A 57,671-nucleotide genomic window follows, 5' to 3' on the forward strand; every position below is an offset into this window, starting at 1 on the left:
GTCACCTTCAACAACCTGGAGCTCACCACCTTCACCCCCTACTCCAGCACCTACGCCGGTTACGCCATCGACAAGGGCCAGCTCTCCATGAAGCTCAACTACCAGTTGCACGGCAACCGGCTGGAGGGGGACAACGACATCACCATCAAGAAGTTGCAACTGGGGGAAAAGGTCAAGAGCGAGCAGGCCAAGGATCTGCCGCTGGGGCTGGCGGTTGCCCTGCTGAGCGATGCCAATGGCGTCATCCAGATGAACCTGAAGGTAAAGGGCAATCTGGATCAGCCTGACTTCAGCCTCGGCAACATCTTCTGGGACGTGCTCGGCAACACCCTGCGCAAGGCAGTCACCTCCCCCTTCTCGCTGCTCGCCTCCCTCGCGGGTGGCAGCGAGGACCTGGACGAGCTGCCCTTCCTGCCTGGTGAGCCGGATCTCACTCCCACCCAGCAGGAGAAGCTGACCAAGCTGGCACAAGCCCTCAAGGACAGACCCAAGCTCAGCATGAACATTCGCGGCAAGGTCAACTTCAACGAGGAGCGCCCCATCTTGCAGCGCCAGAAGCTCGAACGGGTGCTGGCCAAGATCACCGGCAACCCGGTGGATCTCGATCTGCTGGAACAGGACCCCGCCATGCAATCGGCACTGGCGGAGGCCTATGAGGCCCGTTTCAACGAAGATCTCGGGGATCTGGCCGATCGGCTGAAGCTCGATGAAGTGAGTCCGGCCCTGCGCACCCAGGCGGTGCTCCTGCTGCGGGATCAGCAGCTCATCACCGCCAAGTCCCTGCGCAATCTGGCCATGCGCCGCGCCCAGAACACCAAGGAGTTTCTGGTAGACCGCCAGGGGATCGCGCCGGAGCGGCTGTTTGTGCTGGACAGCCAGGTCAGGGAGGCCGACAAGGAGGCCAAGGTGGTGCTGACCCTGGACGATTGAGCCGGTGACATCAGCAGGATGAGGGGGATGCCATTCCCCCTCTTCTTTGGGATTGAACCCTCCTTTCGAAACCTGTTGCCGAGCACATGCCTCGCACTCCTTGCTCTTCTCCCTTCATCCGACCAGCTCTCTCGGCTATCCAGCAACAATCTGCGTCACTGCATAAGGCCAACTGCAGGACCCAAGCTCGCATTCAACACTTTATCACCCCCATCCTGACCCCTTGTTTCAGATATCCACCTCGTCAGCTCACTCGCCCGGCGCAATGCCCCTTGCTTAGCCATGTCGAAGCCGCGGACAGACAGTCAGGTCGCTTGCATTGAACCGGTCATTGACGCCCCTTGTCTGATGGCATATGAGCGTATTTTTTGGACTCAGGTGTGCTCAGGCTTGGCGGTGGAAATACGGTAGACAGCGCGGCTCAGCCCATCGCCTCGAGCTGTATGAAACTTTCAGAAATGTTCCACTTAATACAACTTTTCAACCTTGTCCGCACCATTCATTCACCAGCCATCTACCTGGATCGCACGAATGGTCAGCCGGGTAAAAAATTCCGTTATTTTTTTACTGTTTCATCCCTTCCGCCTCTTGCCCGAGGCCAAGAGCCTGCCTAAAATCGCGCGTCTTTTATCAACCCCCACCTCTATTTTTGGAGAACGCCACGTGAGCGAAAAATTGGCCAACCCTGCCCCTCTGGGTCTGATGGGTTTCGGTATGACCACCATTCTGCTGAACATCCATAACGCAGGTTTCTTCCCCATCAGCGCCATGATCCTGGCCATGGGCCTGTGCTATGGCGGTCTGGCCCAGATCATCGCCGGTATCATGGAGTACAAGCGCGGCAACACCTTCGGTGTGACTGCCTTCATCTCCTACGGCACCTTCTGGTGGAGCCTGGTGTTCCTGCTGGTGATGCCGACCATGGGTCTGGCCGAAGCCACTCCGCACGCCTACATGGGCTGGTACCTGCTGATGTGGGGCATGTTCACCCTGTTCATGCTGATCGGGACCGTCAACTACCCGCGCGTGAAGCAGTTCGTGTTCGCCTCCCTGACCGTGCTGTTCTTCCTGCTGGCCGCCCGTGACTTCACCGGCAGCACCCTGATCGGCACCATCGCCGGTTTCGAAGGCATCATCTGCGGCGCCAGCGCCATCTACCTGGCCATGGCCACCGTGATCAACGAGCAGTTCGGCCGCACCGTGCTGCCAATCGGCGATCACAAAAAAGCCGCCGCCGTTCAGCTCAAAGCCGCTGCCTAAGCACCCGGCCGACACAGCTGTAACGAAAAAGGCACCCCGCGGGGTGCCTTTTTGTTGGGCGCGATTTGCCAGGTTCACCCGACTAGCCGTGATACTCGGGCTCACCCGCCAGCAGTCGGGTCGCCGGAAAACGCGTCGCCGGCTGCTGGCCGAAGAAGCAGGTGAACTGCTCATACACCGCCGGATAGGTGTCGCGCAGGCGCAGCGGATCGGTAAAAAAGCTCTCGCTGCACACCGCCAAGAACTCGGCCGGGTGCGAGGCGGCGTAAGGGTCGATGGCGGTAGGCTCATGGCGATCCAGCTGCGCCTGCATGGCATCGAATGCTGCCTGCAGCGCACTCGTCCACTGGCGCGGATCCATGCCTGCCGGCAGCGGCGGCGCCCCGTCGGCCTCCCCTCCCAGCATGTCGAGCTTGTGGGTCAGCTCGTGGATCACCAGATTGAAGCCGTCCCAGTCCCCGTCCTGCTGCAGCTCGCTCCAGGCCAGTACCAGCGGCCCCTGGGGCCAGGATTCGCCGGCGTTCTCCTCTTCCACCTCGCTCACCAGCCCGAACTCGTCCTGCACCTGCTGGCGGCGCACCACAGGCTCGGGGATCAGGATGATTTCGTGAAAGCCCCGATACCAGTCGAGCCCCAGATGCAGAATGGGCAGCGCCGCCTGCAGGGCCAGCACCGCCTGCTGGCGGGGGGTAAGCGTCACCCCGATCTGGGTGAGGGTCTTGCGGGCCAGCAGCTGCTGCGCCAACCCGATCAGGGTCTGCTCCTCCTCCCGGGAAAAGCCCTGCAAAATGGGCACTGCGGCCAGGGCCTGCTGCCACTCCAGGGCATCCGGCCCCTGCTCATCTTGCCGGGACGCACCACCAAACACACTTCGTACGCGAGACCAGAACACGCAGACTCCTCTTGCTGATCAGACTGTTTTCACAAACCGTTTCGGACGCTCGACATACCCCTGCGTCAGATAGAAGCGATGGGCCCCTTCCCGCTTGAGGCTGCTGGAGAGCTCCAGCTGGCTGCACCCCCGCGCCTGTGCATGGCTCTCTGCCACGGCCAGCAGGGCGGCCCCCACGCCGCTTCCCCTTGCACCCTCATCGACAACCAGCGCCGAGATCAGGCCCCACTCTGGTGCAACGTGCAGCGGGTTCAGCCAGTGCCACACCAAGACGCCTGTGATCCCCTCATCCAGGCAAGCCACCAGCACCTCGCGGCCCGGATCCGGCGTCAGCCAGCGCCCCCCCAGCTCCTGTGGGCTGACCGGGTAACCCAGCTGGCCGAACAAGTCGGCCATGGCGGCCACATCCCCGGCGCAGGCCGGGCGGATCACCGCCGTCTCTCTCTCTGTTTGCATCCTTGGCCTCGATTTTGCTCTGCTTCTCCCCCACGGGCATGCCGATGAAAGAGGAGATGATACCGGGTTGACACCGTATTTTGTCCAACCACATCACGATTTGTTAATGTCAATTCACAAATTAACAAGGTGACAACATATTTCGCTAGGAAGCCCCAGCACAAATCGATATGTTAAAACCCGCGGACTGGCCAGTGGAAACTTCCGCCACCGACTGGTCCCCAATCATAACGAGTGACCCCTGGGTCACCTGAAATTTAAGGGAGCGGGGCAGAGACCCCGCCAACAAGACAGCACAACAAAGGAGTTGTTGTACATGAATGAGATCGTCAATGCCATCAATGGTGTGATTTGGAGCCCTGCGCTCATCTACCTGTGTCTGGGGGTAGGCCTCTACTTCTCCCTGCGCAGCCGCTTTTTGCAACTGCGTCACATCAAGGAGATGATCCGCTTGATGTTTGATGGCAAGAGCACGGATGCGGGGGTCTCCTCCTTCCAGGCGCTGGCCATGACCCTGGCCGGTCGCGTCGGTACCGGCAACATCGCCGGGGTCGCCACCGCCATCACCTTCGGTGGCCCGGGCGCCCTGTTCTGGATGTGGATGGTAGCCTTCCTCGGCGCCAGCTCCGCCTTCGTGGAGTCCACCCTGGGTCAGGTCTACAAGGAGAAGATCAACGGCGAATACCGCGGCGGCCCGGCCTTCTACATCGAGAAGGGACTTGGCATGAGCTGGTTCGCCTGGACCTTCGCCATCGCCACCATCTTCGCCTGCGGCGTGCTGCTGCCAGGGGTGCAGGCCAACTCCATCGGCGCCAGTCTGCAGACTGCATTTGATATCGATCCGAACGTCACCGCCGCCGGTCTGGCGCTGCTGCTCGGTTTCATCATCTTCGGTGGCGTCAAGCGCATCGCCAGCTTCGCCAGTACCGTGGTGCCCTTCATGGCGCTGGGCTACATCATCGTCGCCTGCGTCATCATCGCCCTCAACATCCATGCGCTGCCGGGCGTGATCCTGCTGATCTGGAAGAGCGCCTTCGGGATGGATGCCGGCTTCGGTGCCATTCTGGGTCTGGCCATCATGTGGGGGGTCAAACGTGGGGTCTACTCCAACGAAGCAGGCCAGGGTACCGGTCCGCACGCCTCTTCCGCCGCCGCGGTAAGCCACCCGGCCAAGCAGGGCCTGGTGCAGGCGTTCTCCGTCTACATCGACACCCTGTTCGTCTGCTCCGCCACCGGCTTTATGCTGCTCATCACCGGCCTCTACAACGTGCAGGGGCCGGATGGCGCGGCGCTCTACACCGGCATTGCCGGCGTAGCTGCGGGCCCGGGCTATGTGCAGACCGCCATGGAGAGCATGATGCCGGGCTTTGGCAGCATGTTCGTGGCCATCGCGCTGTTCTTCTTCGCGTTCACCACCATCGTCGCCTACTACTACATCGCCGAGACCAACATAGCGTTCGTCAACCGCAAGATTAACCGCCCCTGGCTCACCTTCCTGTTGAAGCTCGGTCTGATGGCGGCCATCGTCTACGGCACCGTCAAGACGGCCGATCTGGCCTGGGGCATGGGTGACATCGGGGTCGGCCTGATGGCCTGGCTCAACATCATCGCCATCCTGCTGCTGCAAAAGACCGCCTTCACCTGTCTGAAAGACTACGAGGCCCAGCAGGCCCAGGGGCTGGATCCGGTGTTCCACCCGGAGAAGCTCGGCATCAAGAACGCCGACTACTGGTCTGGTCACCGCTCCGAAGACAACCTGGAGCAGGAGAAATCCGGTCACTCGTTCGAGCCGGATCAGGATCGCAAGATCTCCTGATCGCTTAAGACTCACCCAACAAAAATGGCAGCCTCGGCTGCCATTTTTATTTCTTTAATTTCAATAGATTGCATCAACTCAATTAGTTGAGTGCCAAAAGCATCGACGGCGCCAACCTGGACAATGACGAAGAGGCCGGCACCGCCGCCGATGAGGGCGCCCTGCATGCCGTGGCTTGGGCCAGTTGGTGGGGCATTCGCACCTTCCAGCAGATCGGAGGCGCCCCGGTTGGGGTATGGCGCGAGCTGCGCCGCATCAGCAACGCCAAGAAGCATGCCGAACTGGTTGGCCCACCCAAGCCCGTGCTGCAAGACCCGCGCTTTGAGGCGGCCCGCTTTGCCGCAGATAACGGCATTTTCCGCTGCTACCTGCACGCCATGGGCGGCGCACTAGCAACCCGTGCCGAGCACCCCATCAAGCTGGCCCACCTCATTGAGGAGCAAGCCAACAGCTATGGCGAAGCCATTAAGCGCCTGATGGGCATTACCTCCGCTCGCCTGGGCATCAAGACCCGCCTGCAAGGGTGGGAAATTGTGCCTGTCGGCACCCATGAAGCCAGGAAAGCCGCCGAGGCTGCAGCGAGGGGGGTTGGGGTTAAGACGGGCGACAGCCCGGCACCTTGGAGCTCTGACAATAACTGTACGCTACCGGATCCTGATGCCTTCGCAGACCAGATCATGAGGGAACAATGGGGGTTATCGCCATTCTCCATCGACCGATTGAGGGCTGGGGCTAGTGTCAGGGCAGATGGTTTCACCCTCTGGTTGGAGAACGGCCAGGTGCAGTCGAGTCGATCGCTCCCAAGAGAACCGGATTGGCAGCCAGAAGGAGTGTGGCCTGCCAAACAGTACCAGCCGGATGAATACGCGGTGCCGGAAGGCGATCCGGACTGGCCGATGCTGGTTGAGCTGTGCGGCAAGGTCTACCAGTCACAAGGCCACGCTGGGGCGCACAGCTGGATCGAGATGCTGCCGGAACTCTATCAGTCACACATGTGGGCAGAACTGGAGAAGCTGGACATCCCTGGGTGGATGCAGGAACAGGACGACTACAGTGAGGAATGGGCATCGACATTAACGTAAACAACAAGCAGACAATCAACGGCGAAACAACAAGGTCAAGCGATTACGTCTAGACATTTGATATATGTTAGTAATACTATTATTTAAAAGTTAATTGTCTTTAGTTATCACAAAAATAATCGGGTGTTAGGTAGAAGTCGATATAAATGGATTGATACAACTCTCTATCTAATCACTGTTAAATCCTAATGGGGTTGCAATGAAAGAAATGCAAGAAATGCAAGAAACGATCTTGAAAATGAAAAATAGTGTTAAGTTTGCTCAAAGTTGTTTGATTCCGGCTTACCAAGAGATTGCATACCTCACGGCTAATACTGAGATTTTGTTTGAAGATGCTAGTGAAAACCTACAGACACTTAACAAGGCGATTAAAAAAAGTGCAAAGAAGCGAGGTATAGTTAGCAGGAATACCATTCGTAGTTCATGTGCTTGTATTGACGGTTTTTCATATATTCTCAAATGTGCACTTCAACGTACACTAGATAGGACTGAAGAGGGATTGTTCAGCAACGGACAGTTGAAATTTATAAAGAGCAACTTTACAAATGGCTCTGGCGCTGATAACTACAAAGACTCATTGAAGTGTTTTGCTAAAAAATATGGTGTAGATGTTTCTGGTGTTTTTGGAACTGGAGAATTCGATAAACTGAAAGAAATATTCGAGATACGCAATCGCTTGATGCACCCAAAGAATGGCAACGATTTTGAAATTACTCAGGAAGAAACAATACTTTTGACAGAGGCTATAGTTTGGTTTGTTGATTCCCAGCACATGGTTTTTAAACAAGTATTAGACCATATAGAAAAGCAAGTGAATGAAGTGTGCTCGTAGCATAGTACGAATTTAACAATGTATGTAAGACAGATTGTACAGATCTAGTTATCACCTGACACCGGCCTCAAACCGGTGTCAGGTGATAACTAGATCTGTACAGCCGTTTGTTAGGGCCTGCCTTGGTACATTTTTTGAGCTTCGATTGCACCATCCAAACGCCTATGAATTAATGAAACAGTTGACAGTATATCCAGCGCATCCAGCTCTTCAATAACCCAAGTTACTTTCGGCGCGTGTGCAGTAGTATTCCGAAAGGTACCAAAAATGCCTTTTAATAAGTTAGCAAAACCTTTTTGCTCGCTCTGCTCACTCTCCGTCTGTAAAGAACTCAAAGCTAAATGTGGTATTTTGTTGTTAAAAGAAAAAGCATCATCAACTAAAGCTGCACCATCTGAAGTTAGTCCCGTTTTGTGACGGATCTTCTCAGCGATACTCTTTGTGGCTTCAAAGACGGCATGAAAGTAGTTATCTACTAACAATTCGGACTTACAAAAGTAGAGTACGTCTGGATGAACGCACCTAGACAGCAACTTTTGCTTGAGCTTAGATGCTCTTGCCTCTGATTCAGATATCGTTTTTGTTCTTAGTACTTGCTTTATATTGCCGTTATCTTCAAGCTCCAGTCCCTCAAAAGACAAAACCTTATTTAGCCTAGCCCTTGTATCCTGGAACCATTCATGTCTATCAAAATGCCTTGAAGGTCGCATTACATGCTGAATGAAAGAGACTACATTATTTGCACAGCGATCTTTCTTCTGCTTTTGAGAAAGCGAGTCGTAAAGTCGTCTCCATTTTGTAGAGTTAAGACCGGGGTCCTCAATACTACACTCCGAAAGGAATTTAGATATTTCAGTTCCGGTAAGACCTAAGGGCGTATCTCCCAATATCTTTGACAAAGATTCAATAGTGGCAAAATCAAAACTTTTTACTGGCACCAAAATTCTCCTTTGCCCTAACGCAGCAAACACCGGTGAAAAAAGTGGAGCGCAGCGTAGCTTTTGACATCCGCGTGCTTTGCCTGGTTATGCATTTTGATAATACGCTTGGACTTCAGATAAAAAACTGTAAGCCATTGAGAATGGATCAACGTATATGCCGCTTCTACGATCAGTCGATACCTGCACATATGATATGACTTTATTATCTTCTGATATGTACGACAGATGGTCGGGCAAGTGTTCGAAAACCACTTCAAATGAATTGGCGTGCACAATTAAATTGAGTGCATTCCAAAGATCTAGCTCAATTTCACTCTGATCTATATTTCCAGATGGCGACCAGCACTTATGATTCAATCCAAACTTTTTGCTTTTATCGAACGACTCAAGCACTCTCCTTGCATTTAACGAAAACGTGCTAATAGCTTTCTGCACCTTGAGCTCCACTGGGTGCAAGACATCATTGTTATTTATATATTGGGCGCCGACTAGTGACCAAATTTCAACGGCAGAATCCTTAGCTAAATCAAATGAATTTTGCAGAATGCTCATATTTTTTCCTTAAGCAGAACAGTTTTTATGCGGAAGGTTTCTACATAGTAACGAACCTCTGTTCCGTATATATACACCACGCTTTTTGCTGCATTGAAAATATCGATGATATTTCAAAACCCTACGCAAACAGGCTTGGCCCACGCAGAGGATATATGGAACCTTTCCTCATTATTTGAGGGGGAGGGACTCAAAGGCACTCACAACCTTGTATCCCCTCTCCTGATACACAGGGTATCAAACGTAAACCATTGCAGTCAGCAAATAGTTATCTATCAGGCTGATTTCTTTCTCATTTTTTGATGAAGGTCAGCCTTGTGGGAGGAACGAAGAGAGGATAGACAGTGGCGACCGTAACAGAGGAGGGTATCCCTGATGACGATCCATCGTGCAAGAGTGGGAAAACAACTAGGAGCGCTATTGCGCCCCCAGTCCTTTGAGTACCAGCTGCGCCCCTCTGGCGTCAGTGACCCCATCAAGCTAAGCACCAGCTGGTTGGTGGTCTTGGCCGAGGGACTTAGGGTGTGGGCGAACGACAAGGTGGCCACCCAGCGATGGCCACACTCTGTATCGGTGCACTGGCAGTAGAGATTTGAGACATCATCGCTCAGTCGGTTGATCTTGGTAATGCGGCCCCGCTGGCCACACACTTTGCAATAAACCCGCATTGCCTGATTTTACAATAAAATCAACAACTTATCTTGCAACGGCAAACTCTAAAACCTACCATCCGACCTATTACACCGCCGTCATCTGGCCGAAGCACGATCGCGGGTCCGGCTACGACACCCCGTGCAAGCGCTCAAAACCGAAGAGGTCGATGGCAAACTCAAGCTGTACGCCATCCCCTGCCCGAATCGGGATCTCATCTACTACTGGAGCCAAAGCGCCTAGTATCAGCTCTGCTTCATCCAGCTCTTCGAGAACGTCACCTACCTAGGGCACACCCACCTGCTGGGCCTCCGTGTCACCGATGAGCCCAACCCGAGGATAAGGAAATGAAACCAGAACGGTTCGATCAGATGCTGGGGCCCTCAATGGCCTTGGCACCAGATCGATACCATTTCTTTTTATCCCGCCTGTCAGAGCGCATTGCGGCGCGGTCCGAACGGCAGGCGCCAGCGAAACAGGCTGTTGAGGGTGGCGCGCCACTGGTTGGGGCGTCCCAGGATCTGCTTTTGCAACCGGGTCTCTTCTTTGAGCATCGCCTCGTCGCTGCGGGCCCAGGCCTGGTTGTAGAGCTGCTTGATCCCCGCCAGCGCGTCCGGCGACTTGGTGATGAGAGTTCTCGCGAACTCCCGCGCCTGGGCCAGCGGATCGTCGCAGACCCGGCTCACCAGCCCGAGGGACTTGGCCTCCGGCGCCGCCAGCTCGCGCCCGCTCATGGCCAGCTCCATGGCGGTATCCACCCCCATCAGGTTGCGCAGGGTGACGCTGCCGCTCATGTCGGGGATGATGCCCCACTTGACCTCCATCACCGAGAAGCGGCAATCGGGGGTGCTGAACCTAAAGTCGGCGCCAAGGGCGATCTGCAGCCCGCCGCCAAAGCAGACCCCCTGGGTCACGGCGATCACCGGCACCGGCAGCTGATGCCAGCCATAGGCCACCCGCTGGGCCAGGTTGGTGGCTTCGTCCGCCTCGCGTTTTAAAATCTCGAGCGCCGCCACCGGCTGCTTGAGCATGGATTTCACATCCAGCCCGGCGCAAAAGGCCCGCCCCTCCCCGTGCAGGATCACCGCCCGCAACCCCTTGTGCTGGCGCAGCTGCTCGAGTACCCCGTCGATGGCGCTGAACATGGCCCTGTCCAGCGCATTGAGCTTGTCGCCCCGCGCCAGCATCACCTCGGCGATGCCGTCCCGGATCTCGCATTTGACCCTTGGTTTTTCCATTTTCCCCTGTCCTCTCCTGAGCTCACACTGGTCATACCACAACGTTATCAGAGTGTTATCATCAGGTACAGCGGCCCATGGGATCGGCTGGCCGTGCGACTAAAGTCGGCTGGCCGGCAGCACGCCGCTTTGTCAGACTGATTTGACGCCACCGGCCAAGGATTGCCATGACCACCCTGTTCAACTTTGCCCGTCCGCCGTTTGAGTGCCTGACCGAGCCTGAGCGCCAACAACTGGGGCAGGCCCTCTCCATATGCTACTTTCGCGCCGGCCAAGCTGTGCTCAAGGCCGGCGACGCCCCGCCCGGCCTCTACCTCGTCATCAAGGGGGCGGTGGAGGAGTCGACCCCCCACCATCAGTTCGGCGACTACGGCGAGGGGGACATGTTCGATGTGCGCGCCCAGTTCGACGGCCACTGTCGCCACCAGTTCAACGCGCTGGACGATCTGCTCTGCCAGCTGATCCCCCGCGATACCTTCCTGGCCTTGTGTGAAGGCAACGACACCTTCGCCCGCTACTTCACCGCCAGCCTGGCACAGCGGCAGCAGCTGCAGGAGCAGCGCGCCCAGCTGGGTCAGAAGAATCTGGCGGAGTTCATCCTGACCCGCATCGAGCCCGGCCATCTGCAGCCACCGCTCATCGTCGACAGCCGCCTGTCGCTCCTGGCCGCCACCGAGGCCATGGTGGCCAGGGGCACCGATTGCCTGCTCTACCCCGCCACGGACGGCAGCCTGAGTCTCGCAACCCGCAAGACCCTGCTACACGCCCTCACCCTCAAGGGATTGCCGCTGACGGCGCCGCTGGCGGTGCTGACCCCCACCCCGCTGATCGGGCTGGCCCAGGGCAGCTATCTGTTCGATGCCCTGCTGCTGATGACCCGCCACCGCATCAAGCGGCTGGTTGTCTGGCAGGGACAGGAGGTGGCGGGGATCCTGCACCTCACCCAGGTGCTCGGCCTCTTCTCCACCCACTCCCACGTGCTGACCCTGCGCATCGCCCGCGCCGACACCCTGCCGGCGCTGGAGGCGGTGGCCCGTGAACAGCAGCAGCTGACCCGCTCCCTGTTCGCCCAGGGGATCCACACCGCCTTCTTGATGAAGCTCATCGCCACCATCAACGAGCAGCTGATCGCCAAGGCCTTCGCGCTGGTGATCCCGCCCGAGGTGCAGGAGCGGGTCTGCCTGCTGATGCTGGGCTCAGAGGGGCGCGGCGAGCAGATCCTCAAAACCGATCAGGACAATGCCCTGATCCTGCCCGCCGACCTGCACTGGCCCACCCAGCAGGCCGATCTGGCCACCTTCAGCGAGCTGTTGGCGAGGCTCGGCTACCCGCCCTGCCCCGGCCGGGTGATGGTCAACAACCCCGCCTGGGTCAAATCCCTCGACGGCTGGCTGCAGGAGATCGAGCGGGCCTGCGTCGAAGCCAGGGAAGAGGATCTGCTCTGGCTGGCCACCCTGGCCGACGCCCACCCCATCGCCGGCGATCGCGCCCTCCTTCCCCCCGTTGCCCGCAAGTTGCGCGAGCAGCTGGCCGAGCGGGGAGATCTGCTGGCGGAGATGGTGCGGCCGGCGGTCGCCTTTCACGCCCCCCTCACCCTGTTTGGCCGGCTGGAGCGGGCACCGGAGGGGCTGGATCTGAAACGTGGCGGCCTCTTCCCGCTGGTGCACGGCATCCGCATGCTGGCGCTGGAAGCTACCATCCTGGAAACTTCCACCCTGGGGCGCATCGAGGCGCTGGTGGCGGCAGAGCGGCTCAGCGCCAGCTTTGGCGCCGATCTGGCGGAGGCGTTCAGACTGTTCGTGCGACTCAGGCTGCGCAGCCAGCTCAAGGAGGGGGAGAGCAGGGTGCAGGTCAATGATCTCAGCCATGGCGAGCGGGACCTGCTGCGCCAGGCGCTGCATCAGGTGAAGAAGTTCCAGCAGTGGCTCACCTTGCACTTTCGTCTGAGGCAATAGCCGTGTTGAGCCGCCTGCGTCGTCACTGGCTTGGCCGCCGCTTTCACGCCTCGGCGTTCGCGCCGCTCTTTGCCGCCCCCCCTGCCGACGAGTGGGTGGCCCTCGACTTCGAGACCACCGGCCTGGATCCCGACCGGGCCGAGATCGTCGCCATCGGGGCGGTGCGCATTCGGGGCAACCGGCTGCTGACCGGAGAAGCGCTCTCCCTGCGGGTGTTGCCACCCGACAACCTCACCGCCGAGTCGGTGGTGATCCACGGTCTGCGCCATCAGGATCTGCAACAGGGCATGGAGCTGGAAGCCGCGCTGCATCAGCTGCTTGCCTTCATCGGCCCCCGTGAACTGGTGGGGTATCACATCGCCTATGATCTGCGCATCCTCAACCTGGCCTGCCGCAAGTTGTGGGGGTTGACCCTGGCGCAGCGAGGCATAGAAGTGAGCCGGCTCTACCACGATCACCTCTATCGCCGCTATCCTGAGGCCGTCATCGATCTTCGTCTCGCGGCGATCTGCCACCATCTGGCACTTCCCCCCCTGCCCGCCCACGACGCCCTCAGCGACGCCATCACCGCGGCCCTCATCTTCCTGCGCCTGCATCAGGGCGGGCCACTGGCTTATCCCAAAGTCTAATTGTCCACAAATAACATTTGATTCACATTTTGGTTACATGGACAGCTTAGGCTGCCCGGTAGGGAACCCCCTCATCCACCGCTGACACTCAACGTCATGGAGCACTGCAATGGAACAGCAACCTTATCTTCGGATCCAGCAAGATCCCAACTTCCAGGCGCTGGTCGCCAAGCGCCAGCGCTTCGCCTGGTCCCTCTCCATCCTGATGCTGGGGCTCTACCTGGCGTTCATCCTGCTCATCGCCTTTGCCCCCGGCTGGCTGGGCACCCCCTTGAGCGAAGGATCTTCCGTCACCCGCGGCATCCCGGTCGGGATAGGTCTCATCCTGTCCGCCTTCGTGCTGACCGGTGTCTACGTGTTTCGGGCCAACGGCGAGTTTGACGAACTGAACCAGAAGATCCTCAAGGGAGTGAAATCATGAAAGGCAAGTTTCTGCTGCTGCCGGCCCTGCTGGCATCGTTCCCCCTGCTGGCAGCCGATGCGCTGACCGGCGAAGTGCATCGCCAGCCCCTCAACATCCCGGCCATCATCATGTTCGTGGTCTTCGTGGCGGCAACCCTGTTCATCACCTACTGGGCCTCCAAGCGCAACCGCTCGGCCGCCGACTACTACGCCGCCGGCGGGCGCATCACCGGCTTCCAGAACGGTCTGGCCATCGCCGGTGACTACATGTCCGCCGCCTCCTTCCTCGGCATCTCGGCGCTGGTCTACACCTCCGGCTACGACGGTCTCATCTACTCCATCGGCTTTCTGGTGGGCTGGCCCATCATCCTGTTCCTGATCGCCGAACGGCTGCGCAACCTCGGCAAGTACACCTTTGCCGACGTGGCCTCTTACCGCCTCAAGCAGACCGAGGTGCGCACCCTCTCCGCCAGCGGCTCGCTGGTGGTGGTCGCCCTCTACCTCATCGCCCAGATGGTCGGTGCCGGCAAGCTGATCGAGCTGCTGTTCGGCCTGCAATACCATGTGGCCGTGGTGCTGGTCGGCATCCTGATGGTGCTCTACGTACTGTTTGGCGGCATGCTGGCCACCACCTGGGTGCAGATCATCAAGGCGGTGATGCTGCTCTCCGGTGCCAGCTTCATGGCCATCATGGTGATGAAGTCGGTCAACTTCGACATCGGCACCCTGTTCAGTGAAGCGGTCAAGGTGCACGAGAAAGGGATCGCCATCATGAGCCCGGGCGGCCTGGTCGCCGATCCCATCTCCGCCATCTCGCTGGGTCTGGCCCTGATGTTCGGTACCGCCGGCCTGCCCCACATCCTGATGCGCTTCTTCACCGTGAGTGACGCCAAGGAAGCCCGCAAGTCGGTGTTCTATGCCACCGGCTTCATCGGCTACTTCTACATCCTCACCTTCATCATCGGCTTTGGCGCCATCCTGCTGGTCAGCACCAACCCGGACTTCAAGGATGCCACCGGCGCCCTGCTGGGCGGCACCAACATGGCCGCCATTCACCTGGCCGATGCGGTAGGCGGCAGCCTGTTCCTGGGCTTCATCTCCGCCGTGGCGTTTGCCACCATACTGGCGGTGGTGGCCGGACTGACCTTGGCCGGCGCCTCTGCGGTCTCCCACGACCTCTACGCCAGCGTCATCAAGAAGGGCAAGGCCAACGAAGCCGACGAGCTGCGCGTCTCCAAGCTCACCACCATAGTGTTGGGTGTGGTGGCCATCGGGCTGGGGATCCTGTTCGAGAAGCAGAACATCGCCTTCATGGTGGGTCTGGCCTTCTCCATCGCCGCCAGCTGCAACTTCCCAGTGCTGTTCCTCTCCATGTTCTGGTCACGCCTGACCACCCGCGGCGCCGTCTATGGCGGCTGGCTGGGGCTGGTGAGTGCAGTCAGCCTGATGATCCTGGGCCCGACCGTGTGGGTGAAAGTGCTGGGTCATGCCCAGGCCATCTTCCCCTACGAGTACCCCGCCCTCTTCTCCATGGGGCTGGCGTTTGTCGGGATCTGGTTCTTCTCGGTGACCGACAAGTCACAAAATGCTGCCGAGGAGCACGCCAAGTTCTTCCCGCAGTTCGTCCGCTCCCAGACCGGGCTTGGCGCCGCCAGCGCCAGCTCCCACTGAGCCTTCCATTGACAGTTGCAAGCCGGCCTCAGGGCCGGCTTTTTTCATGCCGACAGGCTACAGTTAGCGCCCGTTGCAGTCCGATCTATGCGGCCATGGCCGCCAGGGTACGCGAGTGCCCAGCACCACCATCCAAATCCCCCCTGCAATAGACCCGGATCACAGTTCTTGCTAAAACTTTCGGGGGATCTGTGCCATAATGCGCGCCATTTGACAGATCAACCGGGACATTCCAGTGCTTTCAAGCAACAACATCACCATGCAGTTCGGCGCCAAGCCGCTGTTTGAGAACATCAGCGTCAAGTTTGGCGGCGGCAACCGCTACGGCCTCATCGGCGCCAACGGCTGTGGCAAGTCCACCTTCATGAAGATCCTCGGCGGCGATCTGGAGCCCACTGGCGGCAATGTGAGCCTGGACGTCAACGAGCGGATCGGTAAGCTGCGTCAGGATCAGTTCGCCTACGAAGAGATGCGCGTGCTGGACGTGGTCATGATGGGTCACACCGAGCTGTGGGCCGCCATCGCCGAGCGCGATGCCATCTACGCCAACCTGGAAGCGACCGACGACGACTACATGAAGGCCGCCGAGCTGGAAGGCCTGGTCGCCGAGTATGACGGTTATACCGCCGAAGCGCGCGCAGGCGAGCTGCTGCTGGGTGCCGGCATTCCCATCGAGCAGCACAACGGCCCGATGAGCGAAGTAGCGCCGGGCTGGAAACTGCGGGTGCTGCTGGCACAGGCGCTGTTCTCCAACCCCGACATCCTGCTGCTGGACGAACCGACCAACAACCTGGACATCAACACCATTCGCTGGCTGGAACAGGTGCTCAACGATCGCGAGAGCACCATGATCATCATCTCGCACGACCGTCACTTCCTGAACTCCGTCTGCACCCACATGGCGGATCTGGACTACGGCGAGCTGCGCGTCTACCCGGGCAACTACGACGAGTACATGACCGCTGCTACCCAGGCCCGTGAGCGGCTGCTGGCCGACAACGCCAAGAAGAAGGCCCAGATCGCCGATCTGCAATCCTTCGTGTCGCGTTTCAGCGCCAACGCCTCCAAGTCCAGCCAGGCCACCTCTCGCCTCAAGCAGATCGACAAGATCAAGATTGAGGAAGTGAAGGTCTCCAGCCGCCAGAACCCCTTCATCCGCTTCGAGCAGGAGAAGAAGCTCTACCGCAACATCCTGGAGATCGAAGGCGTTTCCAAGGGTTATGGCGACGGCCCCCTGTTCAAGGGGCTCAACATGATGCTGGAAGTGGGCGAGAAGGTCGCCATTCTGGGTACCAACGGTATTGGTAAATCCACCCTGATCAAGACCCTCGTTGGGGCACTGGCACCGGATACCGGCACCATCAAGTGGTCCGAAAACGCTCAGATCGGCTACTACGCCCAGGATCACGCCGAGGACTTCGACACCGACCTCAATGTGTTCGACTGGATGGCCCAGTGGAAACAGGAGAACGAAGACGAGCAGGCCGTACGCTCCGTGCTGGGCCGCCTGCTGTTCTCCCAGGACGACATCAAGAAGCCGGTCAAGGTGCTCTCCGGTGGTGAACAGGGCCGCATGCTGTTCGGCAAGCTGATGATGCAGCGCCCCAACATCCTGATCATGGATGAACCGACCAACCACCTGGACATGGAATCCATCGAATCCTTGAACCTGGCGCTGGAGATGTACAAGGGCACCCTGATCTTCGTCTCCCACGACCGTGAGTTTGTCTCCTCCCTGGCGACCCGCATCCTGGAGCTGACCGAGAACGGGATCCGCGACTTCGGCGGTACCTACGAGGATTACCTGCGTACCCAGGGCGTGGTATAATCCCCTGCCCGCACATCCCGTCAATGAAAACCGGCACCTGAGTGCCGGTTTTTTTATGCCTGTTGGCAAGGCTCCCTCTTGGGATGCAGACCAGAAGAGCCAAGGGTTTGGCTCCCGCAACTGACCTTCCGCCAGGCAGCTTATCTTCGGCCAGAAGGAGCAGCACATCCCGCCCCTTCTACCGCGTGCAGATAAAAAAACGGCCCCATCAAGGGGCCGTTCTCATATCGACTGGGATCGGTTTGACTTATTCGACCGTGGCTTCCACGTCGGTGAAGTACTCAATCTTGGCAGACTTGCGCAGCTCGTCGATGAGAGACTTGTAGCTCACCTGAGCCTTGCCCTGACCCAGCTGGCCTTGCAGCAGCTTGGCCATGCCGGACGGCTCCTTGGCGACGGTCACCTTGTCCAGGGCCACCACCACGCGGTCACCATTGGCTTCGGTCACCAGCTCGACGCTCGGCTTGCCATCGACCGGATGAGGCATGCGGAACGCCTGTGCCACCAGGTTCTGATCCAGATCCTGGGCGAAACGGGCGACGCCATCGTGGTTCTCCACCTTCAGACCCAGTGCAGTCAGCTCGGGCTGGATGTTCTCGCCGGCCTTGAGCTTGTCCAGCAGACCCTGCGCCTTGCCACGGGCCACTTCACTGGCCTTGTCGTGCTTGATGGCGGCGATCACCTGCTCTTTCACCTCCGCCAGCGGCTTGGCCGCTTTCGGCTGGTGACCGGTGATGTGCATCACCAACGCCTTGCCGTCAGCCAGCTCGATCACGTCGGAGTTGGTGTTGTCATCGCGCAGCTGCTCGGAGAAGGCCGCAGAGAGCGCCTTGGGATCATTGAGCGGTGCCGGGGCATCAGCCTGGCTGAAGTAACCGGTGGACTGCACCTTGAGGCCCATGGTCTCGGCGGTCAAGTCCAGCGAGTCCGGGTTCTCGAAGCTGCTGTCGGCCATCTTCTGCTGCTCGGCAAAGAACAGCTCCTTGGCCTTGTCGCTCTGCAGACGGCTGATGGTCTCTGCCTTCACATCGGCAAACGGCTTGGTCTGGGCCGGTTCAACCCCCAGCAGCTTGATGACGTGGAAGCCGAACGGGCTCTTGACGACGGCGGAGAGATCGCCGGCCTTGGCCAGGGCAAAGGCCGCCTTCTCGAACGCCGGATCCATCACCCCTTTCTCGAACCAGTCCAGCTCGCCGCCCTTCTTGGCGGAGAAGGTATCGGATGAGTCGGCCTTGGCCAGCGCGGCGAAGTCGTCACCCGCCTTGGCTTTGGCCAGTACGGCTTCAGCCTTCTGCTCGGCGGCTTTCTCGTCCTTGCCAAACGGGATCAGGATGTGAGCCACGTGGCGACGCTCGGCACGCTGGAACAGATCCTGGTGCTGATCGTAGTAGTCCTGGGCATCCTGCTCGCTTACCTTGACGTCTTTGCCAAGGGTGGCGGCGTCCAGCAGCAGATAGTCGACCTTGACCTGCTCGTCGTTCATGAAGCGGTTGCTGTTGGCCTTGTAGTATTGCTCCACCTCTTCATCGGAGACTTTCACGTCACCCAGATAGGCGGAGGCGGCCAGGCGCACCAGACGCAGATCGCGAGTCTGGTTGTAGAGCTTGTCCAGTTGCTCGGCTTCACCCTTGAGCGCAAATTCGGTGCCCAGCAGGGCGCCCATCAGTTGCTGACGCACCATGTCCTGGCGCAGGGAGTCACGGAACATCTCGGGGGTCATGCCGGCACGGCGGATCAGCTGCAGGTAGCGATCGTTGTTGAACTTGCCCTCTTCGGCAAACTCGGGCATGGCTACGATGGCCTGCTTGATCTGCTCATCGCTGACCCGCAGACCCAGTTCACGGGCCTTGCTGTCAAACAGGGCCTGATCGATCAGACGGTCCAGTACGCCGCGACGGAACTGTTTCATGTAATCGGGATTGGCGGCCAGCTGATTGAAGGACTCCCCCATTTGGGACTCCATGCGGGCGCGCTCGTTGCGGTAGGCATTTTCCAGTGCCGCGGCAGTGATATCCGTGCCGTTGACGGTGGCGGGGGCGGTACGGGCCGGACCGTTCAGATAGCTACCTACACCGGCCAAGGCAAAGGAGAGGATGATCAGGCCCAAGATAACCTTGGCCACCTTGCCCTGCGCCCCTTCGCGTAGTTTATCCAACATCATGTTTGTACTTATGCTCCCGAACTCGATGGGCGTAAATAATGAAAAGGCGCACCGATTGCGATGCGCCTTGGTCAATCAGTATGAGGGAGAGCCCTCTCACTTGTCTGGTCTGTGACCAAGGACGGTGCCGATGTGATATCAGCGCCCGGCTTAGTTGACCGCGTCTTTCAGGGCCTTACCGGCTTTGAAGGCAGGAACTTTACCAGCGGCGATTTCGATGGTCGCGCCAGTTTGCGGGTTACGGCCAGAACGGGCAGCACGTTCGCGCACGGCGAAAGTACCGAAACCAACCAGAGCAACCTGGTCACCCTCTTTCAGAGCTTCACCGACGGCGTCAATGAAAGCATCCAGCGCACGGCCAGCAGCGGCTTTGGAGATATCAGCACCGTCTGCAATCTTGTCAATCAGTTGAGATTTATTCACTCTTATATTCCCCTTTTATCGAACATCGCTGCGGCGCCGATTTCCCTGGCCACAACAAGTGGAGGTTTTATAGCAAGCCTCCTGATCAGTTGCAAGTGACAATCTGGCGCAAACCCGCGCCACATCACGCCTTGCGACTCATCATGAGTTCCCGATCGGTGGTCAAGGCTACTTCCGTTATCCGGAGCATGCAAGCCTTAACCACCGCCCGAATGCGCCAAATTTGCGGCGCATCAACATTTATACGACAGAAACGCGCTCAAACCCTTGCGGATTGTCCTGCAACGCCAGTTCCAGCACCTCATCAATCCAGCGAACCGGATGAATTTCAAGGTCTTGTTTGACGTTGTCCGGGATCTCCTCGAGGTCCCGCTCGTTCTCTTTCGGGATCAGCACACGCTTGATGCCACCACGATGAGCCGCCAGCAGCTTCTCTTTGAGACCGCCGATGGGCAGCACTTCGCCGCGCAAGGTGATTTCCCCCGTCATGGCCACATCAGCACGAACCGGATTACCGGTCAAGCTGGAGACCAGGGCGGTACACATGGCGATACCGGCGCTCGGACCATCTTTGGGGGTGGCCCCTTCCGGTACGTGCACGTGGATGTCGCGCTTCTCGTAGAAGTCCGCATTGATGCGCAGCTTCTCGGCACGGGCCCGCACCACCGTCATGGCGGCCTGGATGGACTCCTGCATCACGTCACCAAGGGAGCCTGTGTAGGTGAGCTTGCCCTTGCCCGGCATGTTGGTGGTCTCGATGGTGAGCAGATCGCCCCCCACTTCGGTCCACGCCAGACCACAGACCTGACCCACCTGGTTCTGGTCGGTCGCCTTGCCGTAGTCGAAACGCTGCACCCCGAGGAACTCCTTGAGGTTGGCCTGATTGACCTGAACATGCTTGATGCTCTTGTCCAGCAGGATGCGCTTGACCGCTTTGCGACAAATCTTGGAGATCTCGCGCTCCAGGCTACGCACCCCCGCCTCGCGGGTGTAGTAGCGGATCACCCCGACCAGGGCGGAATCCTCGATGGTGATCTCGGACTCTTTCAGGCCGTTGCGCTGGATCTGCTTGGAGACCAGATGCTGCTTGGCGATGTTGAGCTTCTCGTCTTCGGTGTAACCGGACAGACGGATCACTTCCATCCGGTCCAGCAGCGGACCCGGGATGTTCATGGAGTTGGAGGTGGCCACGAACATCACGTCCGACAGGTCATAATCCACTTCCAGGTAGTGATCGTTGAAGCTGTTGTTCTGCTCGGGATCCAGCACTTCCAGCAGGGCGGAGGCGGGATCGCCGCGCATGTCCGAGCTCATCTTGTCGATCTCGTCGAGCAGGAACAGCGGGTTCTTCACGCCGACTTTTGCCATCTTCTGGATGAGCTTGCCGGGCATGGAACCGATGTAGGTACGACGATGACCGCGGATCTCCGCCTCGTCACGCACGCCGCCGAGCGCCATGCGCACATATTTGCGACCGGTGGCCTTGGCGATGGACTGACCGAGCGAGGTCTTACCCACACCGGGAGGCCCAACCAGACAGAGGATGGGGCCCTTGAGCTTGTTGACCCGCGCCTGCACCGCCAGATACTCGAGGATGCGATCCTTGACCTTCTCCAGGCCATAGTGATCGGCATCCAGCACCTCTTGCGCCTTGCCCAGGTCTTTCTTGACCTTGGAACGCGCCTTCCACGGCACCTGCACCATCCAGTCGACGTAGCTGCGCACCACGGTGGCTTCCGCCGACATGGGGGACATCATCTTCAGCTTGGCAAGCTCGGCCTGCGCCTTCTCACGGGCATCTTCCGGCATGCCGGCCTCTTCAATCTTGCGATTGAGGGCCTCGAACTCATCCGGACTGTCTTCCAGCTCACCCAGCTCTTTCTGGATGGCCTTCATCTGCTCGTTGAGATAGTACTCGCGCTGGCTCTTCTCCATCTGCTTCTTGACCCGGGAGCGGATGCGCTTCTCGACTTGCAGCAGGTCGATCTCCGACTCCATCATGGCCATCAGAAACTCGATGCGCTCGGACACAGAGGCGATTTCCAGCACCTTTTGCTTGTCTTCGAGCTTGAGCGGCATGTGGGCAGCCATGGTATCGGCCAGGCGCGCCGCGTCGTCGATCGCCGAAATCGAGGTGAGCACCTCGGGCGGGATCTTCTTGTTGAGCTTGATGTAACCTTCAAACTGACCGATGGCAGAACGTACCAGCACGTCCTGGTCCTTCTCGTCGATCGCCTTGGAGGCGATGTACTGCGCCTCGCCAACGAAGAAGTCCCGGTCGTCGATCATCCGCTCAAGACGGGCACGCTGGCCCCCTTCCACCAGCACCTTGACGGTGCCGTCGGGCAGCTTGAGCATCTGCAGAATATTGGCCACTGTCCCGACGGAGAAGATCTCCTCCACCGTCGGCTCATCGGTTGACGCATCCTTCTGGGCCACCAGCAGAACTTTCTTGTCCTGCTCCATGGCCGCTTCCAGACAGCGAATGGATTTTTCCCGCCCCACAAAGAGTGGAATGACCATGTGGGGATAAACCACCACGTCACGAAGAGGCAGGACGGGAATCTCGATGCGTTCTGAACGCTCTAGGTTCATATATGTCCTCTCGGCTTGTTATACCGTTGGCAAAGCGCTTGGCTGAGTATATGGGGGCGCTTAGATGAGATTCAATCGCCGAAACCGCAAAAAGCATGAAAGGGGCAAAAAGCCCCTTTCATTTGATTAAAAATCAGACATTTACTCTGATGCGGCGGCCTGGGTCTCGGGATTTTCGTAGATCATCAAGGGCGCGGAGTCCCCCTTGATCACGGTCTCGTCGATCACCACCTTGCTGACACCGTCAAGCGACGGCAGGTCATACATGGTATCCAGCAGCACGGCTTCCACGATGGAACGCAGACCGCGAGCGCCGGTTTTGCGCTCCATCGCCTTGCGGGCAATGGCGTTCAAGGCGTCGTCACGGAACTCCAGCTCCACCCCTTCCAGATCGAACAGCGCGGCATACTGCTTGGTCAGCGCGTTCTTCGGCTCTTTCAGGATCTGGATGAGGGCAGCCTCGTCCAGCTCGGTCAGGGTCGCGACCACCGGCAGACGGCCGATGAACTCGGGGATCAGACCGTATTTGATCAGATCTTCCGGCTCCACCTTGGCAAAGCTTTCGCTCAAGGTCGCCTTGGCGCTCTTGGACTTGACCTCGGCACCAAAGCCGATACCAGTGCCCTTGACGGAGCGCTGCTCGATCACCTTGTCCAGGCCGGCGAAGGCGCCACCACAGATGAACAGGATCTTGGAGGTATCAACCTGCAAGAACTCCTGCTGCGGGTGCTTGCGACCACCTTGCGGCGGCACGGAAGCGATGGTCCCTTCGATCAGCTTGAGCAGGGCCTGCTGCACCCCTTCCCCGGAGACGTCGCGAGTGATGGAGGGGTTGTCCGACTTGCGGGAGATCTTGTCGATCTCGTCGATGTAGACGATGCCGCGCTGGGCCTTCTCCACGTCGTAGTCGCACTTTTGCAGCAGCTTCTGGATGATGTTCTCCACGTCCTCGCCCACATAACCGGCCTCGGTCAATGTGGTGGCGTCGGCCATGGTAAACGGCACATCCAGCAGACGAGCCAGGGTTTCGGCCAGCAGGGTCTTGCCGCTGCCGGTCGGACCGATCAGCAGGATGTTGGATTTGCCCAGCTCCACACCACCGGACTCGCTGCCGCTGCGCAGCCGCTTGTAGTGGTTGTAGACGGCTACCGCCAGCACCTTCTTGGCGTACTCCTGCCCGATCACATAGTCATCCAGATGAGCGCGGATTTCATGAGGGGTCGGCAGCTCGCTACCATCGCGCTTGGGCGAGATCTCGCGGATCTCCTCGCGGATGATGTCATTGCACAGCTCGACGCACTCATCACATATGTAGACGGAAGGGCCAGCGATCAGCTTGCGCACTTCATGCTGGCTTTTGCCGCAAAAAGAGCAGTAGAGCAGCTTATCACCCTCACCCTTGCGTTTTTCTGTCATTCAGCAACCTCGTTTTATCAATAGAGGATGGATTGTCCTGTTGAGTTTACAACAGTCCGGAACACCCTGCCCATGCCTGATCTGCCGATTGAGGGCATCACCAAATCAGATGATGTCCTCAATGATGGTACGGGCTAGCTCGTGGCTCAGCCGCGGCGGCTCAGGACACCATCAACCAGACCATAGGCCACGGCCTGCTCGGCCGACATGAAGTTGTCACGGTCGGTGTCACGCTCGATGGTGGCCATGTCCTGTCCGGTATGGAAGGCAAGACGCTCGTTCAGGGTATTCTTGATCTTCAGGATCTCCTGGGCGTGGATCTGGATGTCAGATGCCTGGCCCTGGAAACCGCCCAGCGGCTGGTGGATCATCACGCGGGCATTGGGCAGGCAGAAACGCTTGCCCTTGGCACCACCGGCCAGCAGGAAGGCGCCCATGGAGCAGGCCTGCCCCATGCACACAGTGCTGACGTCCGGCTTGATGAACTGCATGGTGTCATAAATGGACATGCCGGCCGTGACGGCCCCACCCGGAGAGTTGATGTAGATGCTGATGTCCTGATCCGGATTTTCGGACTCCAGGAACAGCAGCTGAGCCACCACCAGATTCGCCATGTGATCTTCGACCTGACCGGTCAGGAAGATCACCCGCTCCTTCAGCAGACGAGAATAGATGTCGTAGGAACGCTCCCCTTTCGCGGTTTGCTCTACCACCATCGGGATGAGCGCATTGCGTGGGGATTCAGTCACATCGTTATAGTTCTTGTACATAAGGCATTGTCCCTAAAATAAAATGGCCCGAGTGGAGATCACACGAGCCATTATACTTAACAGTCTTGACCTTAAGTCAAATGTTCTTAGGCAGCGGCACCGGACTTGTTGATCACTTCGTCAAATGCAACTTCTTTCTCGGTCACCTGGGCCTTGGAGAGGATCAGGTCGATGGCTTGATCTTCTACCGCCAGGTTGCGAACGCCGTTTAGCATCTGCTCGTTCTTCTGGTAGTACTCGATCACTTCCTTCGGATCTTCGTAGGCAGTGGCCATGGATTCGATGATGCTGTTGACGCGGGCGTCGTCAGCTTTGATCTCGTTGGTACGGATCACGTCGCCCAGCAGCAGACCTACGCGTACGCGACGCTCGGCCTGGGCCTGGAACAGCTCGGCCGGCAGTTCAGGTGCGTTGCCGCCCTGGAAGCCGCCGAAACGCTGCAGCGCCTGCTGACGCAGGGCATCGATTTCCTGAGCAACGGCAGCCTTCGGCAGATCGATCTGGTTGGCTTCAACCAGGCCATTCAGCACCTGCTCTTTCACGCTGTTTTTCAGGGCTTGAGCCAGTTCGCGCTCCATGTTCTTGCGCACTTCGGCTTTCAGCTCTTCAACGCTGCCGCTCTCGATGCCGAAACGCTTGACGAACTCTTCGGTCAGCTCAGGCAGGATCTGCTCTTCCACCTTGTTCAGCTTGGAAGCGAACTTGGCAGCTTTGCCTTTCAGGTTTTCAGCGTGGTAGTCAGCCGGGAAGGTCACGTCGATGGTGAACTCGTCGCCTGCTTTCTTGCCCATGATGGCGTCTTCGAAGCCAGGGATCATGCGGCCGGCGCCCAGCACCAGGTTGAAGCCTTCGGCCTTGCCGCCGTCGAACTCTTCACCGTCGATGGAACCAACGAAGTCCATGGTCACACGCATGCCATCGGCAGCGGCGGCGTCCACTTCGCTCCAGGTCGCGTGCTGCTTGCGCAGGGTGTCGATCATGTTGGCCAGATCTTCATCCTTCACGGTAGCAACCGGCTTCTCGACCTTGATGGTCTCCAGACCGGCAACTTCGAACTCCGGATACACTTCGAAAGTGGCGGTGAATTCGAAATCCTGACCTTCTTTGATCTCTTTCGGATCCATGGTCGGGGCACCGGCCGGGCTCAGTTTGTTGTCGATGATGGCCTTGATGAAGTTGCTCTGCATCATTTCGTCAGCAACGCGAGCATGAGCCATGGCGCCGAACATTTTCTTGATGATGGCAACCGGAGCCTTGCCAGGACGGAAACCGTCGATGCGACGGGTTTTGGCCAGGCCGTTCAATTCTTTGCGCACGGCGGCGTCAACGGTAGCGGCCGGTACGGTGATGGTAAGACGGCGTTCCAGACCCTGGGTTGTCTCTACAGAAACTTGCATTCTTCTACCTCGTTCAACTCAGCACTGCGTGCTGACCCTTTATTGCCCCTGGGCAAAGCCCGGAGTCTTCCTGTTTATAAAGACAACGACTGTCTTTGTGATGAGAAAATATGACGCGACATTATAGCGGCGCACTTTGATCGAGTCGAGCCACACGTCCCCAAACCGGGCTGGCAATGGCACAATTCGCGCAAAACTGCCCCTTATATGGGGAAAACCGAGCCCGACTTCAAGGATGCAGACTGCAAGAATTTGCACTTGCTCACCTTTTTTCGTGCAAGAGCCTACTTTTTCAGCTCATCAGCCGGCAGACCGGCCGCGGCGTGCAGGCTGCGACCCAAATTGTCCGCCCCGCCCCTTCAACCATTGCGTCCATGACCATCGCTCGTTATGGTGGCAGCCATCTTGATAAGTCTGGAGTCACCGACATGGCCTTTTTCCGCTTCTTGTTCAATCTGCTCTGGTTCGTACTGGGAGGCGTCTTCATGGGGCTGGCCTGGTGGCTGGCCGGACTGCTCTGTTTCATCTCCCTCATCGGCATCCCCTGGGGACGCGCCTGCTTCGTCATCGGCACCTTCACCTTCTTCCCGTTTGGCAAGCAGGCAGTCAACCGCAAGACCATGACGGGGCTGAGCGACATGGGCACCGGCACCATGGGGCTGATTGGCAACATCATCTGGTTCGTGCTGATCGGGATCTGGCTGGCCATCGGCCACATCGCCTCGGCGCTGGCCTGCTTCGTCACCATCATCGGCATCCCGTTCGGCATTCAGCACCTCAAGCTGGCGCTCATCAGCCTGGCCCCCATCGGCCAGATGATCGTCACCAATCAGGAGGCCGAATCCGGTCGCTATATTCGTTAAGGGCGATGCCGCCGACCGCAAAAAAGGGCAGACTAGGGTCTGCCCTTTTTCATTGCCATCTTTGAGGTACCCCATGCTGCCCAGCCACTTCTTCGCCAATCTCGCCCGCATGAAGCTCATCTACCGCTGGCCGCTGATGCGCAACATCCAGCCCGAGAACATCGCCGAGCACAGCCTGCAGGTGGCCATGGTGGCCCACGCCCTCGGCCTCATCAAAAACCGGCTCTTTGGCGGCAGTGTGGATGCCGATCGCGCCGCCGTGATGGCCCTTTATCACGACAGCAGCGAGGTGCTGACCGGCGATCTGCCCACCCCGGTCAAGTACTTCAATCCCGAGATTGCCCGCGAATACAAGAAGATTGAGCTGGCGGCCGAGCAGCGCCTGCTCGGCATGTTGCCGCCGGAGCTGGTCGAGGATTTTCGCCCGCTGCTGGACTCGGGTGCCCAGGACGGCGAGCTGGCCAGGTTGGTGAAGGATGCCGACACCCTCTGCGCCTATACCAAGTGCCTGGAGGAGATCAACGCCGGCAACCGGGAGTTCGAGCCTGCGCGCAAGCGCCTCGAGCAGATGCTGGCCGCCCGGATGAGCGACGAGATGCGCTACTTCATCGACATCTTCGTGGCGAGCTTCTCGCTGCCGCTGGATGAACTCAACGCCCACTAAGCCAGCCAGCGCCCTCCAAAACAGAAGGACCCGCCGGTTTGCGCCGGCGGGTCCTTCGTTTTTCTCAGCAGACAAGATGCCGCGTATCAGTGCCCCAACTCGCGGGACGGCACCAGCCCGCTCGCCCGCCAGGCGGGGTAAAGGGTCGCCACCAGGCTCATCAGGATGGCGGCGCCGGTCACGATGAGCAAGTCCTGCATGTGCAGCTCGGTCGGCAGAAAGTCGATGAAGTAGATGTCCGGATTGAGGAAACGGTGGCCGATCACCCCTTCGATGGCGCTCAGGATCTGGGTCAGCTTGCTGGAGAGCAGGCCGCCGAGCAGGGCGCCGAGCAAGGCGCCCGCCACCCCGTTCACCATCCCCTGAATGACGAAGGTGAGCCGGATCTGGCCCGGGCTCGCCCCCATGGTCTTCAAGATGGCGATCTCGCTGCGCTTCTCGTTCACCGCCATCACCAGGGTGGAGACGATGTTGAAACAGGCCACCGCCACCACCATCAGCATCACCACGTACATCACGGTGCGCACCATCTGGATGTCCTGATAGAGATAGCCCTGGCGGCTCATCCAGCTGCTGATGTAGACGTAGTGCGGAAACTTCTGGGCGGCCGCCACCGTGATGGACTGCGCCTTGAGCACGTCCTTCACCTTGAGACTGAAGCCCTCCACCGCACTACCCATGCCGGTGATGGCCTGGGCATCGGCCAGATGCATGAAACCGAGCACCCCATCGAGCTGGCCGCCGATCTCGAGCAGCCCCACCACCTTGAGGGTCTCCCGCTTCGGGTTCTTGATGCCGGTGGCATCGCCCCCCTGAGGCAGCAGCAGGGTGACCGTGTCCCCTATCTTGACCCCCAGCTTGTCGGCGATGGTCTTGCCGAGGATGAGACCGTGCTCGCCGGCTTGCAGTTCGCGCAGACCACGCCCCGTCATGTAGTTGCCCGCATCGGAGAGATTGGCCTCGAGCTCCGGCAGCACGGCGCGCACCTGCAGCCCCTTGAGGGCGTTGCCGTGCTCCAGCAGGCCGTCGAGCCGGATCACCGGGGCGGCAGCCTCCACCCCAGGCTGGGCCAGCAGATAATCCCGCAGTTTGGGCCAGTTGGGGAGCGGCGCCTCCATCCCCATCAGCTCGCCGTGGGGCACCACGGAGAGCACCCTGTTTTTGAGCTCCCGCTCAAAACCGTTCATGGCGGAGAGCCCCAGGATCAGCGCCATCACCCCGAGAGCGATGCCGATGAGGGAGGAGGCGGAGATAAAGGCGATGAAGCCGTTGCGACGACGGGAGCGGCTGTAACGCAGGCCCAGAAACAGGGGCAGCGGTTTGAACATCAGGCGACCTCCGCCATCACGCCGCTCACCAGGGTCACCCGGCGATGGAGCTTGGCCGCCAGGCTCAAGTCGTGGGTCACCACCACGAACGCGGTGCCGAGCTCGCGGTTGAGTTCGCAGAGCAGCTCATAGACGGCGGTGGCACTGGCGTGATCCAGGTTGCCGGTGGGCTCGTCCGCCAGCACCAGGCTGGGTTCGTTGACCAGGGCGCGGGCGATGGCCACCCGCTGGCGCTCACCACCGGAGAGCTCGGACGGTCTGTGGTTGAGACGATGGGAGAGCCCTACCCGCCCCAGCATCTTGCTCGCCTTCTCGGTGGCGCTCGCCACCGACTCGCCGGCGATCAGCAGCGGCATGGCGGCATTTTCCAGCGCACTGAATTCGGAGAGCAGGTGGTGGAACTGGTAGACAAACCCCAGCTCCTGGTTGCGAAACTTCGCCTGGGTGCGGCTGTCCCAGCGGTGGATATCCTGCCCCTTGAACAGCACGGCGCCGCTGGAGGGGTTGTCGAGCGCCCCCATCAGGTGCAGCAGGGTGGTCTTGCCGGAGCCCGAGCTGCCCACCACCGCCAGCATCTCGCCGGGCGCCACGCTAAGATCGATGCCCTTGAGTACCTGGGTCTCCAGATCGCCCTCTTTGTAGACATGGTTGAGGGCCTGACAGCGCAGCAGCGGCTCGCAGGAGACGGATTGATTCATAAAGGGGGCTCCACTTGCACCTGTAACAACAGAAGATGAATTATTCATAGCGCAGCGCCTCCGCCGGTTTGACCCGGGCCGCGCGGGCCGCCGGGTAGAGGGTGGCGCTGAAGCTGAGCAGCACGGCGCCCAGCAAAATGGTCACGACCTGGGCCGGTTCGACGATGACCGGCAGGCCCGAGCCGCCGGCCGTCATGTAGAGGTTGAGCCCCACCGCATTGAGCAGGGGGTTGAGCCCCATGGAGAGTGCCAGCCCCGCCAGCCCCCCGAACAGGGCGCCGATGACGCCGCTGGAGGCCCCCAGCACCATGAAGATCTTGACGATGCCAGACTCGCTCATGCCCATGGTACGCAGGATGGCGACCTCCCCTTCCTTGTCGGTCACCACCATCACCAGGGCGGAGAGGATGTTGAAGGTGGCGACCGCGATGATCAGCACCAGCATCAGACCCATCATCCGCTTCTCCATGGCCACCGCCTGGAACAGCTCGCCGCGCTCGCGGCGCCAGTCCTGCCACTCCAGCCCGTCCGGCAGCGCCGTCTTCACCACCTCGTCGGCGGCGAAGGGATCATCGAGCCAGAGGCGGATGCCGCCTACCTTGTCCGCAGGCAGGCGCAGCAGACGCTGGGCATCTCCCAGCGCAATCAGGGCGACCTGGCTGTCCACGTCGGCGCCGACCCCGAAGATGCCGGAGACGGTGAAGAGGCGCTGGGCCGGCACCCGGCCAAACGGGGTGAAACGGGTGCCTTCGGTCAGGATCAGACGGACCTGGTCGCCCATGGAGACCTTGAGACGATTGGCCACCCCCTGCCCCAGCACTATGTGGTATTCGCCGGCTTGCAGGCTGTCCAGACGCCCCATCTGCATCTGGGCGTGCAGGATGTCATCCTTGGGCCACTGGGCGGGATCGATCCCCTGCACGCTCACGCCGGTGAGCTGACCGGGGCTTTGCAACATGCCTTCGCTGTCGAGCATGGGGGCATGGGCGATCACGTGGGGCAACCTGGCCAAGTCCGGCAGCCCCTGCGGCGCGGCATCGATGCGCCCTGCCGGGCTGGTCACCACCACATGGGGGATCACCCCGAGGATGCGCCCCTTGAGCTGCCCTTCAAAACCGTTCATCACCGAGATGACCACCATCAGGGCCGCGACCCCGATGGCAATGCCGAAAGTGGAAAACAGGGAGATAAATGACACGAAGCGATTGCTGCGTCGCGAGCCTGCGTAACGCAGGCCGATGGCCAGCGACAGTGGCTGAAAAAGTCCAGTCTTCAAGGATATCTACGTTGCCAACAAAATAAGATACCGGATAATAAAGGGAAACCGTCTATGACAACAAGGGATAGCCTCCATGCAGGAACAGTTCTTCAGTGTCACTCATGCCACGCCGGTCAATGTGATCCCCATGCCCGGCGATTTTCACCTGCCCTCGCTGGAGGCACTGGAAGCCGAGCTGCCCGAACCCTTTCGCATCGCCTCCTCCATCACCTCCATCGACATGGTAACCAGCCGCCTGCTCCGCAACCAGAGTGAGTCGATGCACGATCTGGTGGAGATCATCAACCAACAGTCGCGCAAGATCGACATGATCATGGGCTATGTGCTGTCGGTGCAGGATCACCCGGAGCACCGCTTCCACACCCTGCGCTTTGGCGCCGGCCAGCTCACCTATCTGCACCCGCGCCAGGGCCACGGCGAGGCACCGCACCTGCACCAGATCGTGCGGCTCAAGATCTTCCTGCGCGAAGAGGCCTCCGCCATCTACTGCTACGGCCAGGTCAAGCAGCTGGAGCCGAGCGAGCACGGCATCCAGGTGGTGCTCGACTATGTGCGGATCCGCGAGGATGACCGCGAACTGCTGGTACGCGCCAGCCTGCATATCCAGTCCAAACAACTCAAACTTCGTGCGCAAGACCGTCAACGTTAAAAGAATCGAATGATGCCAATGAAGCTCCCCGCCTTGCCCGCCAAGGCGGGCCAAAAGTTAACGCTCGGCCAGCTGACAGGCAGCAGCCTCTCGCTGATGGCCGCCCGCCTCACCGAGGAGGCTCATCGCCCCGTCCTGCTGGTGACCGCCGATACCCCGAGTGCCCTGCGCCTCGAACAGGAACTGCAGTACCTCTTGGCCGACAAGGGCTGCCCGGTGCTGCTGTTCCCGGATTGGGAAACCCTGCCCTACGACACCTTCTCCCCCCATCAGGACATCATCTCCCAGCGGCTCGAGACCCTCTACAAGCTGCCGCAGATGAGCAGCGGCGTGTTGATCGTGCCCATCTCCACCCTGATGCTGCGCACGGCGCCCCGGGTCTATCTCGACAAATACAGCCTGATGGTGAAGAGCGGTCAGCGCCTCAACCTGCAGCAGCTGCGCGCGCGTCTCGCCGAGGCGGGCTATGTGGCGGTAGAACAGGTGCTGGAGCACGGCGAATTTGCCGCCCGCGGCTCCCTGCTCGATCTCTTCCCCATGGGCAGCAGCAGCCCCTATCGCATCGATTTTTTCGACGACGAGGTGGACTCCATCCGCCCGTTCGACCCCGAGACCCAGCGCTCCAGCGAGCCGGTCAAGAGCGTCAGCCTGTTGCCGGCCCGGGAGTTTCCCACCGATGAAGCGGCCATCGAGCTGTTTCGCGGCCAGTATCGCGAACAGTTCGAGATCTCCCGCGCCGAGGGCTCCATCTATCAGGAGGTGAGCAAGGGACGCTGGCCGGCAGGCATCGAGTACTATCTGCCGCTCTTCTTCCAGCAGACCGCCAGCCTGTTTGATCACCTGCCGGACAACACCCTGCTGCTGACCGTGGGGGAGATCTACCCTGCCGCCCAGCGCTTCTGGAACGACATCGGCCAGCGCTATGAAGACAGGCGCTGGGACAATACTCGTCCCCTGCTGCCACCCCAGCAGATCTACCTGCCGGTGGAGCAGCTGTTTGCCGCTCTGGGTCAGTACGCGGCCGTACGGCTGCAGGAGGCCCCCACCGCCGGTGATGCCGGCCAGCACGACCTGCCCCTCTCGGCGCTACCGGATCTTCAGCTCGATCACAGCAAGGAGCAGCCGCTGCTGGCCCTCAGCCAGTTCCTGCAAGGTTTTGCCGGCCGCACCTTGTTTGCGGTGGAGTCCGAGGGGCGGCGCGAGGTGCTGGGGGATCTGCTGGCGCGCATCGCGCTGCAACCCAAGGAGTTCGCCTCGCTGGATGCCTTCATCACCAGCAAGGCCCGCCACGGCTTGTTGGTGGCACCGCTCGAACGCGGTTTCTTGCTGCGAGAGCCGGGGCAAGAGGAGCTGGCGCTCATCACCGAGACCGAACTGCTGGGCGGCAAGATCCGCAGCAAACGGCAACGGGAGAAGAGCAAGAATTTAAGCTCCGATGCGGTGATCCGAAACCTGGGCGAGCTGACCCAGGGTCAGCCGGTGGTACATCTCGATCACGGGGTCGGCCGCTATCTGGGGCTGGAAACCATCGACGCCGGCGGCCTGCCCACCGAGTTTCTGACCCTCGAATACGCCGGTGGCGACAAGCTGTTCGTGCCGGTCACCAGCCTGCACCTCATCAGCCGCTATACAGGATCCGACAACCCGCCCAGCCACAAGCTCGGCGGCGAGGCCTGGGTCAAGGCGCGGCGCAAGGCGGCCGAGAAGGTGCGCGACGTGGCGGCCGAGCTGCTCGATGTCTATGCCCACCGCGCGGCCCGCGCCGGCTTTGCCTTCAAGCACGACCGCGAGGCCTATCGCCAGTTTGCCGCCGGCTTCCCGTTCGAGGAGACCGAGGATCAGCTCAACGCCATCAATGCTGTGCTCGGCGACATGTGCCAGGCCAAGAGCATGGATCGGCTGGTGTGCGGCGACGTGGGCTTTGGCAAGACCGAGGTGGCGATGCGGGCGGCCTTTGTGGCCGTGCACGGCGGCAAGCAGGTGGCCGTGCTGGTGCCCACTACCCTGCTCGCCCAGCAGCACTACGACAACTTCCGCGACCGCTTCGCCAACTGGCCGGTGCGGGTGGAGGTGCTGAGCCGCTTCCGCTCCGCCAAGGAGCAGAGCGCGGTGATGAAGGAGATGGCCGAGGGCAAGGTGGACATCATCATCGGCACCCACAAGCTGCTGGGCGCCGAGCTCACCTTCAAGGATCTCGGCCTGCTCATCGTCGACGAGGAGCATCGCTTCGGTGTGCGCCAGAAGGAGAAGATCAAGGCGCTGCGCGCCGACGTGGATATCCTCACCCTCACCGCCACCCCCATTCCGCGTACCCTCAACATGGCGATGTCCGGCATGCGGGATCTCTCCATCATCGCCACCCCACCCGCCAAGCGCCTGGCCATCAAGACCTTCGTGCGCCAGCATGAGCCGGCGGTGGTGCGCGAGGCGGTGCTGCGGGAATTGAAGCGCGGCGGCCAGGTCTACTACCTGCACAACGACGTGGAGAGCATCGAGAAGTGCGCGGCGGATCTTGCCGAGCTGGTGCCGGAGGCGCGCATCGGTATCGCCCACGGCCAGATGCGCGAGCGCGAGCTCGAGCGGGTGATGTCGGATTTCTACCACCAGCGCTTCAACCTGCTGGTCTGCACCACCATCATCGAGACCGGCATCGACGTGCCGAGCGCCAACACCATTATCATGGACCGGGCGGATCATCTGGGCCTGGCCCAGCTGCACCAGCTGCGGGGCCGGGTCGGCCGCTCCCACCACCAGGCCTATGCCTACCTGCTCACCCCTCATCCCAAGCTGATGACCAAGGACGCGGCCAAGCGGCTGGAGGCCATCGCGTCGCTCGAAGATCTCGGCGCCGGCTTTGCGCTCGCCACCCACGATCTGGAGATCCGCGGCGCCGGCGAGCTGCTGGGCGACGATCAGAGCGGCCAGATCGAATCGGTCGGCTTCACCCTCTACATGGAGATGCTGGAGCAGGCGGTGGAGGCGCTCAAACATGGCAAGGAGCCGTCGCTCGAACAGCTCATGAGCCAGCACACCGAGGTGGAGCTGCGCCTACCTGCCTTGCTCCCGGACGACTACATCCCGGACGTCAACATGCGGCTCTCCATGTACAAACGGATCGCCAGCGCGGCGGACGAGCAGGAGCTGCGCGAACTCAAAGTGGAGCTCATCGACCGCTTCGGCCTGCTGCCGGAACCAACCAAAACCCTGATGGAACTGGCCGCCTTCCGCCAGCGCGCCACGGCGCTGGGCATTCGCCGGGTGGAGATGAGCGAGCGCGGCGGCTATCTGGACTTTACCCAGGAAACCAAGGTCAACCCTGCCTATCTGGTCAAGCTGCTCTCCGAGCAGCCGCGCATCTACAAGATGGACGGGCCGACCCGGCTTCGCTTCCAGGTGCCGACCCAGGATCGGGCCATGCGCCTCAAACTGGTGGATGGTCTGCTGGCGGATCTCGCCAGCCACGCCAGCCCCTGAGGTGGCATTCCTTGAGCGGCTAGCCACTCACCCAAATAAAACGGGAGCCATATTGGCTCCCGTTTTTTATCCCGTGACACAAGCGGTCAAGCCTGCTCGGCCGGGTTCTCGTGCGCGGAGAACTCCCGCATGAAGGCCTCGGCCCGTTCCACCATCTTGGTGGAGCCCACGAAATAGGGGGTGCGCTGGTGCAGCGCGGTGGGCTGGATATCCATGATGCGGTTGAAGCCGTCGGAGGCTCTGCCACCCGCCTGCTCCACCAGAAACGCCATGGGGTTGCACTCATAGAGCAGGCGCAGCTTGCCGTTCGGCGAGTTGGTGCCGGACGGATAGATGTAGATGCCACCCTTGAGCAGGTTGCGGTGAAAGTCGGAGACCAGAGAACCGATATAGCGAGAGGTGTAAGGACGGTGGGTCGCCTCGTCCCGCTCCTGGCAATATTTGAGGTACTTCTTCACCCCGTCCGGGAACTTGATGTAGTTGCCCTCGTTGATGGAGTAGATCTTGCCCTCTTCCGGAATGCGGATGTTCTCGTGGGAGAGGCAGAAGCAGCCGATGGAGGGGTCGTAGGTAAAGCCGTTGACGCCAAAACCGGTGGTGTAGACCAGCATGGTGGAGGAGCCATAGACCACGTAACCGGCGGCGACCTGGCGGTTGCCCGGCTGCAGGAAGTCTTCCAGGGTGACGCCGGCACCCGGCTTGCTGACCCGGCGATAGATGGAGAAGATGGTCCCGACGGAGACGTTGACGTCGATGTTGGAGGAGCCGTCGAGGGGATCTATCAGCACCACGTACTTGGAGTGGCGGGAGAGCTCGGAATCGAAGGAGACGAAATCCTCCTCCTCTTCGGAGGCCATGCCGCACACCTCGCCACGGGCTTCCAGCGCCGCCTTGAAGCGCTCGTTGGCGTAGACGTCCAGCTTCTGCTGTACCTCGCCCTGCACGTTTTCAGCACCCATGGAGCCGATGATGTCCGCCAGCCCCGCCTTGTTGATCTCCCGGTTCACCACCTTGGCAGCCAGGCGAATGGAGCTGAGCAGAGAGGTCAGCTCGCCGGTCGCAGTGGGATAATCCGCCTGCTTTTTGACGATGAACTCGCCCATGGTGATCATGTTTCGCATTATGGTTCCTTTAAGATCGTTTCCGTTGGCATTGAAAACGTTTGCAAGCATCAGCAAAAAAAGTGCCGATCCTCGGCAGCGTTGTTTTGTAACCTAATGTAACGTCTGTTTTTTGTTTTTGCAGCGAATTAAGCCGCTTGATAAATGCGCATTTCCGCCATTTTTTCTGCCCGACGCTCGCCATAAACTGGTTTCAATCGGTAACTTTTAGAATGTTAATTCGTGGCAAAAAATCACGAAGATGTTGCCATGAAGGCGCCAAGATCCCCGCTCTGCCCCCTATCTGGGGCGCATGCCAAAGGAGACCGGTCTGCCTCTTGAGATCTCGCCATCAATCCCGCACACTGGCCAGGCTTTGGAAGCAAAAAAACATAAGGATATTCAATGAAAAGGACTCTCATTGCCGGCACGGTGGCCGCTCTGTTCGCACTCCCCGTCCTGGCGGCCCAGGTACCGGTCGGTACCAAGCTGTTACCCGCAGAACAGCAAACCTTCATCCGCAACATAGGTACCGAACCCGCCTCCATCGATCCCCAGATGGTGGAAGAGAGCGCGGGCAGCGAAATCGTCAACGATCTGTTCGAGGGGCTCTACACCCTGGACGGGGACGGCAAGCTGCAACCTGCCGGCGCCCTGGGTTACCAGCTCGATCCCACCGGCACCGTCTACACCTTCAAGCTCAGACCCGATGCCAAGTGGTCCAACGGCGAGCCGGTGACGGCAGCCGATTACGTCTATGGCTGGCAGCGGGCGGCGGATCCCAAGAACGCCTCCAACTACGCCTGGTTCATCGAGCTGACCGGCGTCACCAATGCCGCCGAGGTCATCCAGGGCAAGCAGAGCCCGGATACGCTGGGTATCAAGGCGCTCGATGCCCATACCCTGCAGATCACCCTGAAAAACCCGGTCCCCTTCTTCCTGAAGACCCTCTCCCACTACACCACCTTCCCGGCGCCGAAGGCGACCATCGAGAAGTTCGGTCATGAGTGGGTCAAGCCGGGCAACATCGTCTCCAACGGGGCCTTCGTGCTCAAGGAGTGGACCCCCAACGAACGCCTCATCGCCGAGCGCAACCCCCATTACTGGGACAACAAGAATACGGTGCTGAACAAGGTGCTCTATCTGGAGATCGTCTCCGACACCGCCGCCTACAACCGCTACCGCGCCGGCGAGCTGCACTACACCAGCTACCCGCTCGAGCAGTACAAGCAGCTCAAGCAGCAGAGCCCGCAGGAGCTGGTGAGCGTGCCGACCCTGGCCACCTACTACTACGTGTTCAACACCCAGCGCAAACCGTTCGATGACCCCAAGGTGCGCAAGGCGCTGTCGCTTGCCATCGACAGGGACACCATCACCGAGAAGATCCTGGGACAGGGTCAGATCTCTGCCTTCAGCCTGACCCCGCCCATCGTCGACGGCTTCGAGCTCAAGCGACCAGCCAGTGAGCTGATGAGCAAGGAGGAGCGGATCAAGCAGGCCAAGGCGCTGCTCGGCGAGGCGGGCTACGGCCCGGACAAGCCGCTGACGGTGGACATCCTCTACAACACCAACGAGGGGCACAAGAAGATAGCGCTGGCCATCTCCTCCATGTGGAAGCACAACCTGGGTGTCCAGGCCAAACTCAACAACATGGAGTGGAAAACCATGGTCTCGGCCCTCAACGAAGGGGATTTCGGGGTCAGTCGCTACTCCTGGAACGGGGACTACAACGATGCCTCCACTTTCCTCGATATCCTGACCTCCAGCAGTAGCGCCAACAGCGGCAAGTGGTTCAACAAGGAGTACGACGCCCTGCTGAGCAAGGCCCACGACTCGCAGGATGGCGCCGAGCGCAACCGCCTCTATCAACAGGCGGAAGCGGTGATCGAGGCCGACGCCCCCATCGCCCCGGTCTACTTCTACGTCAAGTCCCGCCTGCTCAAGCCCAACATCAAGGGCTACCCCTACCAGAACCCGCAGGATCTGGTCTATTCGAAGGATCTCTACCTCACCGCGCAGTGAGGCTAGATATCCCGCATAAAAAAGACCGCCATTCGGCGGTCTTTTTTTCAATCCTCCCGGCAAGCTGCCAGCGCCACCCTGCGCCGGCGCAGCACCACAGGTTGTACCAGCAGCTGGGCCAGCAAGACCCCAAACAAGGTCATGCCACCGCCGATCAGGTGGTAGCTGGTCAATCTCTCGCCGAGCCAGCTGATGGCCAGACCCGCTGTCATCACCGGCAACAGGTTCATGAAGATGGCGGTACGGCTTGCCCCGAGCAGAGCGATACCCTGCATCCAGAGCCAGGGGGACAAGGCTGAGGTCGGGATCCCCGCATAGAGGATCAGCCAGAGCGCCCGCCCGTCCGGCCAGTGTCCATCCACCAGCAGATAAAACGGGGTGAGGAACAGCAGGCTGCAGAGTACCTGGCCGTAGAGCATGGACCAGTTGTCGAGCCCCAGATCCCACTTCTTGAGCAGCACGCTGTAGAGCGCATAGGTGCCCGCCGACAGCAGCATGTAGACGGAGCCGATGTGGATGCCCTGAGTAAAGAGGCGAGCGGGATCCCCCTGCCCCAGCAAAATGGCCAGTCCCAGAATGGAGATGACGCCGCCTAGCAGCGCCCCCCAGGTGGGACGTTCGCGCAGCAACCAGATGCTGAGCAGCACAGTCATCAACGGCGTCAGCCCCATCATCAGGCCGATCTCGGTGGCCCCCAGGGTCTGCGCCGCGTAGTAGCCGAAGGTCTGGTTGAGCACCATGCCAAGCAGGGCCAGCGCCGCCAGCTGATAGAAGCCGGCCCGCAGTTTGGCTCGCTCGCGCCAGGCCCGATGGGCCAGAAACGGGGTCAGCACGATGGCGGCCACCATCCAGCGTGACCAGGCCAGCGCCGCAGGCGAGAGTACCCCCACCGCCAATTTGCTGACGATGGCGTTGCCGGCCCAGATGGCCATGCAGGAGAAGGGAAACAAGAAGGCAAGGGGCATCGCTATATCCAGAAAAAGCCAGCGGGTATTTCAGGCGGGAGTATAGGGAGGCCGGCAGGATTAGCAAGCATCAGGCCGTCCGGGGTGGATTGCCTGACAAAAAGGGGAACCGAACAGCGCCAAAGAGGCCGGAATGGCCCCAAAAACAATCATGCCCGCACGGTGGCGGGCATGACGCGGATCAGCGAGGTGACGAAGCTATCACGCCGCATCCATGTGCAGTCTCGAGATCAACGCGTTGACCTCGACCACGGTCTGGCGGTGGGGAATGTCCGCCGACGTGGGCATCATCAGCAAGCCGGACTGGAAGTCGAAGCGTCCTCTGCCGTGGATGTAAATCCGCCCCTTGAAGAAGGTTTTGACATGTTTTGCCACCATCAGTGGCAGGTACTTCTTGAATACTCTCATCGTTTGCAACCTCTTGCAGTTGTATCCGTATGACAGCAGCTTCTGCGAAATAATTCCGTCAAATCTGTATAAAAATCCGGAAAAATCGCAACTCTCTTCCCCAAAAAACCAATCTATAACTTTTTATTAACTTTTAGCGTATTGTATGTGGTCCTTCCAACCAGAGCAAGACCCCCTTGCCATCCTGCCACTCGATACAGGCCAGGCCCGAGGTGGCAAACATGGGGGCACCGGCCGCCGGACAGAGGCTCTGCACCAGGTATCCCACCAGCGGCAGGTGGCTCACCATCAGGATGCTGTCATGCTGAGCCGCCAGCGTGGTGAGGTAGCTCGCCACGAAGGCCGGATCGCCATAAGGGGTGATGTCACCACTCTCTTCGACGGCCCCTGCCTTGGGTAATTCACTGCATATGCTCTGCCAGGTTTGTCTGGCGCGCAGGTAGTTGCTGTGGATCACCCGATCCAGCTTGCCGCCAAGCTGGGGGGCCAGCCAGCGGGCCATGTGGATGGACTCTTCGATTCCCTGCTCGGTCAGTGGACGCTGTTCATCTGTTTTCGCATTCATGCCAGCCTGGCCATGACGCATGATGTAGATTTTCATTACAACCTCGCCCAACGGGCCTGTTTTGATAGCGGGGGGATCTTACCCCGCCATGCCGGGGGAAACAATTGCGCTACCTCTCAGAAAAGGGTTTGCCTCACCGGGTAGCGGGGTCGATAATCATGTTTAAATTCAAATAAATCCAACAAGAGTCACGCGCCAATGAGCCCATATGCCAGTCCCAACGACCATCGGCAATACCACTATCTGGAGCTGGCGAACCGGCTCAGGGTCTTGTTGATCTGCGATCCCGACACCGACAAGTCCGCCGCCTCCCTGGCCGTCAACACCGGCCACTTCGACGATCCGGCGGACCGACAGGGGATGGCTCATTTCCTTGAGCATATGCTGTTCCTTGGCACCTGCACCTATCCCAAACCTGGTGAATACCAGCAATTTATGAGCCGTCATGGCGGCAGCAACAACGCCTGGACCGGCACCGAGTTCACCAACTTCTTCTTCGAAATTGACAACGGCTTCTTCGAGGCTGGGCTGGATCGCTTCTCCCAGTTCTTCATCTGCCCCACCTTCGATCCCGAGTGGGTGGACAAGGAACGCAACGCGGTCGACTCCGAATACCGCCTCAAGCTGCAGGACGACGTGCGCCGCAGCTACCAGGTGCACAAAGAGACGGTCAATCCCGCCCACCCCTTCGCCAAATTCTCGGTGGGCAACCTGGATACCCTGGCCGATCTGCCCGGCCGGGATCTGCGCTCCGACCTTATCCGGTTTTACGAAACCCACTACAGCGCGGATCGCATGGCGCTGGTGATGATCTCTCCTGCCGCCATCGAGACCCAGCTGGGTTGGTGCGATCGCTTTTTCGCTCCCATTTTGAATCGCAATCTGGGAACGCCGACCCTCGACATGCCCCTCTACCGGCTCGATGACCTGGGCATTCGCATCCAGATCAACCCGGTCAAGGAGACCCGCAAGCTCGCGCTCACCTTCCCGCTGCCCAACGTGGATGAGTATTACGACAAGAAGCCCCTCACCTTCCTGAGCCACCTCATCGGCTACGAAGGGGACGGCAGCCTGCTCTCTCTGCTGAAAGCGAAGGGCTGGGTCAACCAGCTTTCCGCCGGCGGTGGCATCAGCGGCGCCAACTTCAAGGATTTTGGCGTCAACTTCGGGCTGACTCCGCTCGGGCTTGAGCACGTCAACGAGATAGTGACGGCCCTGTTCGGTTACTTGAAGCTCATCGAGCGCGGCGGAGTGGAAGCCTGGCGCTATGACGAGAAACGCACCGTGCTCGAATCGGCGTTTCGTTTTCAGGAGCGGGGCCGGGCACTCGATACCGTCTCCGGACTGGTGTTGAACCTGTTCAGCTACGCCCCCGATGACCTGCTCTACGGCGACTACATGATGCGCGCATACGACGAGCCGCTCATTCGCCGCCTGCTCGCCAAGCTCACCCCCCACAACCTGCGCCTGACCATCACGGCGCCGGAGCTCGGCACGGACCGGCTGGCCCGCTGGTATCAGACTCCCTACAGCGTGACCACCATCACCGAGGCGGAGAAGATCCGCTGGCAGCAGAGCGAGCCGGATCCGGCGCTGGCCCTGCCGCTGCCCAACCCCTTTATCAGCAACCGGCTCGACGTGCGCACGCCCGAGCTTGCCGCCGACATGCCCGCCTGCCTCATCGATCGGCCCGGCTTTCGGCTCTGGCACCTGCATGAGCATCAGTTCAGCGTGCCCAAAGGCAACCTCTACATCTCCATCGACAGCGAGCATGCGGTCAAGAGCCCGCGCCACATCGCCATGGCACGCCTCGCGGTGGAGCTGCTCACCGACCACCTCAACGCCCTCACCTACCCGGCGGAGCTGGCGGGGCTCGGTTATCAGATCTATGCCCACCAGGGCGGCTTTACCATCAACCTGAGCGGCTTTGCCGACAAGCAGCCGCTGCTGCTCGACATGATACTCGGCAACCGCACCCTGGGTTACCCGGATCCGGCCCGCTTTGCCGAAATCAAGGAGCAGCTCATCCGCAACTGGGACAACCAGTCCAAGGCGCGCCCCATCTCCCAGCTGTTCAACCAGCTCACCAGCCTGCTGCAGCCCAACAACCCGCCGTTCGAGCAGTTGCTGCGCCACCTGCGCAGCGTCGAGCTGGGCGAAATGCCCGCCTTCGTGGCGAGCCTCTTTGCCGAGGTGCACGTAGAGACCCTGGTGCACGGCGACTGGACCGCCGCCGAGGCCCTCGAGCTCGCCGCCCTGCTGGAGCGCCACCTCGGCGTCAACAGCCAGCCCAGTGCCGAGACCCGCCGCCCGCTCATCTCCATTCAGGACAGGGGCACCCTCATTCGTGAACAGGGCTGTGAGCATGAAGACTCGGCCCTGCTGGTCTACTACCAGTCCCGCACCACCCGGGCGCGGGATCTGGCCTGCTTCACCCTGGCCAACCACATCATGTCCTCCACCTTCTTTCACGAGCTGCGCACCCGTCAGCAGCTCGGTTACGTGGTGGGGGCCGGCAACCTGCCCCTCAATCGCCATCCCGGCCTCATCTTCTACATTCAGTCGCCGGTGGCCGGGCCGCAGATCCTGCTGGATGCGGTGGAGGAGTTCATCGACCTGTTTCCGCTGGCCATGCTCGAGCTCACCGCCCGTCAGTGGCAGGACAGCAAGGCGGGCCTGCAGGCCCAGCTGAGCGAGCGGGATGCCAACCTGCGCAGTCGGGGCCAGCGGCTGTGGGTCAGCATCGGCAACAAGGATCTGGGCTTTGATCAGCGCGAAAGGGTGTGCGAGGAGGTGGGCAACCTGAGCCGCGCCGATCTGGTACGCTTTATCACCCAGCTGAGATCGAGAACGTCGGATCGGCTGATCCTCTGCAGCTATGGTCAGGGCCACGAGCACGACGAGCGCATCACCGGCCAGTTTATCGACGACCCGCGGGCGTTTCGGCTCAATGCCGCCACCTTCGAGGCCTGATCAGGCCGCCTGTTTCCCTTCTTGTAGCCAATAAAAAGCCGACCCCGTGGGGTCGGCTGGAAAAACCATAATCAATTGCGACCAGAGCCGCCAAAAGTGAACATGAGCGTGAAAATCAGACACTGAGTTGATGGTCGGCGGGCAGTCCCAAACCAGAGCGCGCCTGCCGATGACAACAGTGATTGAGAAACAGGCTCATCTTAGGCACTCCCCTCCCTTGTCACGTTGATCTATGTCAAAGGAGGTAATAAAGAGTCAACCAGCTGCAGCTTTATGGCGAGTTTTATGGCCTCAGGTCACGCTTTTGGTCAGGCCTCTGGACGGCGGACCAGCCGGTATGCCACCTCGTCGAAGTAGGAGAGCTGGCCCGACAGCACCCTGGGGTGATCGAGCTCGGCCGCTCGCCCCAGCACCTCTACCTGGAAGTGGCGCTCGAACAGGGTGCGCACCTCCATCTCCCCCACCGAGAACGGCGGCTGGCGCTGCTGCTCCGGCTGATACTCCAAAGTCACCAGCAGGATCTGACCGCCCGCCTCGATAAGCCGGCTCATCAGCTCGGCATATTGACGGCGCATGGCGGTCGGCAGGGCAATGAGAGCGGCCCTGTCGTAAGCCAACCGATAGCGACGGCCAAGTTCGGGGGCGGCGAAAAAATCCCCCTCATAAATGCGCAGGCTGTCGTGCTGATGGCACTGATAGGGCCCCTCGGCACTCACCGTTTCACTCAGTTTGTTCTCGCTGAAAAAGCTGTTGATGGCGACGGACGAGAGCTCGAACCCGTCGACCGGATGGCCCTGCCCGCTCAGCCAGAGCATGTCGCGGGACTTGCCGCACAGGGGCACCAGCACGGGCTCGCCCTGCTGCTGGGCCGACCACCAGGATTGCAGCCAGCGATTGAAATCCGCCTGATGAAAGCCGATCCGGTTCTCTTCCCAACGCTGATGCCAAAAAGCCGCTTCCATCCTGTCACCCCTGTCATGTAAAGATGCCTCAATATCACAACTTAGCCCGCTGTGCGCAAGCACCAACAAGGCGGCAGCCGCAATTTTTGCCCAAAAAAGCACGGCGAAACAAAAAAGGGCCCGAAGGCCCCCTTTTGACATCTTTTTGTCATCCACTCCGGCTCTTGCTCGCCTGCTTTGCGCCTGCTTGCCACCGCGACGGCAGGGCGAGCCGGATCAGAGCAAAACTGGCTCGGCAAAGATGACCGCCGCCACCGCAGCTAGCCTAGCGGCAATCTCGGTAAAATCTGGGCGCGTCGCCACTACCTCGGCGAGACAGTCATCCACCAGCACATGCAGGGCATCCAGCCTGTTGTCACGGGGAGCGCAGCGGGCCAGCAGCTCTTCCAGCAGGCAGCCGAAGGCCCTCACTTCCAGCCGCTCCAGCAAGCCGGCCAGCTCGCCATCGGTTCGCTCATAACAGGAGGCGGCGCCGAAATCCCCGAGCAGCAGCCGCCCCTCCCCTTGCGAGGAGTGCAGCATGTTGTGGGCGTAGAGATCGCCGTGCAGAATGCCGCGCCCGTGCAGATGCAGCGCGGCGCTCGCCACCCCCTGCGCCATGGCCAGCAGCGCAGCCGGGGTAAAGCGGGCATCGGCCGGGTAGATGTCGCGGGTGCAGGAGTCCAGGCTCGGCGGCCCCGCCAGGTTGATAAAATCAGGGTCTATCAGCGCCATCACCAGCGCCGGGATGCCGGAGGGGTGATCGCCCACCCGCCCCTCGACCCCGACCAGATGGAGATGACGGCCGGCCGCCAGCGACACCGCCAGCTCGCAGCGGGGCAACCCATCACTGGTCACCGCCCCCTTGAAACACTTGACCGCCACCGCCCGCGGCCCCGCCGGCGTGGCCAGCTCGGCGCGATGGATGACGCCGGATGCCCCCTGCCCCAACAGCTCGCCCACCGTCAGCGCAGCCCACGGGATGTCGGCCACCGAGGCGCACTGGCCCAGCCGCTGCTCCTGCTTGTCGCTGAAGGGGTTGCCCGCATACGCCAGCCAGGCAAGGTGCGGCAAGTTCGCCAGCCAATCCGGGAGCGCCTCGAGCCGGTTGGCGGCGATGCGCACCAGCTCCAGACGCTGGCAGTTGGCCAGGGTTGCCGGCAGCTCGCGCAGGCGATTGCCCGAGAGCATCAGCTTTTGCAGGGCGCCGCACTGACCCAACTCATCGGGCAACTGCTCGATGGCGTTGTCGGTCAGGATCAGCCAGCGCAGCCCCGCCGGCAGCGACTTGGCGGGAACCGTGGCGATCTTGTTGGCCTTGAAGCCCACCATGGTGAGCGCCGGGCAGCGCCCCAGCACCTCGGGCAGCTCGGTAAAGCGGTTCTCGGAGCAGAAAATAATGCGCAGCTTGCTGAACTCGGCCAGCTCGTCAGGCAGCCGACTCAACTGGTTGCCAGTGAGATCCAGCACCTCCAGCGTCTCTTTGAGAGCCAGGATCTCGGGCGGGAACACCGCCAGGTTTTCGGCGAGTTTGAGGTGGCGGGCGCCGCAGAGTTCACCTGCGCGCAGCTGTTCCAGAGTATGCATGACATCGTCTCTATCGGGTGGCCGACTCGCGGCCAACGGCGCTACCGGTTGTTGGCCCGGCAGTCAAACCGGCAGTCAAAAAAGAGGGGGCATTATAGAGAATGACGGCCGAAGATCCCCTGTTTTGTTGCCGCAAGGGTCTGCACCGGCGCACGGTGCCGTGATAGGGGGGCAAAGAGAGCAAGATCCGGGTCGTGCCAGCGAGGGCCGGTTGCCATAGTGGGGTCTGAGCGGAGTCAAACCAGAGTGGGTCGAACCCGCTGAGGCTCCAACCCACTGCCAACCCTGTGCGCCCGCACAACACATCTGCGAGGGAACTGCCATGTCATCACTGTCCAACAAGGTCGCCATCATCACCGGCGCCAGCTCCGGCATCGGCCGCGCCAGCGCCATCCTGTTTGCCCGGGAGGGGGCCCGCATCGTCGTCGGCGCCCGCCGCCAGAGCGAGCTGGATCTGCTGGTGGAGGAGATCCGCCATGAGGGGGGCCAGGCGGTGAGCCTGGCGGGAGACGTGAAAAGCGAATCTTACGCCCGCGCCCTGGTGGATCTCGCGCTGACCCGTTTCGGCGGACTCGATATCGCCTTCAACAACGCAGGCACCACGGGGACACCGGGCAGCGTGCCGGCGCTTGAACTGGCGCAGTGGCAGGAGACGCTGGATACCAACCTCACCAGCGCCTTTGTGGGGGCCAAATACCAGATCCCCGCCATGCAGGCACGCGGCGGCGGCTCGCTTATCTTTACCTCCACCTTCGTCGGCCATACCCTGGGGCTGCCCGGCATGGCGGCCTATGCCGCGAGCAAAGCCGGCCTGATTGGCCTGACCCAGGTGCTGGCTGCCGAATATGGGGCACAAGGGGTGCGGGTCAACGCCCTGCTGCCGGGGGGCACCGACACCCCCATGGGACGGGCCTTTACCGATACCCCGGAAAGCCTCGCCTTTGTGCAGAATATGCATGCCCTCAAACGGCTGGCTCAACCGGAGGAGATCGCCCGCTCGGCCCTTTATCTCGCCTCCGATGCATCCAGCTTTACCACCGGCATTGCCCTGCTGGCCGATGGTGGGGTATCTATTTGTCGCACATGACCTTGTCGCACCCAAGATCCTGCGGCTGCAAACCCATCGTGAGAGCGCCTTATGTCTGATTACGCCCGTATCGCCGATGCCATCCGTTTTATCGCCAGCCAGGTGGCGCGCCAGCCCACCCTGGACGAGATAGCGGCGCACGTTCACTTAAGCCCCTTTCACTTCCAGCGGCTGTTCAGCCGCTGGGCCGGGGTGACGCCCAAACGCTATCTGCAGGTGCTGACCCTGGAGCGGGCCAAGGCGCTGCTGCAGGAGTCGCGCCCGCTACTGGAGGTGGCCGATACCCTGGGCCTGAGCAGCGGCTCGCGGCTCTACGATCACTTCGTGCAGCTCGAAGCGGTGACGCCGGGCGAGTACAAGCAACGCGGGGCCGGGCTGGTCATCGATCACGGGGTGCACGACACCCCCTTCGGCCAGGCGTTCGTCGCCCTGACCCCGCGGGGGGTATGCAACTTCTCGTTTCTCGATGAGCAGGCCCCACAGACGCCGCTGACCACCCTCGCCCACAACTGGCCAGAGGCAGAACTGAGGGAGTCGCCGTCACGCACCCAGGGGGTCATCCACACCATGTTCGACAGCAGCAAGGCGCCGGACCGCCCTATCTCGCTGCACGTGAGCGGCACCAACTTTCAGATCAGCGTCTGGCGGGCGCTGCTGCAGATCCCGCCCGCCAAGGTGGTGAGCTACGCCCAGGTGGCAAGCGCCGTCGGCAACCCCAAGGCCGCCCGCGCCGTGGGGCTGGCGGTGGGCGCCAACCCCGTCGCCTTGATGATCCCCTGCCACAGAGTCATCCAGCAAAACGGCAAACTCGGCGGCTATCACTGGGGCGAGACCCGTAAGCAGGCGATACACGCCTGGGAAGCGGCAAGGTATGAGTGAACCTGGCCTTTTTCTGCTCGGCCTGATGGGGGAGAAACTGGTGTGTTGGTGGTGAGTCAGCAAACTATCAGGTCACTCCGAACGAGCATGCAGTGATATAAAGCGGGAGCATGAGAAGAGTCGGGGTGCAGATCGCCCCTTTATTGCCTTGGCGAGGCATGGAGATTAGCAACACCACCCTAGCGGATTGACGAAACACGTAGGGTGCAATAAGCGCAGCGCATTGCACCATTTGCCGAGCGGCTTTTGTGCAAGGAATGAAGCATCAAATTAGCGGTGCAATTTTATTGTACCCTACGGTACTGAAATCTAACTGCGCTCAACTAGATCAATAAGACGCAAATAGCGTGGATCTGATGTCAAGTCTGGCTTAGCCTCCACAATTAGAGCTAGCACCTTCAGTAACTCATAACTGGGACGGGTTATAGCTTGGGGTGTAACTCTGTTAATCAAATCCAGCATCGTCTCAGGGAACTGTCTAGTTATCGACTTTTTATCATTTATCTCTAGGGTAAACCGATAGAAAACATGGGCATCAGTCTCTACTGGCACCAATAATTTCTTGATCACTTCGTAGACTGCTGGGAAGCTATCGCCGGTGTCATCAAGCAAACCGACCCATGCTTTCATCGATGAAGAAGTCCTATATCGGCGTTCTCTCGGCCAGTCCTCGCCAATTAATGGAATGACGTATTTAACCCATCCGTTCTCGTTTTTCTGTCCAACCAAGCCTAGCCATGAAATAAACCGGTTCCGAGTATCATCAGACATAACTCGTAAAGCTGAACGCATTTCTCTTCGTGAAAGAGCAGATGACTCATCTTGATAAAACACCCTCATAGCACCTAGCCACTTGGCTGCAACAACAGAAAAGTCATTCTCCCAAGAAAATCTTTCAAGCCATGGAATGAGCCCAAGCAAAAGAGGTTTAATGCAATCGACTAATGGTACAGAAGGGGTATTCCCACGCAGAAAACCGTTCCAAGCGGGTTCCGAAGCTGAATGTTCAAAATTCAACATTGGAATAAGGCAATCCTTAGTCCAGGCTGGATCTATAAACATAAACCAGTTCAGCTGCCTACAAACAACCGACACAGCATGAGCGGAGCCCTCACCTGGCGCCATAAAAAGACGTTCAAAGCGTGACTTGATGTGAGTTGGGATGAGTGACTCAGCTTCATGTTTTTCACTAGATACCGCATGCAACAGAGCCTCGGCGCACATACCAATAGGGCTGTTAATAGCATGAGCAAGAGTGCGCCGGGACTGTTGAATGACTTTACCACCTCGTCTGACTTCGCCGAGGGCGCTTGTCACAGCTTCTTCTCCACCATTCAGGATGGCATCAATGATGTGATCGTAGAGCTTCCAACAGAGACCATCATCAAACTCAAGGACCGCCACAAAGTTCTGGTTAAGCCATCGGCACAAGGTATAGCGTAGTTTGATGATTACAACCTGTGGAAGTAGTGCTGCTCGGTTCAGTAATACTCGTCTAAGCCTTGGCGATATGTCTGTAGGAAGCTCATTGAGCATTGCCGACCAAAAGACCTCAGGATAGTCGTTAGTCTTTGCTGCAATCGTCAACGCTGACAGCGCCTTGCGCGGATTTACTTTCACTAAACCAGTAAAGGGCCGCCTCTCGGTGAAGTGGTCAAAGTCGCGCTTCAGCTCTTCCTTAGCCCTGAAAACCACCTCGTTGACAGGAAGATCTATAAGCGCATCTGGTTTTTCATCCGTACCAACCCAACTCGTGTGAGAACCTCCTTCAACGACCGCTGAGGTCGCCCAGTTATCACTCCATCCAGAAATACTTTTGAGCAACTCGTCAAGTCGTTCACTACGGTCTGCAGTCAGTTCACAACCCTGTAGCTCGAGATACCGAGTGTAACTAGCAACAACGCTGTCCCTCAGACCAAGATACTCTTCGTCAGAACAGTGGGTAGGCTGACTAGGGCCTTCAAAAATGCGGTCGATAAGTTGGTTTCGACTCTCCTGAGCAAACTCGCACCACCGATCTACCAGCAGGAAAAGAATCTCTCGAACAATATTACGATCCCAGAATGTCTCCTGATCCAAAGACAAAAGCTCTTCTACTACATAACTAGCCTCGAAAGCTTCTGTTTTACTGAACGCGTACAGCTTGAGCTTACGGAAGAAGAACCGGTCAGTCGTAGACCAGGTCGTTGCGTGTGCCCTAGCCAGTTCTGGCCACTTGGCCGCCATTCGATCGAAACATTGGACAAACCAAGTCATGACCTCAGCACTTTCCGTGATGTGTTTGCTCCCATCGGTCTCACGGTTCAGATAGCAACTCGGGGTCTGGAAATAGACGGTCTCAATATCATTCAGCAGCCCAGAAGCGACGATAAGCTGCTGCTCCAAGATGCCAACTACCTGCGGTAATAGTTCGTCTGGGATATCTAAGTCTTCACCATGCCGTTCAAGAAATACCACATCCCACTCGCCGAGGTGACTGAGGTCTATCACCTCCCAGTCCAAACACGGCGGCTTGAACCGAGCCAAACCAAACGGTGACTTAATTTCCAATCGCGGCGTTGTAACCCTTCGAAACTCTCGCAGAACACTAGCAGTCCACCCTTCTTCATTGATTCGTTCCTTCAAGTCAAACCAGTCGCCATTCCACTGACGGTTACGAGGGTCTCTGTGATATTCGAGAATCAGGTTCCAGATATGGCGGACCCGCAGATGAGGTTCCTTTAAATATCCAACCTGCCGTTCTACCTGTTGAATCAGTCGTGGATGTAGTCCGTTTTGACGTATGGACCACCATGCAAGTACCGGGCTATCGATCGACTTACAGACCCAGTTTATTAGGTGTTCAAGCCTTCTAGGCGTCATCTCTGAACCTTCGGCTTGCCTTCCGCCCAGCCGATGAAAGTCATGCGGATTATCGTCTCCATCGTGCCAAACAAGCAGGTTGTCGTTGCTAATACCTTGTACTGGAGCGCTCTCAAAGCCCACAATCGGGTCATCATCAAGTCCATAAGCGATCCGAGGATCAAATTGCGCATTACTTTCATCGTAATCATCTCTTCGATCTGGTTTGGCTGACCGTATATTTGCATCCATTACACACACCCATTCCGGATGTGGTTTCGGTTCAGCCTCCGAGAACAATCTAGCTCCCTGTACTGTGCGGAGAACATGAGCCACTTGGCCACGCTCATGAGGAGTCAACTCTTTCGGATCCTGCCGACTCATCGCGATAATAGACGCCCGCCACTTACGTGGCTCGTCGGCCCGCTCAGCCCATGCAGCTAAGGTTTGCCAAAGATGAGAATAATCTTCATAGGCGATAGCGGTCACACCTCTATCACGCCATTTAACCTCGATATCCTCCGCTCGGCCCTTATCAAACGCATATAACCTAGAACAGTCAAACTGGCCGTCATGATTTAGCCCCTGCAATAAATACTTAACGGGTGGGTCTTCTGCCTGATAACCCACCAATACGACAGTGAAATGCTCAATTAAGCTGCGAATAAAGTTGGTAGCCCAGCCTTCCGAGAGGTAAGCACGCCCAAAATCGGCACTGCTCAATACATAGTCGTGCTGCTCACCTCCAATATCAGATAAGCGTCCATGTAGATAGGTAATACCATCAAGGGATGCGCCCAAGGATAAGTTTGGAAAAGCTGGAGGTACATGACATGTTAAATGACTCCCACCCAGTTCGAATAGTCGATCAAAGTTGGTAGTGACAATCTGTGGAATACCTGGTTGACGTGATGATATCCTCTTGATTAGCTCATGTTCTCTACCTAGTGTTACCGTACCATTAGATGCTTGCAGTCGTTCTGTAACCAGAGCATTGACTTCCTCTCTGCCATATTCCTGATGCAACATGTTGAAAATTTGATCAAGCGGCGTCTTGATACCTGCTTTTTCACCTAGGCGGGCATCGATCCATGGCTCAAAAGCCTGCATGATCCCCGAATCGGGTGAGGGATCAAAAAAATCAACAACATATCGTGTTAATTCAACAAAGTCGGGCATTTTTGATGGAATTGAAACCCCTGCACCACACAAAAATACAACTCTACCAGAATCACACCGCTCAAGAAGAAGATCCGGAATAGATGGACCGTCAGCAAAAAATCTCATATCCGCAATACCTCTAAATGTCAGGGATTCCAGAGATCATTCCTAATTATTTCATCCCGACAGCGAGATAATGAGGCACGACCTAGCTATAGACAGAGAGTACCAATTTGAGTCAATCAATATAACCTTGACGATCAATCAATGACCTTATTCATGCGGAATTTTTAACGCAAACTGTCAATAAAGAAAAGACGCCCTAAGGCGTCTTTCTTATTGCTGGGTGTTGGAGCCAACCGGTTGAGAGCTTTTCCCCTCCCCGCCTTGCCCCACTACCCAATCAGATCGGGGTGATGGAGGTGATATGGGCCGAGCCATCCAGAGACTGGAAGATCTGCACCACGGCTTCCCCGTGGATCGGGTTGGGCAGCGGCACAGTAGTTTTGCATTTGAAGCGGTAGTTGGTGCCGGCGACGACCTGGGTGGAGACTTCAAAGGGGGTGTACTGCACCCCGACAAATCCTTCCAGCGCCTGGTTGAATACGGCCTGATCTTTGGCGCTCAGCTTGTGGTAGGCAGTCCATCCGCCCAACAACACTGCTTGTTCTGACATAACAAACCCTCCGTGATCTCTTGTCCCTACTCGTTTGGCTGTTCGGGTTCCGCCCCGTTTATTCAAGTGGTGTCCGGACTCCACCGGGGGCCACACCAGATATCGGTATGCTCGGTACCGACAGCGCACATGAAGGCGTTGCTGTCGTCACCCTCCCCTGCTGCCACGACCATCGCCTCACAGCGCAGGTCTCAATTGGCATGGCTGAGCCTAGTGCGAGATCCATAAAACACCCCCTGTCAGATATGACAGAGGCAGGGAGGCGAGAAAGCGGCTAGCGAGGGGAAAAATGAGGCGCAAACGATTGGAAAAAGAAAAGACGCCGCAAGGGCGTCTTTTTTACATTTTTATGCTTGAAGGGTGAAAGGGCGTGCGCCGCTTATTCCCATTCGATGGTTGCGGGCGGCTTGCCAGAGACGTCGTACACCACGCGGGAGATACCGTTGATCTCGTTGATGATGCGATTCGACACGTGGCCGAGGAAGTCGTACGGCAGGTGAGCCCAGTGGGCAGTCATAAAGTCGATGGTTTCGACGGCGCGCAGGGCAATGACCCAGTCATATTTGCGGCCATCGCCCATGACGCCGACGGAGCGCACCGGCAGGAACACGGCGAACGCCTGGCTGACCTGGTTGTAGAGGTCGGCTTTGCGCAGCTCTTCGATAAAGACGGCATCGGCGCGGCGCAGGATATCGCAGTACTCTTTCTTCACTTCGCCAAGCACCCGCACGCCCAGACCCGGGCCCGGGAACGGATGACGGTAGAGCATGTCGTAGGGCAGACCCAGCTCGAGGCCAACACGGCGCACTTCGTCTTTGAACAGCTCGCGCAGCGGCTCCACCAGACCCATCTTCATCTCTTCCGGCAGACCGCCGACGTTGTGGTGAGACTTGATGACGTGGGCCTTGCCGGTCTTGCTGGCAGCCGATTCGATGACGTCAGGATAGATGGTGCCTTGTGCCAGCCACTTGGCGTTTTTCAGCTTTTTCGCTTCATCGTCAAACACTTCGACGAAGACGCGGCCGATGATCTTGCGCTTGGCTTCCGGTTCATCTTCACCGGCCAGGGCGGAGAGGAAGCGCTCTTCGGCATCGACCTTGACGATGTTCAGACCGAAGTGGTCGCCAAACATCTCCATCACCTGGGTGCCTTCATTCAGGCGCAGCAGGCCGTTGTCAACGAAAACGCAGGTCAGGCGATCGCCGATGGCCCGGTGCACCAGCATGGCCACCACGGAGGAGTCCACACCGCCGGAGAGGCCCAGGATCACCTCGTCGTCACCCACCTGCTCGCGGATGCGGGCAACGGCGTCGTCGATGATGGTGGCCGGGGTCCACAGGCATTCGCAGCCGCAGATGTCTTTGACGAAGTGCTCCAGCATGCGGGCACCCTGACGGGTGTGGGTCACTTCCGGGTGGAACTGCACGCCGTAGAAACGCTTGGCCTCGTTGGCCATGGCGGCATGCGGGCAGGTGGCGGTCTGTGCGATGGTGGTGAAGTCGGCCGGGATGGTGGTGACCTTGTCGCCATGGCTCATCCACACATCCAGCAGGGCATTGCCGTTGTCGGCGATGGCATCTTCGATGTTGCGCAGCAGCGCGCTGGTCTTGCCGGCGTTGCCCAGCACTTCCACCTTGGCGTAACCGAATTCACGCTCGGTGGAGGATTGCACCTTGCCACCCAGCTGCTCGGCCATGGTCTGCATGCCGTAGCAGATGCCGAACACCGGCACGCCGGCGTTGAACACGTACTCGGGGGCGCGCGGGCTGCCCGCTTCGGTGACGGACTCGGGGCCGCCGGAGAGGATGATGCCGCTCGGATTGAATTCGCGGATCTGCTCTTCGGTCACATCCCAGGCCCACAGTTCGCAGTAGACGCCGATTTCGCGCACGCGGCGGGCGATCAGCTGGGTGTACTGGGAACCGAAGTCGAGGATAAGGATACGGTGCTGGTGAATGTCTTTAGTCATTTTATTCCTGCATCAGGCTGCTGTTGTCACAAAAAGCACGGGATAAAAAAGGGGTGGAGAAACGGGGCCGCAGCCCCGTTTTATCAGCCCATCCGGTAGTTGGGGGCTTCTTTGGTAATGGTCACGTCGTGGACGTGGGACTCTTTCATCCCGGCGCCCGAGATGCGCACGAATTCGGCCTTGGTGCGCATGTCGTCGATGGTGGCGCTGCCGGTCAGGCCCATGGAGGAGCGCAGACCGCCCATCTGCTGGTGGATGATCTCTTTGAGGCGGCCCTTGTACGGCACGCGGCCTTCGATCCCTTCCGGCACCAGCTTGTCGGCGGCGTTGTCGGTCTGGAAGTAACGGTCGCTGGAGCCCTTGGACATAGCGCCCAGAGAACCCATGCCACGGTAGGACTTGAAGGAGCGGCCCTGGTAGAGCTCGATCTCGCCCGGTGCCTCTTCGGTACCGGCAAACATGGAGCCCACCATGACGCAGCTGGCGCCAGCGGCGATGGCCTTGGCCACGTCACCGGAGAAGCGGATGCCGCCATCGGCAATCACCGGAATGCCGGTGCCTTCCAGCGCGTCGACGGCGTCGGAGATGGCGGTGATCTGGGGCACACCCACGCCGGTCACGATACGGGTAGTACAGATGGAGCCCGGGCCGATACCGACCTTGACGGCGTTGACGCCGGCAGCGGCCAGCGCCTTGGCGCCCGCGGCAGTCGCCACGTTGCCGCCGATGATCTGCAGATCAGGGTAGGCTTCGCGGGTCGCTTTGATGCGATCCAGCACGCCCTGGGAGTGACCGTGGGAGGAGTCGATCAGCAGCACGTCCACACCGGCTTCCACCAGGGCGGCGACGCGCTCTTCGTTGCCGGCACCGGCACCGACGGCGGCACCGACCCGCAGACGACCCTTGTCATCTTTACAGGCGTTCGGCTTGCGCTCGGCTTTCTGGAAGTCTTTGACGGTGATCATGCCCTTGAGTTTGAAGTCGGCGTTGACCACCAGCACCTTCTCGATACGGTGCTTCTGCATCAGGCCGACCACCTCTTCACGAGGAGCCCCTTCACGCACGGTGACCAGACGATCCTTCTGGGTCATGATCTGTTCGACAGTCTGGGAGAGATCGGTCACGAAGCGCACGTCACGACCTGTGATGATGCCCACCAGCTGGTTGCCTTCGGTCACCACCGGATAGCCGGCGAAACCGTTCTTGTGGCTCAGCTCCTTGATCTGGGCGATGGTCAGGTCAGGGCGTACGGTGACGGGGTCGGTGACCACGCCGCTCTCGTACTTCTTGACCTTGCGCACTTCTGCAGCCTGCTGCTCGATGGACATGTTCTTGTGGATAAAGCCGATACCGCCTTCCTGGGCCAGTGCGATAGCCAAACGGGCTTCGGTCACTGTGTCCATGGCAGCGGAGATCATGGGGATGTTCAGGCTGATGGCAGAGGTCAGCTTGGTACGCAGATCGGCAGTATTGGGAAGAACTTCGGAGTGGGCGGGAACCAACAGTACATCGTCGAAGGTTAACGCTTCTTTGGCAATCCTGAGCATGGCAATATCTCACCGTTGAGGAAGTGGGGGTGTAAAATATTGCCGACGAAGTTTACTCACGCATTGGTCACTGGTAAAGAAGTTTTTTGAATTTTTTATGGCGTTTTGACCTTTTCAGCCGCCAAGGCGCTAAAAACCCAACAATTTTCGTCATAAAACGGCCGTTTGCAGGCAAAAGAGTTGCCTCATTGCGGTTTTATGCAAAAAAGCCCCCGTTTAATTTTTTCAGGCCCCCCGCAACCCCTCCCCCTTTGCAGACCCGTTGGCACCTGTCGAGCGCCCTCGTAAACCGGGTCACTCGCCTCTGGCAAGTCCGTCAACAACTAAGCCAAGTTGCGCCGTATCCAAACTGGTTCACCCGGGTTGGCACGTTCAGCTAAGTGACCTTTTCACGGCGCGGGTTTGCTTTGAGCCGGCGCCTGCGTATCATGATTAACATTCTGAATTGAAATGGAATTTCATGATGAATCACGGACACCCGCAAGGGCGCATGGCCATAACCCTGGCGGCACTGGGGGTCGTCTATGGCGATCTCGGCACCAGCCCGCTCTATGCCCTCAAGGAGAGTTTCGCCGGACACCTGGGCCTGCAACCCACCCCGGCTGGGATCCTCTCCATCGTCTCCCTCTTCTTCTGGACCATCATGATCGTGGTCTCATTCAAATATGTGCTGCTGGTGCTTCGGGCCGACGACAAGGGAGAAGGGGGGATCCTCACCCTCGCCTCGCTGGCCTCCCGCCGCCTTCCGGCCAGGTCGCGCGCCCTGCTCATGATGCTCGGTCTGGTCGGCGTGGGGCTGTTTATCGGGGATGCGGTGATCACCCCCGCCATCTCGGTGCTCTCGGCGGTCGAAGGGCTGCAGGTGATCACCCCGGAGCTGGCGCCCTTCGTGCTGCCCATCACCCTCACCGTGCTGGTGATCCTGTTCGGGGCCCAGCATTACGGCACCGCCGGCATCGGCCGCCTGTTCGGCCCGGTCATGCTGCTCTGGTTCGGGGTACTGGCGGCGCTCGGCGCCTATGAGATCGGGCAAAATCCCGCCATCCTGCAGGCCATCAATCCGCTCTACGCCCTCGATTTCATGGTCAGCCGACCGGGTGTCGCCTTCATCACCCTGGGGGCCGTTGTGCTCTGCGTCACCGGTACGGAGGCGCTCTACGCCGACATGGGCCACTTTGGCCGTGGCGCCATCCAGCTGGCTTGGGGCTCCCTGGTGATGCCCGCCCTGCTGCTCAACTACTTCGGCCAGGGGGCCCTGCTGCTGCGCAATCCCGCCGCCATCGAAAATCCCTTCTACCTGCTCGCCCCCTCCTGGCTGGCCTTTCCGCTGCTGATCCTCGCCACCCTGGCCACCGTCATCGCCTCCCAGGCGGTGATCTCGGGCACCTACTCGGTGGTGCACCAGGCCATCTTGCTCGGCTACCTGCCGCGCCAGGAGATCCGCCACACCTCGGAGCACGAGATAGGCCAGATCTACCTGCCGCTGGTGAACTGGCTGCTGCTGGGGGGCATCGTCATCGTCATCCTCTGGTTCAAGAGTTCAAGCAACCTGGCGGCCGCCTACGGCATCGCGGTGACCGGTACCATGGCGCTCACCACCCTGCTGCTGATGGTGGTGGCCGCCCGCCGCTGGAAGTGGTCGCGCTGGCTCATTGCGCTGGTATGCGCGCCGCTGCTGCTGGTCGATGTCACCTTCTTTGCCGCCAATACCACCAAGTTTCTGGCCGGTGGCTGGCTCCCCATCCTGTTTGCGCTGCTGGCCATCCTGGTGATGACCACCTGGAAGCGCGGACGGGAGCTGGTGCTCGACAAGCTGGAACACAAGTCACTGGCGCTGAAAGGGTTTGTCGACAACATGCAGGCAGACCCGCCACTGCTGGTACCCGGCACCGCCGTGTTTCTCTCCAAGTCGGTGCAGGTGGTGCCCCACGCCATGCTGCACAACCTCAAACACAACAAGATCCTGCACGAACGGGTCATCTTCCTGACCGTTCAGATCAAGGACGAGCCCTGGCTCTCCTTCAAGGAGCGCATCGAACTCACCCACCTTGGCGAGGGGTTCTGGCAGGTGGTCGCCCACTTCGGCTACAAGGAGGTG

Annotated in this window: 42 protein-coding genes and 2 pseudogenes (2 of these 44 running past the window's edge); 19 read left to right on the forward strand and 25 right to left on the reverse strand. The window is 59.5% G+C overall.

Features of this window, described 5'->3' with window-relative positions; translation table 11 throughout:
• Both ACB031_RS02980 and ACB031_RS02985 read left to right on the forward strand, forming a co-directional pair.
• A protein-coding gene (locus ACB031_RS02980; RefSeq protein WP_371138969.1) for a DUF748 domain-containing protein crosses the window boundary here: on the forward strand, positions 1 to 930 show its 3' end. The gene continues 1,971 nt to the left of window position 1, outside the view; the window shows 930 of its 2,901 coding nt (coding positions 1,972–2,901); the start codon falls outside the window, past its left edge; the stop codon is at positions 928 to 930.
• A gap of 663 nt (positions 931 to 1,593) precedes the next feature.
• The gene (locus tag ACB031_RS02985) at positions 1,594 to 2,190 is read left to right on the forward strand and encodes a GPR1/FUN34/YaaH family transporter (protein ID WP_017764320.1); all 597 of its coding nucleotides are present in this window, start codon (positions 1,594 to 1,596) and stop codon (positions 2,188 to 2,190) included.
• A gap of 82 nt (positions 2,191 to 2,272) precedes the next feature.
• Here the strand turns inward: ACB031_RS02985 and ACB031_RS02990 are convergent, their stop codons facing one another.
• Together ACB031_RS02990 and ACB031_RS02995 are read right to left on the reverse strand one after the other, a co-directional pair.
• Positions 2,273 to 3,082, reverse strand: a complete 810-nt coding sequence (locus ACB031_RS02990; protein ID WP_371138970.1) for a zinc-dependent peptidase — start codon at positions 3,080 to 3,082, stop codon at positions 2,273 to 2,275.
• 18 nt (positions 3,083 to 3,100) lie between these two features.
• On the reverse strand, positions 3,101 to 3,538 hold the full coding sequence (locus ACB031_RS02995) for a GNAT family N-acetyltransferase (protein WP_371138971.1): 438 nt from the start codon (positions 3,536 to 3,538) through the stop codon (positions 3,101 to 3,103).
• Between the two features lie 316 nt (positions 3,539 to 3,854).
• Here ACB031_RS02995 and ACB031_RS03000 point away from each other — a divergent pair, with 316 nt between their 5' ends.
• The 3 genes and pseudogenes from ACB031_RS03000 (at position 3,855) to ACB031_RS03010 (ending at position 7,268) form a co-directional block, all read left to right on the forward strand.
• Positions 3,855 to 5,354 (forward strand): sodium:alanine symporter family protein, encoded by a 1,500-nt coding sequence (locus ACB031_RS03000; protein ID WP_017779667.1) that lies wholly within the window; start codon positions 3,855 to 3,857, stop codon positions 5,352 to 5,354.
• Between the two features lie 92 nt (positions 5,355 to 5,446).
• Positions 5,447 to 6,436: pseudogene (locus tag ACB031_RS03005) on the forward strand (replication endonuclease); the annotation flags it as partial.
• 199 nt (positions 6,437 to 6,635) lie between these two features.
• Entirely contained in the window at positions 6,636 to 7,268 is a 633-nt protein-coding gene (locus ACB031_RS03010) for a hypothetical protein (RefSeq protein WP_371138972.1), read from the forward strand.
• A gap of 110 nt (positions 7,269 to 7,378) precedes the next feature.
• Here the strand turns inward: ACB031_RS03010 and ACB031_RS03015 are convergent, their stop codons facing one another.
• From ACB031_RS03015 to ACB031_RS03030, 4 genes and pseudogenes are all read right to left on the reverse strand, one after another.
• Positions 7,379 to 8,206 carry a TIGR02391 family protein gene (locus tag ACB031_RS03015; protein WP_371138973.1) on the reverse strand — a complete coding sequence of 276 codons (828 nt, stop codon included), beginning with the start codon at positions 8,204 to 8,206 and terminating at the stop codon, positions 7,379 to 7,381.
• A gap of 87 nt (positions 8,207 to 8,293) precedes the next feature.
• Positions 8,294 to 8,761: a hypothetical protein gene (locus tag ACB031_RS03020; protein WP_371138974.1), complete on the reverse strand. Its 468-nt coding sequence runs from the start codon at positions 8,759 to 8,761 to the stop codon at positions 8,294 to 8,296.
• A 417-nt stretch (positions 8,762 to 9,178) separates the two neighbouring features.
• A pseudogene (locus ACB031_RS03025) lies at positions 9,179 to 9,429 on the reverse strand (ogr/Delta-like zinc finger family protein).
• 414 nt (positions 9,430 to 9,843) lie between these two features.
• On the reverse strand, positions 9,844 to 10,650 hold the full coding sequence (locus ACB031_RS03030) for a crotonase/enoyl-CoA hydratase family protein (RefSeq protein WP_371138975.1): 807 nt from the start codon (positions 10,648 to 10,650) through the stop codon (positions 9,844 to 9,846).
• A gap of 167 nt (positions 10,651 to 10,817) precedes the next feature.
• Here ACB031_RS03030 and ACB031_RS03035 point away from each other — a divergent pair, with 167 nt between their 5' ends.
• The 5 genes from ACB031_RS03035 (at position 10,818) to ACB031_RS03055 (ending at position 17,135) form a co-directional block, all read left to right on the forward strand.
• A complete protein-coding gene (locus tag ACB031_RS03035; RefSeq protein ID WP_371138976.1) occupies positions 10,818 to 12,605 on the forward strand; it encodes a putative nucleotidyltransferase substrate binding domain-containing protein in 1,788 nt (595 codons plus the stop codon).
• A 2-nt stretch (positions 12,606 to 12,607) separates the two neighbouring features.
• The gene (locus ACB031_RS03040; RefSeq protein ID WP_371138977.1) at positions 12,608 to 13,234 is read left to right on the forward strand and encodes a 3'-5' exonuclease; all 627 of its coding nucleotides are present in this window, start codon (positions 12,608 to 12,610) and stop codon (positions 13,232 to 13,234) included.
• A 109-nt stretch (positions 13,235 to 13,343) separates the two neighbouring features.
• Positions 13,344 to 13,655 (forward strand): DUF485 domain-containing protein, encoded by a 312-nt coding sequence (locus ACB031_RS03045; protein ID WP_005301514.1) that lies wholly within the window; start codon positions 13,344 to 13,346, stop codon positions 13,653 to 13,655.
• Complete coding sequence (locus ACB031_RS03050) at positions 13,652 to 15,307, forward strand: cation acetate symporter (RefSeq protein ID WP_371138978.1); 1,656 nt, start codon at positions 13,652 to 13,654, stop codon at positions 15,305 to 15,307. The genes ACB031_RS03045 and ACB031_RS03050 overlap by 4 nt, the downstream gene beginning before the upstream one ends.
• 235 nt (positions 15,308 to 15,542) lie before the next feature.
• Positions 15,543 to 17,135, forward strand: a complete 1,593-nt coding sequence (locus ACB031_RS03055; RefSeq protein WP_010633798.1) for an ABC-F family ATPase — start codon at positions 15,543 to 15,545, stop codon at positions 17,133 to 17,135.
• A gap of 247 nt (positions 17,136 to 17,382) precedes the next feature.
• On the opposite strand, the gene ppiD is transcribed toward ACB031_RS03055, so the two are convergent.
• From ppiD to tig, 6 genes are all read right to left on the reverse strand, one after another.
• Positions 17,383 to 19,296, reverse strand: coding sequence for a peptidylprolyl isomerase (ppiD, locus tag ACB031_RS03060; protein ID WP_371138979.1), 1,914 nt, complete (start codon positions 19,294 to 19,296; stop codon positions 17,383 to 17,385).
• Positions 19,297 to 19,446: 150 nt separating this feature from the next.
• Positions 19,447 to 19,719, reverse strand: a complete 273-nt coding sequence (gene hupB, locus ACB031_RS03065) for a nucleoid-associated protein HU-beta (protein ID WP_005315375.1) — start codon at positions 19,717 to 19,719, stop codon at positions 19,447 to 19,449.
• A 240-nt stretch (positions 19,720 to 19,959) separates the two neighbouring features.
• Positions 19,960 to 22,314 carry an endopeptidase La gene (gene lon, locus ACB031_RS03070; protein ID WP_005301522.1) on the reverse strand — a complete coding sequence of 785 codons (2,355 nt, stop codon included), beginning with the start codon at positions 22,312 to 22,314 and terminating at the stop codon, positions 19,960 to 19,962.
• Positions 22,315 to 22,455: 141 nt separating this feature from the next.
• Positions 22,456 to 23,730 (reverse strand): ATP-dependent protease ATP-binding subunit ClpX, encoded by a 1,275-nt coding sequence (gene clpX, locus ACB031_RS03075; protein WP_005301524.1) that lies wholly within the window; start codon positions 23,728 to 23,730, stop codon positions 22,456 to 22,458.
• A gap of 146 nt (positions 23,731 to 23,876) precedes the next feature.
• Entirely contained in the window at positions 23,877 to 24,500 is a 624-nt protein-coding gene (clpP, locus tag ACB031_RS03080) for an ATP-dependent Clp endopeptidase proteolytic subunit ClpP (RefSeq protein WP_005301526.1), read from the reverse strand.
• 86 nt (positions 24,501 to 24,586) lie between these two features.
• Positions 24,587 to 25,897 (reverse strand): trigger factor, encoded by a 1,311-nt coding sequence (gene tig / locus ACB031_RS03085; protein ID WP_005301527.1) that lies wholly within the window; start codon positions 25,895 to 25,897, stop codon positions 24,587 to 24,589.
• 428 nt (positions 25,898 to 26,325) lie between these two features.
• Here tig and ACB031_RS03090 point away from each other — a divergent pair, with 428 nt between their 5' ends.
• Both ACB031_RS03090 and yfbR read left to right on the forward strand, forming a co-directional pair.
• Positions 26,326 to 26,760, forward strand: a complete 435-nt coding sequence (locus ACB031_RS03090; protein WP_005301529.1) for a YccF domain-containing protein — start codon at positions 26,326 to 26,328, stop codon at positions 26,758 to 26,760.
• Between the two features lie 73 nt (positions 26,761 to 26,833).
• A complete protein-coding gene (yfbR, locus tag ACB031_RS03095; protein WP_010633794.1) occupies positions 26,834 to 27,424 on the forward strand; it encodes a 5'-deoxynucleotidase in 591 nt (196 codons plus the stop codon).
• 86 nt (positions 27,425 to 27,510) lie between these two features.
• On the opposite strand, the gene lolE is transcribed toward yfbR, so the two are convergent.
• The 3 genes from lolE to ACB031_RS03110 are packed head-to-tail and all read right to left on the reverse strand — an operon-like array spanning position 27,511 to position 30,726.
• A complete protein-coding gene (gene lolE / locus ACB031_RS03100) occupies positions 27,511 to 28,752 on the reverse strand; it encodes a lipoprotein-releasing ABC transporter permease subunit LolE (RefSeq protein WP_244366432.1) in 1,242 nt (413 codons plus the stop codon).
• The gene (gene lolD, locus ACB031_RS03105) at positions 28,752 to 29,450 is read right to left on the reverse strand and encodes a lipoprotein-releasing ABC transporter ATP-binding protein LolD (RefSeq protein ID WP_005301532.1); all 699 of its coding nucleotides are present in this window, start codon (positions 29,448 to 29,450) and stop codon (positions 28,752 to 28,754) included. The genes lolE and lolD overlap by 1 nt, the downstream gene beginning before the upstream one ends.
• A gap of 40 nt (positions 29,451 to 29,490) precedes the next feature.
• A complete protein-coding gene (locus tag ACB031_RS03110) occupies positions 29,491 to 30,726 on the reverse strand; it encodes a lipoprotein-releasing ABC transporter permease subunit (protein WP_005301533.1) in 1,236 nt (411 codons plus the stop codon).
• Between the two features lie 76 nt (positions 30,727 to 30,802).
• Here ACB031_RS03110 and ACB031_RS03115 point away from each other — a divergent pair, with 76 nt between their 5' ends.
• Positions 30,803 to 31,378, forward strand: a complete 576-nt coding sequence (locus ACB031_RS03115) for a hypothetical protein (protein ID WP_017786892.1) — start codon at positions 30,803 to 30,805, stop codon at positions 31,376 to 31,378.
• A gap of 9 nt (positions 31,379 to 31,387) precedes the next feature.
• A complete protein-coding gene (mfd, locus tag ACB031_RS03120) occupies positions 31,388 to 34,852 on the forward strand; it encodes a transcription-repair coupling factor (RefSeq protein WP_371138980.1) in 3,465 nt (1,154 codons plus the stop codon).
• Positions 34,853 to 34,938: 86 nt separating this feature from the next.
• Here mfd and fbp read toward each other — a convergent pair whose 3' ends face one another.
• The gene (gene fbp / locus ACB031_RS03125; protein ID WP_017781392.1) at positions 34,939 to 35,973 is read right to left on the reverse strand and encodes a class 1 fructose-bisphosphatase; all 1,035 of its coding nucleotides are present in this window, start codon (positions 35,971 to 35,973) and stop codon (positions 34,939 to 34,941) included.
• A gap of 384 nt (positions 35,974 to 36,357) precedes the next feature.
• Here fbp and ACB031_RS03130 point away from each other — a divergent pair, with 384 nt between their 5' ends.
• Complete coding sequence (locus ACB031_RS03130) at positions 36,358 to 37,974, forward strand: peptide ABC transporter substrate-binding protein (protein ID WP_267996848.1); 1,617 nt, start codon at positions 36,358 to 36,360, stop codon at positions 37,972 to 37,974.
• Positions 37,975 to 38,021: 47 nt separating this feature from the next.
• Here the strand turns inward: ACB031_RS03130 and ACB031_RS03135 are convergent, their stop codons facing one another.
• From ACB031_RS03135 to sixA, 3 genes are all read right to left on the reverse strand, one after another.
• Positions 38,022 to 38,939, reverse strand: coding sequence for a DMT family transporter (locus ACB031_RS03135; RefSeq protein ID WP_024943077.1), 918 nt, complete (start codon positions 38,937 to 38,939; stop codon positions 38,022 to 38,024).
• Positions 38,940 to 39,140: 201 nt separating this feature from the next.
• Positions 39,141 to 39,347 carry a DUF1107 domain-containing protein gene (locus tag ACB031_RS03140; protein ID WP_005301545.1) on the reverse strand — a complete coding sequence of 69 codons (207 nt, stop codon included), beginning with the start codon at positions 39,345 to 39,347 and terminating at the stop codon, positions 39,141 to 39,143.
• 133 nt (positions 39,348 to 39,480) lie between these two features.
• Positions 39,481 to 39,948, reverse strand: a complete 468-nt coding sequence (gene sixA / locus ACB031_RS03145; RefSeq protein WP_124250784.1) for a phosphohistidine phosphatase SixA — start codon at positions 39,946 to 39,948, stop codon at positions 39,481 to 39,483.
• A gap of 162 nt (positions 39,949 to 40,110) precedes the next feature.
• On the opposite strand from sixA, the gene ACB031_RS03150 reads away from it, so the two are divergent.
• Positions 40,111 to 42,885 (forward strand): insulinase family protein, encoded by a 2,775-nt coding sequence (locus ACB031_RS03150; protein ID WP_017781388.1) that lies wholly within the window; start codon positions 40,111 to 40,113, stop codon positions 42,883 to 42,885.
• A gap of 308 nt (positions 42,886 to 43,193) precedes the next feature.
• Here the strand turns inward: ACB031_RS03150 and ACB031_RS03155 are convergent, their stop codons facing one another.
• Together ACB031_RS03155 and ACB031_RS03160 are read right to left on the reverse strand one after the other, a co-directional pair.
• Positions 43,194 to 43,847: a thiopurine S-methyltransferase gene (locus ACB031_RS03155; RefSeq protein ID WP_017781387.1), complete on the reverse strand. Its 654-nt coding sequence runs from the start codon at positions 43,845 to 43,847 to the stop codon at positions 43,194 to 43,196.
• Between the two features lie 216 nt (positions 43,848 to 44,063).
• Positions 44,064 to 45,413, reverse strand: coding sequence for a leucine-rich repeat-containing protein kinase family protein (locus tag ACB031_RS03160; protein ID WP_371138981.1), 1,350 nt, complete (start codon positions 45,411 to 45,413; stop codon positions 44,064 to 44,066).
• A 322-nt stretch (positions 45,414 to 45,735) separates the two neighbouring features.
• Here ACB031_RS03160 and ACB031_RS03165 point away from each other — a divergent pair, with 322 nt between their 5' ends.
• A complete protein-coding gene (locus tag ACB031_RS03165; protein ID WP_026140893.1) occupies positions 45,736 to 46,500 on the forward strand; it encodes an SDR family oxidoreductase in 765 nt (254 codons plus the stop codon).
• Positions 46,501 to 46,551: 51 nt separating this feature from the next.
• On the forward strand, positions 46,552 to 47,379 hold the full coding sequence (locus tag ACB031_RS03170) for a bifunctional transcriptional activator/DNA repair enzyme AdaA (protein WP_371138982.1): 828 nt from the start codon (positions 46,552 to 46,554) through the stop codon (positions 47,377 to 47,379).
• Positions 47,380 to 47,688: 309 nt separating this feature from the next.
• On the opposite strand, the gene ACB031_RS03175 is transcribed toward ACB031_RS03170, so the two are convergent.
• The 4 genes from ACB031_RS03175 to guaB all read right to left on the reverse strand — a co-directional run bounded on the left by ACB031_RS03175 (position 47,689) and on the right by guaB (position 55,573).
• A complete protein-coding gene (locus tag ACB031_RS03175; RefSeq protein WP_041203055.1) occupies positions 47,689 to 51,507 on the reverse strand; it encodes an SIR2 family protein in 3,819 nt (1,272 codons plus the stop codon).
• A 277-nt stretch (positions 51,508 to 51,784) separates the two neighbouring features.
• Positions 51,785 to 52,057 carry a hypothetical protein gene (locus ACB031_RS03180; RefSeq protein WP_010633780.1) on the reverse strand — a complete coding sequence of 91 codons (273 nt, stop codon included), beginning with the start codon at positions 52,055 to 52,057 and terminating at the stop codon, positions 51,785 to 51,787.
• A 379-nt stretch (positions 52,058 to 52,436) separates the two neighbouring features.
• A complete protein-coding gene (gene guaA, locus ACB031_RS03185) occupies positions 52,437 to 54,026 on the reverse strand; it encodes a glutamine-hydrolyzing GMP synthase (RefSeq protein WP_017781381.1) in 1,590 nt (529 codons plus the stop codon).
• An 83-nt stretch (positions 54,027 to 54,109) separates the two neighbouring features.
• Entirely contained in the window at positions 54,110 to 55,573 is a 1,464-nt protein-coding gene (guaB, locus tag ACB031_RS03190; protein ID WP_005301581.1) for an IMP dehydrogenase, read from the reverse strand.
• Positions 55,574 to 56,036: 463 nt separating this feature from the next.
• Here guaB and ACB031_RS03195 point away from each other — a divergent pair, with 463 nt between their 5' ends.
• On the forward strand, positions 56,037 to 57,671 hold the 5' portion of the coding sequence (locus ACB031_RS03195; protein ID WP_041203052.1) for a potassium transporter Kup. 234 nt of this gene lie beyond the right edge of the window; only the first 1,635 of its 1,869 coding nucleotides appear in the window; its start codon is at positions 56,037 to 56,039; its stop codon lies off the right edge, out of view.

Source organism: Aeromonas sp. S8(2024) (assembly GCF_041403085.1).
GTDB classification, from domain to species: Bacteria; Pseudomonadota; Gammaproteobacteria; order Enterobacterales; family Aeromonadaceae; genus Aeromonas; species Aeromonas dhakensis.

Bases quoted from the DNA above. Each gene is read 5' to 3' on its own strand.
- ACB031_RS02995 (WP_371138971.1), bottom strand. From the start codon at position 3,538: ATGCAAACAGAGAGAGAGACGGCGGTGATCCGCCCGGCCTGCGCCGGG.
- ACB031_RS03000 (WP_017779667.1), top strand. From the start codon at position 3,855: ATGAATGAGATCGTCAATGCCATCAATGGTGTGATTTGGAGCCCTGCG.
- ACB031_RS03010 (WP_371138972.1), top strand. From the start codon at position 6,636: ATGAAAGAAATGCAAGAAATGCAAGAAACGATCTTGAAAATGAAAAAT.
- ACB031_RS03020 (WP_371138974.1), bottom strand. From the start codon at position 8,761: ATGAGCATTCTGCAAAATTCATTTGATTTAGCTAAGGATTCTGCCGTT.
- ACB031_RS03030 (WP_371138975.1), bottom strand. From the start codon at position 10,650: ATGGAAAAACCAAGGGTCAAATGCGAGATCCGGGACGGCATCGCCGAG.
- ACB031_RS03035 (WP_371138976.1), top strand. From the start codon at position 10,818: ATGACCACCCTGTTCAACTTTGCCCGTCCGCCGTTTGAGTGCCTGACC.
- ACB031_RS03045 (WP_005301514.1), top strand. From the start codon at position 13,344: ATGGAACAGCAACCTTATCTTCGGATCCAGCAAGATCCCAACTTCCAG.
- ACB031_RS03050 (WP_371138978.1), top strand. From the start codon at position 13,652: ATGAAAGGCAAGTTTCTGCTGCTGCCGGCCCTGCTGGCATCGTTCCCC.
- ppiD (WP_371138979.1), bottom strand. From the start codon at position 19,296: ATGATGTTGGATAAACTACGCGAAGGGGCGCAGGGCAAGGTGGCCAAG.
- lon (WP_005301522.1), bottom strand. From the start codon at position 22,314: ATGAACCTAGAGCGTTCAGAACGCATCGAGATTCCCGTCCTGCCTCTT.
- clpX (WP_005301524.1), bottom strand. From the start codon at position 23,730: ATGACAGAAAAACGCAAGGGTGAGGGTGATAAGCTGCTCTACTGCTCT.
- clpP (WP_005301526.1), bottom strand. From the start codon at position 24,500: ATGTACAAGAACTATAACGATGTGACTGAATCCCCACGCAATGCGCTC.
- tig (WP_005301527.1), bottom strand. From the start codon at position 25,897: ATGCAAGTTTCTGTAGAGACAACCCAGGGTCTGGAACGCCGTCTTACC.
- ACB031_RS03090 (WP_005301529.1), top strand. From the start codon at position 26,326: ATGGCCTTTTTCCGCTTCTTGTTCAATCTGCTCTGGTTCGTACTGGGA.
- yfbR (WP_010633794.1), top strand. From the start codon at position 26,834: ATGCTGCCCAGCCACTTCTTCGCCAATCTCGCCCGCATGAAGCTCATC.
- lolE (WP_244366432.1), bottom strand. From the start codon at position 28,752: ATGTTCAAACCGCTGCCCCTGTTTCTGGGCCTGCGTTACAGCCGCTCC.
- lolD (WP_005301532.1), bottom strand. From the start codon at position 29,450: ATGAATCAATCCGTCTCCTGCGAGCCGCTGCTGCGCTGTCAGGCCCTC.
- ACB031_RS03115 (WP_017786892.1), top strand. From the start codon at position 30,803: ATGCAGGAACAGTTCTTCAGTGTCACTCATGCCACGCCGGTCAATGTG.
- mfd (WP_371138980.1), top strand. From the start codon at position 31,388: ATGATGCCAATGAAGCTCCCCGCCTTGCCCGCCAAGGCGGGCCAAAAG.
- fbp (WP_017781392.1), bottom strand. From the start codon at position 35,973: ATGCGAAACATGATCACCATGGGCGAGTTCATCGTCAAAAAGCAGGCG.
- ACB031_RS03130 (WP_267996848.1), top strand. From the start codon at position 36,358: ATGAAAAGGACTCTCATTGCCGGCACGGTGGCCGCTCTGTTCGCACTC.
- ACB031_RS03135 (WP_024943077.1), bottom strand. From the start codon at position 38,939: ATGCCCCTTGCCTTCTTGTTTCCCTTCTCCTGCATGGCCATCTGGGCC.
- ACB031_RS03140 (WP_005301545.1), bottom strand. From the start codon at position 39,347: ATGAGAGTATTCAAGAAGTACCTGCCACTGATGGTGGCAAAACATGTC.
- sixA (WP_124250784.1), bottom strand. From the start codon at position 39,948: ATGAAAATCTACATCATGCGTCATGGCCAGGCTGGCATGAATGCGAAA.
- ACB031_RS03150 (WP_017781388.1), top strand. From the start codon at position 40,111: ATGAGCCCATATGCCAGTCCCAACGACCATCGGCAATACCACTATCTG.
- ACB031_RS03155 (WP_017781387.1), bottom strand. From the start codon at position 43,847: ATGGAAGCGGCTTTTTGGCATCAGCGTTGGGAAGAGAACCGGATCGGC.
- ACB031_RS03160 (WP_371138981.1), bottom strand. From the start codon at position 45,413: ATGCATACTCTGGAACAGCTGCGCGCAGGTGAACTCTGCGGCGCCCGC.
- ACB031_RS03165 (WP_026140893.1), top strand. From the start codon at position 45,736: ATGTCATCACTGTCCAACAAGGTCGCCATCATCACCGGCGCCAGCTCC.
- ACB031_RS03170 (WP_371138982.1), top strand. From the start codon at position 46,552: ATGTCTGATTACGCCCGTATCGCCGATGCCATCCGTTTTATCGCCAGC.
- ACB031_RS03175 (WP_041203055.1), bottom strand. From the start codon at position 51,507: ATGAGATTTTTTGCTGACGGTCCATCTATTCCGGATCTTCTTCTTGAG.
- ACB031_RS03180 (WP_010633780.1), bottom strand. From the start codon at position 52,057: ATGTCAGAACAAGCAGTGTTGTTGGGCGGATGGACTGCCTACCACAAG.
- guaA (WP_017781381.1), bottom strand. From the start codon at position 54,026: ATGACTAAAGACATTCACCAGCACCGTATCCTTATCCTCGACTTCGGT.
- guaB (WP_005301581.1), bottom strand. From the start codon at position 55,573: ATGCTCAGGATTGCCAAAGAAGCGTTAACCTTCGACGATGTACTGTTG.